General features: G+C 75.4%; 55 protein-coding genes and 1 tRNA gene (1 of these 56 cut by a window edge). 42 read left to right on the top strand and 14 right to left on the bottom strand.

The window, feature by feature from the left end; all coding sequences use genetic code 11:
* Positions 1-15: 15 nt before the first annotated feature.
* On the top strand, positions 16-726 hold the full coding sequence (locus O2W17_RS20860) for a methylase (RefSeq protein WP_269194377.1): 711 nt from the start codon (positions 16-18) through the stop codon (positions 724-726).
* A gap of 211 nt (positions 727-937) precedes the next feature.
* Here O2W17_RS20860 and O2W17_RS20855 read toward each other — a convergent pair whose 3' ends face one another.
* Entirely contained in the window at positions 938-1,951 is a 1,014-nt protein-coding gene (locus O2W17_RS20855) for a TetR/AcrR family transcriptional regulator (RefSeq protein WP_269194376.1), read from the bottom strand.
* 165 nt (positions 1,952-2,116) lie between these two features.
* Between O2W17_RS20855 and steA the strand changes: the two genes are divergently transcribed.
* From steA to O2W17_RS20815, 8 genes are read left to right on the top strand one after another with little or no spacing between them, the layout of a single operon-like run.
* On the top strand, positions 2,117-3,304 hold the full coding sequence (gene steA / locus O2W17_RS20850; RefSeq protein WP_269194375.1) for a putative cytokinetic ring protein SteA: 1,188 nt from the start codon (positions 2,117-2,119) through the stop codon (positions 3,302-3,304).
* Positions 3,301-4,248, top strand: a complete 948-nt coding sequence (locus tag O2W17_RS20845) for a copper transporter (protein ID WP_269194374.1) — start codon at positions 3,301-3,303, stop codon at positions 4,246-4,248. Before steA ends, O2W17_RS20845 begins: the two co-directional genes overlap by 4 nt.
* Positions 4,245-5,084: a hypothetical protein gene (locus tag O2W17_RS20840; RefSeq protein ID WP_269194373.1), complete on the top strand. Its 840-nt coding sequence runs from the start codon at positions 4,245-4,247 to the stop codon at positions 5,082-5,084. Before O2W17_RS20845 ends, O2W17_RS20840 begins: the two co-directional genes overlap by 4 nt.
* The gene (gene murJ, locus O2W17_RS20835; RefSeq protein WP_269194372.1) at positions 5,081-6,706 is read left to right on the top strand and encodes a murein biosynthesis integral membrane protein MurJ; all 1,626 of its coding nucleotides are present in this window, start codon (positions 5,081-5,083) and stop codon (positions 6,704-6,706) included. The genes O2W17_RS20840 and murJ overlap by 4 nt, the downstream gene beginning before the upstream one ends.
* Positions 6,699-7,844, top strand: a complete 1,146-nt coding sequence (locus tag O2W17_RS20830; protein ID WP_269194371.1) for a glycosyltransferase family 4 protein — start codon at positions 6,699-6,701, stop codon at positions 7,842-7,844. Before murJ ends, O2W17_RS20830 begins: the two co-directional genes overlap by 8 nt.
* Positions 7,841-10,252 carry a hypothetical protein gene (locus tag O2W17_RS20825; protein WP_269194370.1) on the top strand — a complete coding sequence of 804 codons (2,412 nt, stop codon included), beginning with the start codon at positions 7,841-7,843 and terminating at the stop codon, positions 10,250-10,252. The genes O2W17_RS20830 and O2W17_RS20825 overlap by 4 nt, the downstream gene beginning before the upstream one ends.
* A gap of 10 nt (positions 10,253-10,262) precedes the next feature.
* The gene (locus tag O2W17_RS20820; RefSeq protein WP_269194369.1) at positions 10,263-11,951 is read left to right on the top strand and encodes a CTP synthase; all 1,689 of its coding nucleotides are present in this window, start codon (positions 10,263-10,265) and stop codon (positions 11,949-11,951) included.
* Between the two features lie 2 nt (positions 11,952-11,953).
* The gene (locus tag O2W17_RS20815; RefSeq protein ID WP_269194368.1) at positions 11,954-12,553 is read left to right on the top strand and encodes an NUDIX domain-containing protein; all 600 of its coding nucleotides are present in this window, start codon (positions 11,954-11,956) and stop codon (positions 12,551-12,553) included.
* A 46-nt stretch (positions 12,554-12,599) separates the two neighbouring features.
* On the opposite strand, the gene O2W17_RS20810 is transcribed toward O2W17_RS20815, so the two are convergent.
* Positions 12,600-13,256, bottom strand: a complete 657-nt coding sequence (locus tag O2W17_RS20810; protein ID WP_269194367.1) for a hypothetical protein — start codon at positions 13,254-13,256, stop codon at positions 12,600-12,602.
* A gap of 239 nt (positions 13,257-13,495) precedes the next feature.
* Here O2W17_RS20810 and ald point away from each other — a divergent pair, with 239 nt between their 5' ends.
* The 6 genes from ald to scpB all read left to right on the top strand — a co-directional run bounded on the left by ald (position 13,496) and on the right by scpB (position 18,969).
* A complete protein-coding gene (gene ald / locus O2W17_RS20805) occupies positions 13,496-14,611 on the top strand; it encodes an alanine dehydrogenase (protein WP_269194366.1) in 1,116 nt (371 codons plus the stop codon).
* Between the two features lie 38 nt (positions 14,612-14,649).
* Complete coding sequence (locus tag O2W17_RS20800) at positions 14,650-15,576, top strand: site-specific tyrosine recombinase XerD (RefSeq protein WP_269194365.1); 927 nt, start codon at positions 14,650-14,652, stop codon at positions 15,574-15,576.
* Between the two features lie 209 nt (positions 15,577-15,785).
* Positions 15,786-16,691, top strand: a complete 906-nt coding sequence (locus tag O2W17_RS20795) for a ParA family protein (protein WP_269194364.1) — start codon at positions 15,786-15,788, stop codon at positions 16,689-16,691.
* 76 nt (positions 16,692-16,767) lie between these two features.
* Positions 16,768-17,280 carry a hypothetical protein gene (locus O2W17_RS20790; protein ID WP_269194363.1) on the top strand — a complete coding sequence of 171 codons (513 nt, stop codon included), beginning with the start codon at positions 16,768-16,770 and terminating at the stop codon, positions 17,278-17,280.
* Between the two features lie 25 nt (positions 17,281-17,305).
* The gene (locus O2W17_RS20785; protein WP_269194362.1) at positions 17,306-18,148 is read left to right on the top strand and encodes a segregation and condensation protein A; all 843 of its coding nucleotides are present in this window, start codon (positions 17,306-17,308) and stop codon (positions 18,146-18,148) included.
* Positions 18,145-18,969, top strand: coding sequence for an SMC-Scp complex subunit ScpB (gene scpB, locus O2W17_RS20780; protein WP_269194361.1), 825 nt, complete (start codon positions 18,145-18,147; stop codon positions 18,967-18,969). Before O2W17_RS20785 ends, scpB begins: the two co-directional genes overlap by 4 nt.
* 15 nt (positions 18,970-18,984) lie before the next feature.
* Here scpB and O2W17_RS20775 read toward each other — a convergent pair whose 3' ends face one another.
* Positions 18,985-19,164 carry a hypothetical protein gene (locus tag O2W17_RS20775; protein ID WP_269194360.1) on the bottom strand — a complete coding sequence of 60 codons (180 nt, stop codon included), beginning with the start codon at positions 19,162-19,164 and terminating at the stop codon, positions 18,985-18,987.
* Positions 19,165-19,338: 174 nt separating this feature from the next.
* On the opposite strand from O2W17_RS20775, the gene O2W17_RS20770 reads away from it, so the two are divergent.
* From O2W17_RS20770 to O2W17_RS20725, 10 genes are all read left to right on the top strand, one after another.
* Positions 19,339-20,184 carry a pseudouridine synthase gene (locus tag O2W17_RS20770; RefSeq protein ID WP_269194359.1) on the top strand — a complete coding sequence of 282 codons (846 nt, stop codon included), beginning with the start codon at positions 19,339-19,341 and terminating at the stop codon, positions 20,182-20,184.
* Positions 20,185-20,444: 260 nt separating this feature from the next.
* Entirely contained in the window at positions 20,445-20,807 is a 363-nt protein-coding gene (aroH, locus tag O2W17_RS20765; protein ID WP_269194358.1) for a chorismate mutase, read from the top strand.
* A 99-nt stretch (positions 20,808-20,906) separates the two neighbouring features.
* The gene (gene cmk, locus O2W17_RS20760) at positions 20,907-21,596 is read left to right on the top strand and encodes a (d)CMP kinase (protein WP_269194357.1); all 690 of its coding nucleotides are present in this window, start codon (positions 20,907-20,909) and stop codon (positions 21,594-21,596) included.
* A complete protein-coding gene (gene der, locus O2W17_RS20755) occupies positions 21,593-22,939 on the top strand; it encodes a ribosome biogenesis GTPase Der (protein WP_269194356.1) in 1,347 nt (448 codons plus the stop codon). Before cmk ends, der begins: the two co-directional genes overlap by 4 nt.
* Before the next feature lie 87 nt (positions 22,940-23,026).
* Positions 23,027-23,100 (top strand) — tRNA-Pro (locus tag O2W17_RS20750).
* Between the two features lie 1,103 nt (positions 23,101-24,203).
* A complete protein-coding gene (locus tag O2W17_RS20745; protein ID WP_269194355.1) occupies positions 24,204-25,130 on the top strand; it encodes a hypothetical protein in 927 nt (308 codons plus the stop codon).
* Between the two features lie 48 nt (positions 25,131-25,178).
* Positions 25,179-26,612, top strand: a complete 1,434-nt coding sequence (locus O2W17_RS20740) for an SEL1-like repeat protein (RefSeq protein WP_269194354.1) — start codon at positions 25,179-25,181, stop codon at positions 26,610-26,612.
* Positions 26,609-29,599, top strand: coding sequence for a CHAT domain-containing protein (locus O2W17_RS20735; protein WP_269194353.1), 2,991 nt, complete (start codon positions 26,609-26,611; stop codon positions 29,597-29,599). Before O2W17_RS20740 ends, O2W17_RS20735 begins: the two co-directional genes overlap by 4 nt.
* Positions 29,600-29,641: 42 nt before the next feature.
* Positions 29,642-30,031: a hypothetical protein gene (locus O2W17_RS20730; RefSeq protein ID WP_269194352.1), complete on the top strand. Its 390-nt coding sequence runs from the start codon at positions 29,642-29,644 to the stop codon at positions 30,029-30,031.
* Entirely contained in the window at positions 30,031-31,017 is a 987-nt protein-coding gene (locus O2W17_RS20725) for a hypothetical protein (protein ID WP_269194351.1), read from the top strand. The genes O2W17_RS20730 and O2W17_RS20725 overlap by 1 nt, the downstream gene beginning before the upstream one ends.
* A gap of 312 nt (positions 31,018-31,329) precedes the next feature.
* Here the strand turns inward: O2W17_RS20725 and wrbA are convergent, their stop codons facing one another.
* From wrbA to O2W17_RS20700, 5 genes are all read right to left on the bottom strand, one after another.
* Complete coding sequence (gene wrbA, locus O2W17_RS20720) at positions 31,330-31,929, bottom strand: NAD(P)H:quinone oxidoreductase (protein ID WP_269194350.1); 600 nt, start codon at positions 31,927-31,929, stop codon at positions 31,330-31,332.
* Positions 31,930-32,127: 198 nt separating this feature from the next.
* Positions 32,128-32,547, bottom strand: coding sequence for a Fur family transcriptional regulator (locus tag O2W17_RS20715; RefSeq protein ID WP_269194349.1), 420 nt, complete (start codon positions 32,545-32,547; stop codon positions 32,128-32,130).
* Between the two features lie 2 nt (positions 32,548-32,549).
* Entirely contained in the window at positions 32,550-33,575 is a 1,026-nt protein-coding gene (locus tag O2W17_RS20710) for a metal ABC transporter permease (RefSeq protein ID WP_269194348.1), read from the bottom strand.
* Position 33,576: 1 nt separating this feature from the next.
* Positions 33,577-34,398 (bottom strand): metal ABC transporter ATP-binding protein, encoded by an 822-nt coding sequence (locus O2W17_RS20705; RefSeq protein WP_269194347.1) that lies wholly within the window; start codon positions 34,396-34,398, stop codon positions 33,577-33,579.
* Positions 34,395-35,387 carry a metal ABC transporter substrate-binding protein gene (locus O2W17_RS20700; RefSeq protein WP_269194346.1) on the bottom strand — a complete coding sequence of 331 codons (993 nt, stop codon included), beginning with the start codon at positions 35,385-35,387 and terminating at the stop codon, positions 34,395-34,397. The genes O2W17_RS20705 and O2W17_RS20700 overlap by 4 nt, the downstream gene beginning before the upstream one ends.
* Before the next feature lie 135 nt (positions 35,388-35,522).
* Here O2W17_RS20700 and O2W17_RS20695 point away from each other — a divergent pair, with 135 nt between their 5' ends.
* Positions 35,523-36,926 carry a threonine/serine ThrE exporter family protein gene (locus O2W17_RS20695; RefSeq protein WP_269194345.1) on the top strand — a complete coding sequence of 468 codons (1,404 nt, stop codon included), beginning with the start codon at positions 35,523-35,525 and terminating at the stop codon, positions 36,924-36,926.
* A 59-nt stretch (positions 36,927-36,985) separates the two neighbouring features.
* On the opposite strand, the gene O2W17_RS20690 is transcribed toward O2W17_RS20695, so the two are convergent.
* Together O2W17_RS20690 and O2W17_RS20685 are read right to left on the bottom strand one after the other, a co-directional pair.
* Positions 36,986-38,017: an ornithine cyclodeaminase gene (locus O2W17_RS20690; protein WP_269194344.1), complete on the bottom strand. Its 1,032-nt coding sequence runs from the start codon at positions 38,015-38,017 to the stop codon at positions 36,986-36,988.
* Positions 38,018-38,245: 228 nt separating this feature from the next.
* Positions 38,246-38,446, bottom strand: a complete 201-nt coding sequence (locus tag O2W17_RS20685; protein ID WP_269194343.1) for a hypothetical protein — start codon at positions 38,444-38,446, stop codon at positions 38,246-38,248.
* 55 nt (positions 38,447-38,501) lie between these two features.
* Here O2W17_RS20685 and O2W17_RS20680 point away from each other — a divergent pair, with 55 nt between their 5' ends.
* The 13 genes from O2W17_RS20680 (at position 38,502) to O2W17_RS20620 (ending at position 51,424) form a co-directional block, all read left to right on the top strand.
* On the top strand, positions 38,502-39,029 hold the full coding sequence (locus tag O2W17_RS20680) for a DUF2243 domain-containing protein (protein WP_269194342.1): 528 nt from the start codon (positions 38,502-38,504) through the stop codon (positions 39,027-39,029).
* A 170-nt stretch (positions 39,030-39,199) separates the two neighbouring features.
* Positions 39,200-41,290, top strand: a complete 2,091-nt coding sequence (locus O2W17_RS20675) for an elongation factor G-like protein EF-G2 (RefSeq protein WP_269194341.1) — start codon at positions 39,200-39,202, stop codon at positions 41,288-41,290.
* A 124-nt stretch (positions 41,291-41,414) separates the two neighbouring features.
* Complete coding sequence (locus O2W17_RS20670) at positions 41,415-42,083, top strand: CDP-alcohol phosphatidyltransferase family protein (RefSeq protein WP_269194340.1); 669 nt, start codon at positions 41,415-41,417, stop codon at positions 42,081-42,083.
* On the top strand, positions 42,080-42,970 hold the full coding sequence (locus O2W17_RS20665) for a DUF881 domain-containing protein (RefSeq protein WP_269194339.1): 891 nt from the start codon (positions 42,080-42,082) through the stop codon (positions 42,968-42,970). The genes O2W17_RS20670 and O2W17_RS20665 overlap by 4 nt, the downstream gene beginning before the upstream one ends.
* A gap of 4 nt (positions 42,971-42,974) precedes the next feature.
* Positions 42,975-43,307: a small basic family protein gene (locus O2W17_RS20660; RefSeq protein ID WP_269194338.1), complete on the top strand. Its 333-nt coding sequence runs from the start codon at positions 42,975-42,977 to the stop codon at positions 43,305-43,307.
* Positions 43,304-44,104 carry a DUF881 domain-containing protein gene (locus O2W17_RS20655; RefSeq protein WP_269194337.1) on the top strand — a complete coding sequence of 267 codons (801 nt, stop codon included), beginning with the start codon at positions 43,304-43,306 and terminating at the stop codon, positions 44,102-44,104. The genes O2W17_RS20660 and O2W17_RS20655 overlap by 4 nt, the downstream gene beginning before the upstream one ends.
* 55 nt (positions 44,105-44,159) lie before the next feature.
* On the top strand, positions 44,160-44,564 hold the full coding sequence (gene gcvH / locus O2W17_RS20650) for a glycine cleavage system protein GcvH (RefSeq protein WP_269194336.1): 405 nt from the start codon (positions 44,160-44,162) through the stop codon (positions 44,562-44,564).
* Between the two features lie 254 nt (positions 44,565-44,818).
* On the top strand, positions 44,819-45,334 hold the full coding sequence (gene odhI / locus O2W17_RS20645) for an oxoglutarate dehydrogenase inhibitor Odhl (protein WP_269194335.1): 516 nt from the start codon (positions 44,819-44,821) through the stop codon (positions 45,332-45,334).
* Positions 45,335-45,410: 76 nt separating this feature from the next.
* Positions 45,411-46,145, top strand: coding sequence for a transcriptional regulator FtsR (gene ftsR, locus O2W17_RS20640; RefSeq protein WP_269194334.1), 735 nt, complete (start codon positions 45,411-45,413; stop codon positions 46,143-46,145).
* Between the two features lie 115 nt (positions 46,146-46,260).
* Positions 46,261-46,752 carry a bifunctional nuclease family protein gene (locus O2W17_RS20635; RefSeq protein WP_091932655.1) on the top strand — a complete coding sequence of 164 codons (492 nt, stop codon included), beginning with the start codon at positions 46,261-46,263 and terminating at the stop codon, positions 46,750-46,752.
* 228 nt (positions 46,753-46,980) lie between these two features.
* Positions 46,981-47,556 carry a MerR family transcriptional regulator gene (locus O2W17_RS20630; protein ID WP_442864587.1) on the top strand — a complete coding sequence of 192 codons (576 nt, stop codon included), beginning with the start codon at positions 46,981-46,983 and terminating at the stop codon, positions 47,554-47,556.
* Between the two features lie 179 nt (positions 47,557-47,735).
* Positions 47,736-50,789 (top strand): aminomethyl-transferring glycine dehydrogenase, encoded by a 3,054-nt coding sequence (gene gcvP / locus O2W17_RS20625; RefSeq protein WP_269194333.1) that lies wholly within the window; start codon positions 47,736-47,738, stop codon positions 50,787-50,789.
* Positions 50,790-50,830: 41 nt separating this feature from the next.
* On the top strand, positions 50,831-51,424 hold the full coding sequence (locus tag O2W17_RS20620; RefSeq protein ID WP_269194332.1) for a DinB family protein: 594 nt from the start codon (positions 50,831-50,833) through the stop codon (positions 51,422-51,424).
* A gap of 15 nt (positions 51,425-51,439) precedes the next feature.
* Here the strand turns inward: O2W17_RS20620 and O2W17_RS20615 are convergent, their stop codons facing one another.
* Positions 51,440-51,643 (bottom strand): DUF5999 family protein, encoded by a 204-nt coding sequence (locus O2W17_RS20615; RefSeq protein ID WP_269194331.1) that lies wholly within the window; start codon positions 51,641-51,643, stop codon positions 51,440-51,442.
* Positions 51,644-51,848: 205 nt separating this feature from the next.
* Complete coding sequence (coaA, locus tag O2W17_RS20610; RefSeq protein ID WP_269194330.1) at positions 51,849-52,811, bottom strand: type I pantothenate kinase; 963 nt, start codon at positions 52,809-52,811, stop codon at positions 51,849-51,851.
* Positions 52,812-52,925: 114 nt separating this feature from the next.
* On the opposite strand from coaA, the gene O2W17_RS20605 reads away from it, so the two are divergent.
* Positions 52,926-53,738 carry a GNAT family N-acetyltransferase gene (locus O2W17_RS20605; RefSeq protein WP_269194329.1) on the top strand — a complete coding sequence of 271 codons (813 nt, stop codon included), beginning with the start codon at positions 52,926-52,928 and terminating at the stop codon, positions 53,736-53,738.
* Between the two features lie 28 nt (positions 53,739-53,766).
* On the opposite strand, the gene O2W17_RS20600 is transcribed toward O2W17_RS20605, so the two are convergent.
* Both O2W17_RS20600 and O2W17_RS20595 read right to left on the bottom strand, forming a co-directional pair.
* The gene (locus O2W17_RS20600; RefSeq protein ID WP_269194328.1) at positions 53,767-54,684 is read right to left on the bottom strand and encodes a serine hydrolase; all 918 of its coding nucleotides are present in this window, start codon (positions 54,682-54,684) and stop codon (positions 53,767-53,769) included.
* A 112-nt stretch (positions 54,685-54,796) separates the two neighbouring features.
* Positions 54,797-55,342 (bottom strand): YbhB/YbcL family Raf kinase inhibitor-like protein, encoded by a 546-nt coding sequence (locus tag O2W17_RS20595; RefSeq protein WP_269194327.1) that lies wholly within the window; start codon positions 55,340-55,342, stop codon positions 54,797-54,799.
* Between the two features lie 165 nt (positions 55,343-55,507).
* On the opposite strand from O2W17_RS20595, the gene O2W17_RS20590 reads away from it, so the two are divergent.
* The gene (locus tag O2W17_RS20590) at positions 55,508-56,251 is read left to right on the top strand and encodes an HAD family hydrolase (RefSeq protein WP_269194326.1); all 744 of its coding nucleotides are present in this window, start codon (positions 55,508-55,510) and stop codon (positions 56,249-56,251) included.
* Positions 56,248-56,836, top strand: the 5' end (the start) of a protein-coding gene (locus tag O2W17_RS20585; RefSeq protein ID WP_269194325.1) for a glycoside hydrolase family 65 protein. The gene runs 1,772 nt beyond the window's last position; the window shows 589 of its 2,361 coding nt (coding positions 1-589); it begins with the start codon at positions 56,248-56,250; its stop codon lies off the right edge, out of view. The genes O2W17_RS20590 and O2W17_RS20585 overlap by 4 nt, the downstream gene beginning before the upstream one ends.

Here is a 56,836-nt window from a genome sequence, read left to right as displayed (position 1 = left end):
GGGTAAGGGGCGTCGGTGACCTGCTTCTCCTCCACCGATGAGTCCGCCCACTACGGCTTCTCGGTGTGCATGCTGCTGGACCAGTACCGCGACCAGCTGCACTGGGCGGAGGAGGGCGTCGACGAGCTGGGTACCGGGGATGCCACCGCCATCGCCGACGTCGTGCGGGGGCTCCCGGGGCTTCGGGTGCGCAGCTACGACATCAGCGCGTCCTCCGTCGAGCAGGCGCGGGTCAACATCGCCGACCGCGGGGTCGCCGACCGGTACACCGTCGAGCTGGGCGACTTCTTCGACCAGGCCGACTCGGCCGGCGGGCAGCAGGCGTCCACGGTCATCTCCAACCCGCCCTACATCCCGGCCCCCGACCGCGACATCCTGATGCCCGAGCTGTGGGGCGGGGTGCACGGCAACGACCTGGTGCTGCAGCTGCTCAAGGCCGGGTACACCAACGTCATCTCCGCCGTGGCCAGCTACTCCGACCCGCTGGCGACCGTGCGGACCGCCGAGGAGCTCGGCTACCGCGTCGTGAACTTCCTCGCCATGGGCCTGGACTTCGGGCCGTACAGCAACGAGCCGAAGGTGCGCGAGCACATCCGCCGGCTCTGCGCGGACGGCCACGGCTGGGCGGGGGAGGACGGTTACATGGTCGCCGTCGCCCTCTTCACCCGGGATCCGGACCTCCCCGGCGACCGCGCCGACCAGCTGGTGAAGTCGCTGCAGCTCTGACGAGCGGGGGCCCGGAGGGTCCTCCGAGGAAGAGCTAGGAGCCGCGGTACCCGCCGGGGTGGCGCGTGAGCCGCGGACCGGAACGCGAGCCGCCTCGCGAGGCGTTCCGACGAGCGGGCGCCCGGAGGGCTCCCCGAGGAGGAACGGGAAACGGCTCAACGCCTCCGGGGAACGGCTCCTGGCCGCGGTGCCGTCCGGAGGACGGCCGATGTCACCGTGACTTGGCGTAGCCGGCCAGGCCGAACTGCAGCAGAGCGAGACCGCGGCGGCCCTGCCGGCGCAGCTCGGCCGCGAGTTCCGGCCCGCTGACCCCGTCGAGCACCCGGTCCCGGGCCAGCTCGAGCAGCGAGGCGTACAGGCCCAGGACGGCGTGGGCGGCCAGCCACGGCTCGATCTGGCCGGGCTTCGCCGACGTCTCCTCGGCAACCAGGTCGGCCAGCGAGCCGGTGAGCTCGCCGAGGATCTCCCGCTCGCGGATCTGCAGCGTGCGGCTCCCACGGATGACCCGCGCCATCTGCGCGACGCCGTCGGCGGCCTCCGGCGTGCCGAGCAGGCTGATCGCCGCGACGACGAAGCTGCCGGCGGCCGCGGACACCGACTCGCCCGCGGGGCGCCGGCGCACGGCGTCCAGCAGGGCGGCGCGCATGGGCGGGTCGTCGTCGAAGACCAGGCCCTCCTTGACCGGGAAGTGGTTGAACACCGTCTTCTCCACGACGCCGGCGCGCTGGGCGATCTCGACGACGCTGACCGCGTCGAAGCCCCGCTCGGCGAACAACTCGGTGGCGGCGTCGACGATGCGGTCCCGCGTCTGCTGGCGGCGGCGCTCGCGGATCCCGCTGCCGCGCAGGGCCCGCCGTGCCCGCCGGGGCCCCGTGGAGTCACCGTCGGTCACGGCGGCCGGTGCGGTGGCGACCGGCGGCGGCACGGCCCCCGGGGGGATCAGCTCCGCCGGCACGTCGCCGGCCACCCCGCTGGGCGCGCTGTCCCGCTCGCCGCCCCCAGGAGCGGCACCGGTCCCCGCGCGCCCGGCATCGGCCGGGGCGGCAGCCGCGCTGCCGTCCGCCGCGGTCCCGGGCACCGGCCGGCTGGCCGGCTGGTCGGCGCGTCCGTCCAGCTCAGGTCCCGGGACCGCTCTGATCACCGCACCGCTGACGGGCGCCGGGGCGTCCTCGTCGGGCTGCGGGAGGGATGCTGCGGTCGTCAGGGCACCAGCCACACCAGTCACATCCGCAACGCTAGTCACAACTCGGTAACGGTCCCGCGCAGGCGGCGCGGAGCGCGTGGCCGGCGTGTCGGCCGGACCTGGTGTCGGACACGCTCCGTGAGCGGAACGTCGCCGATGCGCGTCGGATGAACGCCCGGGGAACTCCGCGTGGCAGCATGCGGAGTCATGCGCATCGGCACCGTTCGCCGCGGCCGGGCACAGGAATCGGGGCCCGGGGTCGCCGGCCCCGTCCGTCTGGACCGTCGCACCAAGAACCTGACGAAACGACTGCGCCCCGGCGACATCGCCGTCATCGACCACGTCGACATCGACCGGGTCAGCGCCGACGCGCTGGTCGGTTGCAAGGTGGCCGCGGTGGTCAACGCCGCGCCCAGCATCTCCGGCCGGTACCCCAACCTCGGGCCCGAGATCCTCATCAACGCCGGCATCCCGCTGCTCGACGACGTCGGCAAGGAGGTGTTCGCCAAGGTCAAGGAGGGCGCGACCGTCCGGCTCGACGGCAACGAGCTCGTCGCCGAGGACGGCACGGTCGTGGCCGCGGGCGCCGCCCACGACAGCGAGACGGTGGCGGCCGCCATGGCCGACGCGAAGGCCGGCCTGTCGGTGCAACTGGAGGCGTTCGCCGCCAACACCATGGAGTACATGAAGCGGGAGCGCGCGCTCCTGCTCGACGGTGTCGGCGTCCCCGACGTCACCACGTCCATCGAGGGCCGGCACGTGCTCGTGGTCGTTCGCGGCTACGACTACAAGGAGGACCTGCACGCCCTCCGCTCCTACATCCGCGACTACCGCCCGGTCCTCATCGGCGTCGACGGCGGTGCCGACGCGCTGGTCGAGGCCGGCTACTCGCCGGACATGATCATCGGGGACATGGACTCGGTGAGCGACGACGTGCTGCGCTCCGGTGCCGAGGTGGTCGTGCACGCCTACGCCGACGGCCGCGCCCCGGGCCTGGCCCGCGTGCAGGACCTGGGCGTGGAGGCGATCACCTTCCCGGCCGCCGCCACCAGCGAGGACATCGCGATGCTGCTCGCCGACGAGAAGGGCGCCACGCTCATCGTCGCCGTCGGCACCCACGCCACCCTCGTGGAGTTCCTGGACAAGGGCCGCGGGGGCATGGCCTCCACCTTCCTCACCCGCCTGCGGCTGGGCGGCAAGCTCGTCGACGCCAAGGGCGTCAGCCGGCTCTACCGCAGCCGCATCTCGACGACGGCACTGGTGGTCCTCGTGCTCGCCGCCCTCTTCGCCATCGGATCGGCGCTGGCGCTGTCCGCCGCGGGGCGCGTCTACCTGGATCTGCTGCTCGACCAATGGAACAGCTTCATGTTCTGGCTGGAGAACCTCTTCTCGTGATCGACTTCCGCTACCACCTGGTCTCGCTGATCGCGGTCTTCCTGGCGGTCGCGCTGGGCATCGTCATCGGCACGACCGCGCTCAACGCGCCGATCCTGGCCGACATCGAGAACCAGGTGTCCGCGCTGGAGCAGGACAAGCGGAACCTCGAGGACCGCACCCGGGACCTCCAGGCCCAGCTCGACACCTCCGTGGAGTTCGAGGAGGCCGTCGCCGGGCCGCTGGTCGAGGGCACGCTCACCGACCGCTCCGTCCTGCTGGTCCCGACCAACGACAGCGTCACCGCCGAGACGGTGGAGGCGGTCGGCGCCCTGGTCCGCCAGGCGGGCGGCTCGGTCAGCGGCGTGGTGCGGCTGGAGCCCGAGTACAGCGACCCGGCGACCGGCGCAGCCCTGCAGAGCTACGTCACCGGCTCCGGGCTGCCCGCCGGGGTGCAGCTGCCCGAGAGCGGCGACGCCGACACCCTGGTGGCCTCGCTGCTGGCGCAGACGCTGATGATCCCGCCGGCTGGACCGGTGCCCGACACCGCGGCGGTCTCCTCGGTCCTCGCCGGTCTCAGCTCGCTGGACGTACTGAACCCCGAGGGCGCCTCCGTCGTGCCGGCCGACCACGCGGTGCTGCTCACCGGCAGCGGGTTCACCGGCGACGACGCCGAGCGCCGCAACGCCGCCCTGGTCGAGCTGGCCACGGCGCTGGACGCCCAGGGTCAGGGCGCCGTCGTGGCCGGCGATGCGCCGTCGGCTCGCCCGAACGGGCTGATCGGCGCGATCCGCGTCGATCCGACGCTCGCGGCCGCCGTCTCCACGATCGACAACGTCGGCACCGTCGTCGGCCGGATCAGCACCGCCCTCGCCCTCGGCCAGGAGTCGCGGGGCACCTCGGGCAAGTACGGGACCGGCGAGGACACCCAGCCGGTGCCGCCGGTGCCCGCCGCCGCGCAGTGAGCGGCCGGCGCCCCGCGCTGCTGGCCCTGACCGGGGCCGCGTCGGCGCGCGCCGCCCTGGCGGGAGCCGCCGTGCTGACGGACCGCCCGGCCGGCGCGCCGTGGCGGCGCACCAACTACGCCGGCCGTCCGGTCAGCCTCCTCGGCGGCCCGGCGCTGGCGCTGTCGGCCACGGCGACCGCGGTGCTGGGTGCCCCGCCCGGCACCCGAGCCGCGTCCGCGGTCGTCGGCGCCGTCTCCGGCCTGGTCGGCGGCTACGACGACCTGGCCGGCGCCCGGCCGGAGCAGGCCCGGGACAAGGGGCTGGCCGGCCACCTGCGGGCACTGCGCGAGGGACGCGTCTCGGCCGGCGCGGTCAAGGTGGCCGGCATCGGTGCCGCCGCGGCCGCCGCCGCGCTCCTGAGCCGCGGTCCCGGCCGGGGGAGCGGTGCGCTCGTCGACGGCGTGCTCACCACCGGGCTGGTCGCCGGCACCGCCAATCTCCTGAACCTGCTCGACCTGCGCCCCGGGCGCGCGGCCAAGGCCGGGGCGATCGCCGCGGCCGCCGGTCTCGGCGGGCCGGCCGGGCAGCTGGTCGCCGGGCCGCTGGGGGCGACCCTGGCGGTGCTGCCCGACGACCTCGGCGAGCGGATCATGCTGGGCGACTGCGGCGCGAACGCCCTCGGCGCCCTCCTCGGCCTGCGGCTGGCCGGGGTGCCGTCCCGCGGCGCCCGTGCCGGCGCGCTGGCCGTGGTCACCGGGCTCACCCTGGCCAGCGAGCGGATCAGCTTCACCCGCGTCATCGAGGCCACCCCCGCGCTCCGCGAACTGGACCGCCTCGGTCGCCGTTCCTCGTGAGCGCGCGGCAGGTGGCGCGCGGGGTCGCCGGGGCGGCCGCCCTGATCGCGGCGCTCACCGTCCTGGCGCGGCTGGCCGGCTTCGGCCGCACGCTGGTCTTCACCAACACGGTGGGAGCCGGCAGCACCGGCGACGCCTACCTGGCGGCCAACAACGTCCCCAACATCGTCTTCGAGGTCGTCGCCGGCGGGGCGCTGGCCAGCCTGGTCGTGCCGATGCTCGCCGGCGGGATCGCCGCCGGGGACCGCGAGCAGGTGCGGCGCACGGCGTCGGCGCTGCTCGGCTGGACGCTGCTGCTGCTGACCCCGCTGGCGGTCCTGCTCGCGGTGCTCGCCGAGCCCATCGCCCGGCTGCTGCTCGGCGGCGGCGACGAGGCCGAGGTGCAGCTGGCCAGCCGGTTCCTGCTGGTCTTCGCGCCGCAGGTGGTGCTTTACGGGATCGGCATCGTGCTCACCGGCGTGCTGCAGGCCCACCGGCGGTTCGCCGGCCCCGCGCTGGCGCCGCTGCTGTCCAGCCTCGTCGTCGCGATCACGTACCTGGTCTTCGCCGCCATGGGTGGCGGCGGGGACGTGGCTGGGCTGTCCACCCCGGCCGAGCTGGTGCTCGGCGTCGGGACGACGCTCGGCGTGGTCGCCCTCAGCCTGAGCCTGCTGCTCCCTCTGCGTGGGCTGCGCCTGGGGCTGCGGCCCGCGCTGCGCTTCCCGGTCGGCGCCGCACCCCGCGTCCGGCGGCTGGCCGTGGCCGGCGTGCTCACCCTCGCCGGGCAGCAGCTGCTGGCCGCCGTCGCCATCCGGCTGGCCAACGAGGGGGCCCCCGACGGCACCCAGGTGATCTACGCCGCCGGCCTCACCGTCTTCCTGCTGCCCTGGGCGGCGCTCGCCGTGCCGCTGGCGACCTCGGCCTACCCCGGGCTGGCCGAGCGCGCGGACAGCGGCGACGAGGACGGCTACCGCCGCGCGCTCGCCCCGGTCACGGTGCTGACCGTGGCCGCCTGTGCCGTCGCCGCCGCGGCGCTGGTCGCGACCGCCGGGCCCATGGCCCGCGTCTTCCTGGGCTCGGGCACGGATGCGGCGGTGTCCGCGCTGCGCGACACCATCGTGGCCTTCGCGCCGGGTCTGCTCGGGTACGGCCTGGTGGCGCTCCTGACCCGGGCCCTCTACGCCCGCGGGCTGTGGAAGGCACCGACCGCGTGCGTGCTCGGCGGGTGGCTGCTCGCCGTCGCCGCCGACGTCGTCCTCGCCCGGGCGCTGCCCAGCGACGACCGGGCGCTGGCCCTGGGCCTGGGGCACACGCTGGGCGTCACCGTCGCCGGTGCCGGGCTCCTGCTGGTGGTCGCCCGGGCGGCGGGCCCGCCGGCGCTGGGCGGCCTCGGCCGCACCGGCCCGGTGGCGCTGCTGGCCGGCTCCCTGGGCGGGGCGGCCGGGCTGTGGGTCGCGGGTGCGCTGGGCGCGGACCCGGTGCCCGGCGGAGGCCTGCCCGGCACGCTCGGAGCCGGGGTGCTGGCCGGGGGCACCGTGCTCGTCGTGGCGCTGGCGGTCATGATGGGGACGGCCCGCGCGCAGCTGGTGGGGGCGTTCCGGGAGTTGCGGTCGACGGGCGGGCAGGAGGTACGCAGTGGCTGAACCGGCCCTGCGGGACCGCCGGATCACCGAGGTGCTGGCCACCAGCACCGGCGGGGTCGGCACCCACGTGCGCTCGCTGCTGCCGTCGCTGGTCGCCGCCGGCGCCACCGTCGCGGTCTGCGGGCCCCGCGCCACCGACGAGTTGTTCGGCTTCTCCGGCCGGGGCGCCGGCTTCACGCCGGTCGAGATCTCCGCCGGGCTCGCGCCCGCGGCCGACGTCCGGGCGGTGCAGGCGCTGCGGCGCGCGCTGGCCGGCAGCGACCTCGTGCACGCGCACGGGCTGCGGGCCGGCCTGGTGGCCGCCGCCGCCCGCCGGCTCGGCGCCCCCTCGACCCGGCTGGTGCTCACCCTGCACAACGCGCTCCCGGAGGGCGGCGGGCTGCGCCGCCGGGTGCTGGAACGGGCCGAGCGCGCCACCGTCCGCGCCGCCGACGTCGTCCTCGCCGCCTCGGCCGACCTGGCGGACAACGCGCGGCGGCTGGGCGCCCGGGACGTGCGCCTGGCACCGGTGTCCGCGCCGCCGCTGCCCCCGGCCACCCGCTCGCCGGCCGAGGTCCGCGCGGAGCTGGGGCTCGTCGACGACCGGGCGCTGGTCGTGGCGGTCGGCCGGCTGCACCCGCAGAAGGGCTACGACGTGCTCCTGGACGCGGTGGCCCGCTGGTCGGCCGACCAGCGCCTGCGCCCCGCGCCGCTGGTCGTCGTCGCCGGGGACGGGCCGTTGCACGACGAGCTGGCCGCCCGCATCCGGGCCGGGACGCTGCCGGTGACGCTGCTGGGCCGGCGCGACGACGTCGCCGACCTGCTCGCCGCCGCCGACCTGTGCGTGCTGCCCTCGCGCTGGGAGGCGCGGTCGCTCACCGCCCAGGAGGCCCTCCGCGCCGGCGTGCCCCTGGTGGCCACCCGCACCGGAGGGCTCCCCGAGCTGCTCGGCGACGCCGCCGAGCTGGTGCCGGTCGGCGACCCCGCGGCGTTGGCCGAGGCGGTGGTGCGGGTGCTCGGCGACAGCGCGCACGCCGCCGAGCTCGGCGAGGCCGGGCTCCGGCAGGCGGCCGGCTGGCCCGACGAGGAGGGCACGGCCGCACAGCTGGTCGGGATCTACCGCGAGCTGCTGGGAACGCCGGCCCGGCCCGGCGCATGAGCGGGCCGGCCGTGCGGACGGTGCGCCGGGCCGCCGCCCTCCTGGCGCTGGTCGGGCTTCTCCTGCTGGGCCTGCCGGCCGGGGCCGGCGCGGTGGTGGCGGAGGAGCCCTACGCCGCCGACCGCGTCGTCGTGGTGGGGGTGCCCGGTCTCATCTGGGCCGACCTCGACCCCCGGGCCACCCCGCGGCTGTGGGCCCTGGCCGAGGACTCGGCGATCGGGGCGACGTCGGTGCGGGCCGCCCGCTCCACCAGCTGCCTGCTCGACGGCTGGGCGACGCTGGGTGCCGGCAACCGGGCGCGCTTCCCGGGCACCGACGAGGGCCTGCCGCCGGTGCCCGTGCCCGCGCCCGACGGCACCGGGGCGGTCGGTGACGGCCCGGCGCCGGACGGCGGGGACGGCGAGGAGCCGGCGACGGCGGAGGAGCCGCGCCTGGACACCTCGCTCACCCGCTGCGGCCTGCAGGAGCGGGTGGCGGGCGTCGCGCTCGGTGATCCGCAGGCCACCGTCGCCCGGATCGCCGAGGACGAGGGCACCATCCGGTTCGGGGCCGAGCCCGGTGCGCTGGGGGAGGCGGTCGGCTGCGCCGCGGTCGTCGGCCGGGCGCCCGCCCTGGCCGCCGCCGTGCCCGGGGTGCGGCTTCCCGCCGCGCCGGCCCTCCCGGGGGAGCCGGGCGAGCTGGCCGAGCTGCTCGGCGCCTGCCCGCTGGGCCTGATCTCGCTGGACCAGATGACCGACGCCGGGGCACCCGGTACCGAGCCCACCGACGACGGCACCCGGCCCGAACCGCGGGCCGCCGCGGTGGGCCGCATCGACGAGGCGCTGGGGCGGGTGCTGGCCGCGGTCGACGAGCTGCCGGGGGACACCCTGCTGCTGCTCGCCGGCATCTCCGAGGTCAACGACGGCCGTCCCCAGCTGCACGTCGGCATCGCCGCCGGTCCCGGTTTCGAGACCGGCTGGCTGACCTCGGCGAGCACCGGGCGGGCGCCGTTCGTGCAGCTGATCGACGTGGCCCCGACCGCCTTGCGGGCCCTCGGCCTCGAGCCGCCGCCGTCGATGAACGGGCAGCCGTGGCGCAGCACGGGGGAGCGGCCCCCCCTGGCCGAGGCGGTCACCGAGCTGGAGCGGGTCAACACCGCGGCGATCACGCACCACCGCAACACCGGCGGGTTCTTCTGGACCTTCGTGCTGCTGGGGGCCGCCGTCGTCGGGCTGGGGATCCTCCTGGACGGCACCCGGCGCCGGCACCGGCCACCGGGCACCTGGCCGGGGGCCCACCGGGCGCTGCGGCTGCTGTGCCTGCTGGCGGCGGCGCTGCCCGTGTCCACCTACCTGGCGGGGCTCGCGCCGTGGGAACGGGCCGGCGCGCCGCTGGCCGCGCTCGTCGCCGCGGTCGTCGTCGCCGACCTCGCGGTGACCGCCGTCGCCGCCCTGGGGCCCTGGCGACGGCGCCCGCTGGGCCCGCCGCTGGCCGTCCTGGCGATCACGCTCGGCACCCTCGTCGCCGACGTGCTCACCGGCTCCCCGCTGGAGCTCAACGGACCGCTGGGCTACGACGCGGTCGTCGCCGGGCGGTTCACCGGCTACGGCAACCTGACCTTCGGGCTGCTCTCGGTGAGCGCGCTGACGGTCACCGCGGCCGGAGCCACGGCGATCGGCCGGCGGTCCGCCCCGCACCGGCGCAAGGCCTGCACCGGGGCGGTGGTCGTCGCCGCCGGGCTGCTCGCCGTCGTCCTCATCGGGGCGCCGCCGCTGGGCCGGGACTTCGGCGGGGTGCTGGCGGCGCTGCCCGGCTTCCTCCTGCTGGCCATGCTGCTGACCGGGGTCCGGGTCACCGTGGTGCGGCTGGCCGCGATCCTCGCCGCCGCCGTCGTCGCCGTCGGGACGGTCGCGGTGCTGGACTGGCTGCGCCCGGCCGGCGAGCGCACCCACCTGGGCCGCTTCGTCGAGCAGGTGCTCAGCGGCGAGGCGTGGACGGTGGTCAGCCGGAAGGCCGCGGCCAACATCGGCATCCTGCTGGGCAGCCCGCTGGCCTGGATGCTGCCGGTCGCCCTGGTGGCCGCCGTCTGGCTGCTGCGGCCCGGGGGCCCGCTGCGCAGCGCTGCGGCCGGTGCCGCCGGCCGGGGGCCGGCCGGGCTGCCCGCGGCCGACGCCGCCGTGCTCCGGGCCGCGCTGCTCGCCGTCGCCCTGAGCCTGACCATCGGCGCGGCGGTGAACGACTCCGGCGTGGCCCTGCCGGCGACCGCCGCCGCGCTGCTGGTCCCGCTGCTCGTCCGGCTGGCGCTTCCTCCGGGCCCCGGGACCCCCGGAGAGGGAGAGCCGCCGGGTGGCGCTCCGCACGCCGGGCGGGCGGCGGGGGCCGACCGTGTTACGGTCGTCTCCCGTGGGTCGACCGTCTGGAACACGTGATCTCGGGCTCTTGCGCAACTCCCAGCCGACGAAGTTCGTCTTCGTCACCGGCGGTGTTGTGTCCTCTCTCGGCAAGGGGCTGACGGCCAGCTCGCTGGGCGCCCTCCTCGCCAGCCGTGGCCTCCGCGTCACGATGCAGAAGCTGGACCCCTACCTCAACGTCGATCCCGGGACGATGAACCCGTTCCAGCACGGCGAGGTCTTCGTCACCGAGGACGGCGCCGAGACCGACCTGGACGTGGGTCACTACGAGCGGTTCCTGGACATCGATCTCTCCGGCCGGGCCAACGTCACCACCGGCCAGGTCTACTCGGACGTGATCGCCAAGGAGCGGCGCGGGGAGTACCTCGGCGACACGGTGCAGGTCATCCCGCACATCACCAACGAGATCAAGTCGCGCATCATGGCCGGCGCCGACAGCGCCGAGCGCGTGGACGTGGTGATCACCGAGATCGGCGGCACGGTCGGCGACATCGAGTCGCTGCCCTTCCTCGAGGCCGCCCGCCAGGTGCGGCACGAGATCGGCCGGGACAACTGCTTCTTCCTGCACATCTCGCTGATCCCCTACATCGCGCCGTCGGGCGAGCTGAAGACCAAGCCGACGCAGCACTCGGTCGCCGCGCTGCGCAGCATCGGCATCCAGCCCGACGCCCTGGTCTGCCGGTCGGACCGGGACATCTCCGAGGGCCTCAAGCGCAAGATCAGCCTGATGTGCGACACCGACGCCGAAGGGGTCATCTCCTGCCCCGACGCGCCGTCGATCTACGACATCCCGAAGGTGCTGCACCGCGAGGGCCTCGACGCCTACGTGGTCCGCCGGCTCGGCCTGCCGTTCCGGGACGTCGACTGGACGGTGTGGGGCGACCTGCTGGACCGGGTGCACGCGCCCAAGCAGACGGTCACCATCGCGCTGGTCGGCAAGTACATCGACCTGCCCGACGCCTACCTCTCCGTCACCGAGGCCCTGCGGGCGGGCGGCTTCGCCCACCGCAGCCGGGTGCAGATCCGCTGGGTGCCGTCGGACGACTGCGAGACCCCCGAGGGCGCCGAGAAGGCGCTCGCCGGCGTCGACGGCGTCTGCATCCCCGGCGGCTTCGGCGTCCGCGGCATCGAGGGCAAGCTGGGCGCCATCCGGCACGCCCGGGTCAACGGCATCCCGACGCTGGGCCTGTGCCTGGGGCTGCAGTGCATGGTCATCGAGACCGCCCGCAACCTGGCCGGCATCGAGGGCGCCAACTCCACGGAGTTCGACCCCGAGACCCCCGCCGCGGTCATCTCCACCATGGCCACCCAGCTGGACGTGGTCGCCGGCCGCGGGGACATGGGCGGCACGATGCGGCTGGGCAGCTACCCGGCGCACCTGCAGAAGGGCTCGGTGGTCGCGGCCGCGTACGGCGCCACCGAGATCACCGAGCGGCACCGGCACCGCTACGAGGTCGCCAACGCCTACCGGGACCGGCTCGGCGAGGCCGGGCTGGTCTTCTCCGGCACCTCGCCCGACGGCCTGCTGGTCGAGTTCGCCGAGCTGCCCCGCGAGGTGCACCCGTTCTTCGTCGGCACCCAGGCCCACCCCGAGCTGAAGAGCCGGCCGACCCGCCCGCACCCGCTGTTCGCCGCGTTCGTGCAGGCGGCGGTCGACTACCAGGAGGCCGCCCGGCTGCCGGTGCCGCTCGACGAGGCCGAGAAGGTCGGGATCTGACGGTGATCGACGAGCCGGCGCCGCACGAGTACCGCGTCCTGGACTCCGCGCCGGTGTACGAGGGCCGGGTCATCCGGCTGCTCAAGGACACCGTGGCCATGCCCGGCGGCGGGGACAGCGTCCGCGAGGTGGTCCGCCACCCCGGCGCCGTCGCCGTCGTGGCGCTCGACGACGACGGGCACGTGGTGCTGCTCCGGCAGTACCGGCACCCGGTCGGGGAGTACCTGTGGGAGCTACCCGCCGGGCTCCGGGACGCCGACGGCGAGCCGCCCCTGCAGACCGCGCAGCGGGAGCTGGCCGAGGAGACCCGCCTCGCCGCGGAGCGGTGGTCGCTGCTGACCACGCACTACAGCAGCCCCGGGTTCTGCGACGAGATGGTGCTGATCTATCTCGCCGAAGGGCTCCGCGACGTCGACCGGCCCGAGGGGTTCACCGTCGAGCACGAGGAGCTGGACATGACCGTCGAGCGGGTGCCGCTCGCCGACGCCGTCCAGCGGGTGTTCGACGGCGGGATCCGGAACGCGGCCGCGGTCGTGGGGCTGCTCGCCGCCGCGCAGGCGCGGGCCACCGGGCCCCGCCTGCGCCCGGTCGACGCCGGCTGACCGGAGCGCCCGGGGCCCGCGCACCGGCGCACCGGCCGAGGACAGGTCAGCCGGGGGAGGGGGTCCGCTCCGGCGGCGCCGTCACCCCGCTGCCGGCGCCCCGGCCGGGCCGGCGGAGCCCCAGGCGGTCCAGCTCGAGCGCGGCGAGCGCCCGCACGGCGGCGGGCTCGCCCCTCCGCCAGGCCGCGCCCGTCCCCGCGGGCAGCGCGGCGAGGCGGGGGAGCGGGGCGGTGGCCAGCGCCCGGGCGGCGAGGAGCTCCAGGTCGGCGCCGTCGGCCAGCCGGAGGGCCGCCCCGGCCTCCCGCAGGTAGCGGAGCCGCCAGGGCAGCCAGCGCGACAGCAGCCAGCCGACCGGCAGCAGCACGAGCACCACGGCCAGGATCGTCCCGAGGGTGTCGACGGCGTCCTGCGCCGACTGCCCGGCGCTGCGCACCGAGCCGCTGGCGCCGGCGAGGGCGGCGAACGGCGTGGCGAGCTCGTCCCCGACGAGCGGCACGCCCTCGGCGGCGGAGGCGGCCGACGCCATGGACCCGGAGACCGACCGGCCGAGGCCCTCGACCGCGCGCCCCGGCTCGGCCAGCACCAGGACGGCGCCGTGCGCGGCCCGCGCCACGAGGACCCACAGCACCGTCCACGCCAGGACGCCGAGATCGGCGGCCAGCTGGCGGGCCCGGAGGGCGGGGTGCTCGGCGTAGCAGTGCATGGACGGGTCCTCCGGACGGGGTGGGCGGCCCCGTCATCGTGGGCCAGCGCCGCCCGCCCGGCAGCGCGGCGGCCGATCCGCGCGGGGCGCGGAAGGGGCACGGAACGGCGCAGGGTGGGGGACGGGGACGGGCGTCGTGCCTACACTCCGGCCGAGGCGCGCCCCGACCGGGCGGCCCACGACGCGGTGAGGTGCGCCGTTCCGCTCGGGAGCGGCCCGCCGGGACCAGGAGCGAGTCGATGCGGGTCGGGGTCCCCCGAGAGGTCAAGAACCGGGAGTACCGGGTGGCGCTCACCCCGGCCGGGGTGACGGAGCTGACCCGCGCCGGGCACGAGGTGCTGGTCGAGCAGGCGGCGGGCGAGGGCTCCTCGATCCCGGACGCCGACTTCACCGCCGCGGGGGCGCGCATCGTCGCCTCCGCCGACGACGTGTGGGCTGACGCCGACCTGCTGCTCAAGGTCAAGGAACCGGTGGCCCAGGAGTACGGCCGGCTGCGCGCGGACCAGACGTTGTTCACCTACCTCCACCTGGCCGCGTCGCAGGAGTGCACGGACGCGCTCGTCGCCTCCGGCACCACCGCGATCGCCTACGAGACGGTGCAGACCGCCGACGGCGCGCTGCCGCTGCTGGCCCCGATGTCGGAGGTGGCCGGCCGCATGGCGCCGCAGGTCGGCGCGCACTGCCTGGAGCGGGCGCACGGCGGACGCGGGGTCCTGCTCGGCGGTGTCTCGGGGGTGCACGCCGGCAAGGTGGTCGTCATCGGCGCCGGGGTCTCCGGCATGAACGCCGCGGCGATCGCGCTCGGCATGCAGGCCGAGGTCGTCGTCATGGACCGGGACATCGACAAGCTGCGCGCCGCCGACCGGATCTACCAGGGGCACCTGCAGACCGTCGCCTCCAACGCCTACGAGGTGGAGCGCGCCGTGCTCGACGCCGACCTGGTGATCGGCGCGGTGCTCGTGCCCGGCGCCAAGGCCCCCACCCTGGTGGCCAACGAGCTGGTCTCCCGGATGAGGCCCGGCTCGGTGCTCGTCGACATCGCCGTCGACCAGGGAGGGTGCTTCGAGGACACCCGGCCCACCACGCACGACGAGCCGACCTTCCGCGTGCACGACTCGGTGTTCTACTGCGTGGCCAACATGCCGGGCGCGGTGCCCAACACCTCCACGCACGCGCTCACCAACGTCACGCTGCCCTACGTGCTCGCGCTCGCGGCCGAGGGCACCCCGGCCGCCGTGCGGCGCGACCCCGCGCTCGCGCACGGGGTGAACGTGGTGGCCGGCCAGGTCGTGCTGCAGGAGGTGGCCGACGCCCACGGCCTGGACGCCGTTCCCCTGCAGGAGGTGCTCCCCTGACGAGCGCGCTGTCCGCCGGTCCCGACGTCGAGCGGGTGGTGACCGGTTACCTGGACCACCTGACCGTCGAGCGGGGCCTGGCGGCGAACACCATCGCCTCCTACCGGCGGGACCTGCGGCGCTACACCGAGTACCTCGCGGCCGCCGGGGTCGGCGGGCTGCGGGAGATCGCCGAGTCCGACGTCGCCGGCTTCCTGGCCGCGCTGCGCCGGGGCGACGACGCCCACCCGCCGCTGTCGGCGACCTCGGCGGCCCGTGCCGTCGTGGCCGTGCGCGGGCTGCACAGGTTCGCGCTGCTCGACGGGCTGGTGCCCGACGACGTCGCGCACGAGGTGCGCCCGCCCACGCCGGCCCGTCGGCTGCCGAAGGCCGTCCCGGTGGAGTCGGTGGTGGCGCTGATCGAGGCGGCCGGTGCGCTGGAGGGGCCCCGCGGGCTCCGCGACCGGGCGCTGCTCGAGGTGCTGTACGGGACCGGCGCGCGCATCTCGGAGGCGGTGGGCCTCGCCGTCGACGACCTCGACCGCGGGCAGAGCACCGTCCGGCTGGCGGGCAAGGGCGGCAAGGAGCGGGTGGTGCCGGTCGGCAGCTACGCGCTGCGCGCCGTCGAGGAGTACCTGGTGCGCGCCCGCCCCGCCCTGGCGGCCGGCGCCCGGGCCGGGGGCCGGGGCGGTGCGCTGTTCCTCAACGTGCGGGGTGGGCCGCTGTCCCGGCAGAGCGCGTGGTCCATCCTGCGGACGGCGGCGGAGCGGGCCGCCGGTGCCGGCGGGCTGGACCCGACCGCGATCTCCCCGCACACCCTGCGGCACTGCTTCGCGACGCACCTGCTCGACGGTGGCGCCGACGTCCGTGTCGTCCAGGAACTGCTCGGCCACGCCTCGGTGACGACCACGCAGGTGTACACGCTGGTGACCGTGGAGCGCCTCCGCGAGGTCTACGCCACCAGTCACCCACGCGCCCTGACCTGACAGGAGCCCGACCGTTTCTTCGGCACTTGTTGGGAATCGCTCGGCTTGACCAGTCACTCTGGTTGGCATTCGTCGCCATGTCGACACGTCGACGGCGTGCCGCCTTGGGAACTTCTGCGCCTCTCCCTAGCGTCTGCCCTACCCGAGCGGACAGACGGCTGACCGCACCCGGAACGTCCGGGCCGGGCACGAGCTGGAGGCGACTACCCATGGCGATCCGAGCGGACGCGGCCTCTGCCGTCGCGCGCCCGCACGACACCGGCCCCGAGATGGGGGCGGCCGCGCTGCGGCTGGACCCGGCACGGGCGCGTCAGCGCCGGCTGCCGGACCCCAAGCCGCTGACCCAGCACGGCCCGGCCCGCGTCATCGCGATGTGCAACCAGAAGGGCGGCGTCGGCAAGACGACGTCCACCATCAACCTGGGCGCCGCGCTGGTGGAGTTCGGCCGCAAGGTGCTGCTCATCGACCTCGATCCCCAGGGGGCGCTGTCGGTGGGGCTGGGCGTGCCGGCGCAGAACCTGGACCGGACGATCTACAACGTCCTCATGGAGCGGCGGACGAGCCTGCGCGACGTCCGGGTGTCCACCGACATCCCGGGCCTGGACCTGGTGCCCAGCAACATCGACCTGTCCGCCGCCGAGGTGCAGCTGGTCAGCGAGGTCGCCCGCGAGCAGACCCTGCTGCGCGTGCTCGCCGACGTCGTCGACGAGTACGACTACATCCTCATCGACTGCCAGCCTTCCCTGGGCCTGCTGACGGTCAACGCCCTCACCGCCGCCCAGGGCGTGGTGATCCCGCTGGAGTGCGAGTTCTTCTCGCTGCGCGGCGTCGCCCTGCTGGTCGACACGATCGACAAGGTCAAGGAGCGGCTCAACCCGTCGCTGGAGATCAACGGCATCCTCGCCACCATGTACGACTCCCGGACCGTGCACTGCCGGGAGGTGTTCAGCCGCGTCGTCGAGGCGTTCGGCGACACCGTCTTCCAGACCGTCATCCAGCGCACCGTGCGGTTCCCGGAGACCACGGTCGCCGGTCAGCCGATCACCACGTGGGCCCCCACGTCGACGGGCGCCGCGGCGTACCGCGACCTCGCCAAGGAGGTGCTCGCACTGTGATCGAGCGTGCGAGATCACTCATGGGTGCAGCGACTCAGGTCATGCTGCCGACGAGCGCCAGCGAGGAGGTGTCGGCATGACTCGCCGGCCTGTTCTCCCGGGTGCCTCGGAGCTGTTCCGCCGCACCGACACCGCGTCCGCCGCGGAGGTCACCGAGCTGCCCAGCCTGCCGACGCCGGCCAGCTCCCCGGCGCTGCGCAGCGCCCGCCGCGGCGGCGAGTCCGCCGCCGAGGCGGCCGCGTCGCTGACCCTCGTCCCGGGCGGCGCGCAGCCGGCCGACGACCTCGCGGCCTTCCGCGGCGCGTCCGCCGAGCCGGCGCCGGCCCCGGTCCTGCAGCCGAGGGTCGCCACCCGCGGCCGGCCCGCCCGCGGGCGCGCCGAGCGCACCAAGCACGACGAGAAGATCACCGTCTACATCTCCGCCGACGAGCTGCTGGCGCTCGAGTCCGCCCGGCTGACGCTGCGCGCCCACCACGGGCTGGCCGCCGACCGCGGCCGGATCGTGCGCGAGGCGATCACGGTGCTGCTGGCCGACCTCACCGAGCGCGGCGAGGACGCGGTCCTGGTCCGCCGCCTCCAGGGACGGTGAGCCCGGGCGCCTACCCTCGGCGTCCGTGAGCCAGAGCACCGGAGCGGTTCCGCCGGCCGACGAGGCCGCCGGAGCCGCTCCGGCTCGGTTCACCGTCCGGCTCACCAACTTCGAGGGCCCGTTCGACCTGCTGCTGCAGCTGATCGGCAAGCACAAGCTCGACGTCACCGAGATCGCCCTGTCGACGGTCACCGACGAGTTCATCGCCCACCTGCGGGCGCTGGGCGACGAGCTCGACCTCGACCAGGCCAGCGAGTTCCTGGTGGTCGCCTCCACGCTGCTCGACCTCAAGGCCGCCCGGCTGCTGCCGGCCGCCGAGGTCGACGACGAGGAGGACCTGGAGCTGCTCGAGGCGCGCGACCTGCTGTTCGCCCGGCTGCTGCAGTACAAGGCCTACAAGCAGGCGGCAGCGTTCCTGCGGGACCGCGAGGCGGAGGCGGCGCGGCGGTTCCCGCGGCAGGCGGGGCTCGAGCCGCGGTTCGCCGAGCTGGTGCCCGAGGTCTCGCTGGACCTGACCCCCGAGCAGTTCGCCGCCCTGGCCGCCCGCGCGCTGGCCCCCAGGGTCCCCGAGACGGTGAGCGTCTCCCACCTGCACGCACCGCCGGTCAGCGTCACCGAGCAGCTGCTGCTGGTCCGCAACCAGCTGGTCCGGTCGGGCACCGCCAGCTTCCGGGCGCTGACCGCCGACTGCGGGCACACGCTCGAGGTGGTGGCCCGCTTCCTCGCGCTGCTGGAGCTGTACCGGCAGCAGCGCGTGGTGTTCGAGCAGCTCACGCCGCTGGGTGAGCTGCACGTGCGGTGGACCGGCGACGCCGTCCCCGACCCGGCCGGTCCGCCGGCCCCCGATGCCGACGAGGAGTACGGGTGAGCGACGAGCGCCCCGACACCGACCGCGCCCCCATCTCGTGGGACGCGCTCGCCGCCGAGCTGGCCGCGACCCGCGAGGAGGCGGCCCGGCGCGGCGACGACGACCCCGCCGCCTGGGACGCCGTGGCCGCGGAGCTCGCGGCGCGGGTCGCCGTGCGCCCGGTGGAGGAGCAGCCGGTGCCCGCCGTCCCGGTCGACGACGAGCCGGTCCGGTCCGCCGAGCCCGCGCTCGAACCGGAGCCGGAACCCGAGCCGGAGCCGCCGGAGCTGCTGGACCCAGTCGAGCTGCTCGGTGGGCTGGAGGCGCTGCTGTTCGTGATGGACGACCCGGTCGACGAGGACACCCTCGCCGCCGCGCTGCGCTGCCCGCCCGGCCAGGTGCGCCGGGGGCTGGCGGAGCTGGCGGCGGGCTACGACGCGCGGTCGGCCGGGATCGTGCTGCGCCGGGCGGGGGAGGGGTGGCGGCTCTACACCCGCGAGGAGCACGCCGCCGTCGTCGAGCGGCACCTGGTGGACGGCCAGCGCAGCCGGCTCACCCAGGCCGCCCTGGAGACGCTGGCGGTCATCGCCTACCGGCAGCCGGTGACCCGCGCCCGGGTGTCGGCGATCCGCGGCGTCGGGGTGGACGGCGTGATGCGCACGCTGATCACGCGCGGGCTGGTGCACGAGGTGGGCAGCGACCCCGACAGCGGCGGGGGGCTCTACGCGACGACGCCGCTGTTCCTCGAGCGGCTGGGCCTCACCGGCCTGGACCAGCTGCCCGAGCTCGCGCCGCTGCTCCCGGAGACCGCCACGGTGCTCGACGAGCACCCGGACGCCTGACCCCGGCCGCCCCGGTCAGGGGCGCGGACGGCGGGAGGGCAGGAAGCAGGCGGCCGCGGCCACGAAGCCGACGATCCCGGCGCCGAGCGCGGCGCGCAGGACGGTTCCCGACGCGTCGGAGGCCGAGGCGCTGCCGATCCAGAACGCGCCGAGCAGCAGGAGCGAGACCACCGCCAGCGGCGCCCCGAACCGCACGTCGCGCCCGCGGCCAGGACCAGGGCGACCTTGCGCGTGCTGCTCATGGACGCATCCCGGGACGGCCGGAGCCGCCGGCACCAGCCTGCCGTCCGGGGTGCCCCCGTGAGGTGGCACACGCGTGCGGCAGCGCGTGGCGGGACGGCCGGGGGGCGGGTGGGAGACTGGAGGGCGATGAGCGACGCGACCCCGAACGACGAGAGCACCACCGCAGCCGGCGACGGCTGGTCCGAGGACATGGAACTGGCCCCGGCGCACCCGGGCGACCGGCCGGCCGGCGACCCCCGCGACGACCGGCAGGGGGAGCGGCTGCAGAAGGTGCTGGCCCGTGCCGGGGTCGCGTCGCGCCGCGTGGTCGAGGACATGATCGACGCCGGCCGCATCGCGGTGAACGGCGAGCAGGTGCGCGTGCAGGGCATGCGGGTCGACGCCCAGCACGACAAGATCGCCGTCGACGGCGTGCGCCTGGAGATCCGGGACGACCGGGTCACCTACGCGGTGAACAAGCCGCCGGGCGTGATCACCGCGATGAGCGACGACCGCAACCGCCCGACCGTCGGCGACATGGTGGGCGACCTGGCCAAGGGCCTGGTGCACGTCGGCCGGCTCGACCAGGACACCGAGGGGCTGCTGCTGGTCACCAACGACGGCGAGCTGGCCCACCGCCTGGCGCACCCGAGCTACGAGGTGCGCAAGACCTACCTGGCCCAGGTGTCGGGGTCGGTGCCCCGCGACCTCGCGCGGCGGCTGCGGTCGGGCATCGACCTGGAGGACGGGCCGGTGAAGGTCGACTCGTTCCGCGTGGTCGACACCCACGCCGGCCAGTCGGTGGTCGAGGTCGTGCTGCACGAGGGTCGCAAGCACATCGTCCGCCGGCTGCTGGCGGCGGTGCACCTGCCGGTCTCGCGGCTGACCCGCACGGCGGTCGGCCCCATCGAGCTGCGGGCCATGCGCTCGGGCACCATCCGCAGGCTCAGCCGGCAGGAGATCGGCGCCCTCGAGGAGCTCGTCGGGCTCTGAAGGGACCGTAGCCACCGAGGGCACATCCGGGCTGGGGGCGGAGGTCCGGCGTGCGCCTCGGCGACGGGTCCGACGGCCACGCACGGTGCCCCGGGGCAGCGATCGGAGGCGTGGTGGCGGGGCCTCCCTAGACTCGTCCGGGGCGACCGGGCACCGGTGTGCCCACGGAGCCGGCCGGACGTGCGCTCCGCCCGTGCGCGACGGGCGGGTGGCGGACCGACCGCGGCGGCGCCGGGAGCCCAGCCGAAGGAGGAGAGCGCATGGCCGTCCGAGCCGTCCGGGGAGCCACCCAGGTCGACGCCGACGACCGCGACGAGGTCCTCGCGGCGACCCGCGAGCTGGTCGCCACGGTCATGGAGCGCAACCAGCTGGCCGCCGAGGACCTGATCAGCATCCTGTTCACGGCCACGCCCGACCTGGTGTCGGAGTTCCCGGCGCTGGCCGCGCGGGAGCTGGGGCTCGGGGGCGTGCCGCTGATGTGCGCCACCGAGATCGCCGTGCCGCACGCGCTGCCGCGGGTCCTGCGGCTCATGGCGCACGCGGAGACCGACCGGCCGCGCGCGGAGATCCAGCACGTCTACCTCCGGGGCGCAGCCGCGCTCCGCCGCGACATCGCCCAGTGAGCACCCGTGGGCCGACCCCGCCGCGCAGCGGCGGGGCGGACCCGCGCAGCGTGACGACAGTGCCCGGGGACCCGGGCACGGAGAGCAGTGAGTGAGCAGATGACATTCCGAGGCCAGGTGACCCTCGACGGACCGTCGGGCACCGGCAAGTCCAGCGTGGCGCGCGGCGTCGCCGCCCGCCTGGGCGCCGCCTACCTCGACACCGGCGCGATGTACCGGGCGGCCACGGTCGCGGTGCTCGACGCCGGGGTCGACCCCGCCGACGCCGACGCCGTGGCCCGGACGGTGGGCGGTGCGCGCATCGAGGTGGGCACCGACGCGGCCACCGAGACCGTCCGCGTCGACGGCGCCGACGTCGCGGTCCGCATCCGGGGCGCCGAGGTCACCCGCGCGGTGTCCGCGGTCTCGGCGGTGCCGGCCGTCCGCCGCCAGCTGGTCGAGCAGCAGCGCGCGCTGGTCGCCGCGGCCGGGGCGGTCGTCGTCGAGGGGCGGGACATCGGCACCGTCGTGCTGCCCGGGGCCGCGGTGAAGATCTACCTGACCGCCGCCCCGGAGGCCCGCGCCCAGCGCCGGGCCGCCCAGCTGGGCATCACGGACCCGGACGAGGTGGCCGCGCTCGCCGCGGACCTGCGCCGCCGGGACGAGTTCGACAGCAGCCGCGCCGACAGCCCGCTGCGGCCGGCCGCCGACGCCGTCGTCGTCGACAGCACCGAGCTGGACCAGCAGGGCGTCGTCGACCGGGTCGTCGCCCTGGTCGGCAGCGCCGTGCCGGCGGGGGAGCGGGCATGACCGAGGAGAGCACCGGGCCGCTGCCCGTCGTCGCCATCGTCGGCCGGCCCAACGTCGGCAAGTCGACGCTGGTCAACCGCATCCTCGGCCGCCGGGCGGCCGTCGTGCAGGACACCCCGGGCGTGACCCGGGACCGCATCGCCTACGAGGCGCTGTGGAACGGCAAGCGGTTCACCGTGGTCGACACCGGTGGCTGGGACCCCAAGGCCGCCGGCCTGGGTGCCTCCATCACCCGGCAGGCCGACTACGCCATGAAGACCGCCGACGTCATCGTCCTCGTCGTCGACAGCCAGGTGGGCGCCACCGAGACCGACCTCGCGGCCGCCCGCGTGCTCCGCCGCAGCGACCGCCCGGTGATCCTGGTGGCGAACAAGGTCGACGACGAGCGCAGCGAGGCCAACGCCGCCGAGCTGTGGTCGCTGGGCGTCGGCGAGCCGGTCGCGGTCAGCGCGCTGCACGGCCGGGCCAGCGGCGACCTGCTCGACCTCATCCTCGACGCGATGCCCGAGGCGCCGCGCGAGCAGGAGGAGGAGGGCGGGCCGCGGCGCGTCGCCCTGGTCGGCCGGCCGAACGTGGGCAAGTCCAGCCTGATCAACCGGCTGGCCAAGGAGGAGCGCTCGGTCGTCGACTCCGTGGCCGGCACCACCGTCGACCCGGTCGACTCGATCGTGACCCTGGGCGGCGAGGAGTGGCGGTTCGTCGACACCGCCGGGCTGCGGCGCAAGGTCAACACCGCCAGCGGCATGGAGTACTACGCCAGCCTGCGCACCGAGGCCGCCATCCAGGCCGCGGAGGTCGCCGTCGTCCTGCTCGCCGCCGACGAGGTGATCAGCGAGCAGGACCAGCGGGTGATCAGCCAGGTCGTGGACGCCGGCCGGGCGCTGGTCATCGCGATCAACAAGTGGGACACCCTCGACGAGGACCGGCACTACCTGCTGGAGCGGGAGATCGAGCGCGAGCTGGCGCGGGTCCGGTGGGCGACGCGGGTGAACATCTCCGCGGCCACCGGCCGGGGCGTGAGCAAGCTGGCCGACCACCTGCGCGCGGCGCTGGCCTCCTGGGAGACCCGGGTGCCCACGGCCGAGCTCAACACGTTCGTGCGGGCGCTGGTGCAGGAGACCCCGCCGCCGGCGCGGGGTGGCCGTGCCCCGAAGATCAAGTACGTCACGCAGGCCGACGTCCGCCCGCCGCGGTTCGTCGTCTTCTCCACCGGGTTCCTGGAGGCCGGCTACCGCCGCTTCCTGGAGCGGAAGCTGCGCGAGCAGTTCGGCTTCCACGGCACGCCGATCGAGATCTCGGTGAAGGTGCGCGAGGGCCGGGAGAAGGACGGCAAGCGGGGCTGACCACCGTCGAGGCCGGCGACGGCCGTGCGGTAATCTTCCGGGGCGGCCATCACGCGGTCCGGGAAGCCCCGGCGCGCGGGCGGCACGCGGGCTGTAGCGCAGCTTGGTAGCGCACTTGACTGGGGGTCAAGGGGTCGCAGGTTCAAATCCTGTCAGCCCGACAGTGGAACCGCAGGTCAGGGGCGGGTCGGCCGTAAAGGCCGGCCCGCCTCAGGCTTGTGGTCAGCGCACGTCCGGGGGACCGGTGAGGTGGGCGCGTCTCCGGTTGGCCTCCAGTAGGGGCTGTAGTGCACGCGCCAAGCCGGGCAGGGCGCGGTCGTGGACCCGCCCGTGATTCAGCTGACCGCCGAGCTCACCGAGCAGCCTGGGCCAGTCGCGGCGGGTGGGAACGAAGAGGAACCTGGACCTCGACGCGCCGCTCGACGAGCTCCACGGCGGTAGGCCCGAGGCCGCGGCCCTCGCCAGCTCCCAGGCACGGTGCCGGCAGGTGGCCGAACACCACTTCGGGATCGATCCCCAGCCTCGAGGCCTGGATTGGCCCCGCACCAGCCGCAGGCCGTCGCCGCAGTCCCTCGCTCTGACCCTCCGACGCACATGTCGCCCTCAGGCGCCGGCGGGCTGGCCTCGTTGCCGTGCGCTCGCAGGGCCGGCCGGGTCGGCCGACATGACGGTCGCCGTCCACGGCGGATCCTGTGGTATCTCACCCCGCCGGCACTCGGCCCCGGCGGCCACCACCTGCTCCAGCGTGCCTCGGAACAGCGTGGGCCGGCGCAGATCGAGGTCGGAGCGCTGATGACGGGGTGGCCGCAGCTGTCCGGCGAGCGCCAGGTCGAGCGGGAAGCCCTCGATGCCCGACGCATTGGCCGGAGCCGACCGCAACGTCGGCCGCCGATCTGCTTCAGATGCTGGCCCGGCTCACGGTCGCGGGCGACGTTCACGACGACGTCGTGGAACTTCCGGGGGTCGGGCTTGGGCACGATGGACGTCCTCAGCGGCGCCTGTCGGCACCAAGGATCAATTTCCCGTACTCGCGCAGCAGTACCCCTGCGGTGACAACGCGGTGACGTCCACCTGCCTAGGGTCCTGTCGTCGTGGAGTTCTGCCACGGCCTCCGGCGTCATCAGCACAGCGGAAGCCGTCCGGCCCGACGCAGTCTCGCCACGACGAGACCGGCGGACGCGCACGGGCACGCGAGGGGTCGATCACCATGGGTCTCAGGCGCCGGCGACGTGAGAGCGGGACCGGCTCTCCTCCGCCGCGGGAGTTGATCGAGCACGAGCGCGAGTCGCTCCGCGACCTGCTCACCAGCTATGCGCGTATCGAACCGATCTTCCAGGGAGTCGCCGAACTCGTGTTCGCCGACAGTCCCGCGGCCAGAGCTGCGGTCGTCGACCGCCATCCGCAACTCGCCACGGAGCCTGCTGGGCGAGCTCTGGAGCTGGTCGTGTCCTTCGCGGTCATGGCCGGACTCGTCGTGTCGCTTCCGGACCTGCAGGAGCTGCAGGCCTGGTTGCGCGGACGGCGCGAGGCCACACCGGCGCGACCACCCGCCCACCTCGGCATCGACACGGCGCCGCGGGAGATACTCGGGCACTTCGTCGCGGCGGCGGTCAACGCCGACAAGACCTATGCGCGCACGCGGGATGCCAGCGACCTGCGTCGGGGGATCGAGGTCTGGGAACAGCTCGCGGTCACCGGCTTGCTGGCCGAGTTCCCGCCCGAGTCGCTGGTCGAGGCCCATCTCACCGTGGCGATGCTGTATGCGCGGCGCTTCGAGATCGACGGCCGCCCGGCCGACCTGGAGCGTGCCTTCGACCTGCTGCGTTCGGCGCAGCACCACGTCGAACCGGGCTCGGACAACGAGACCCTGCTGAGGCTGGCGTCGGCCAACTGGCTGATGGTGCGATTCGACGCCAACGGGGATCCGGCCGACCTGGACCGGGCGATCGCCGGGTACGGCAATCTGATCGCCCGGGCAGCGCCGGGTTCGGTCAACGGGGCCGTTGCCCGCGCCAACCTCGGCCGGGCACTGCACGTCCGCTACCGGCGCACCGGCGCACCCGGCGACCTCGCCCGGGCCCGGGCGTCCCTGGTCCAGGCTGCGACGGACCTCCCGCGGGACCACCCGGCCCTGGTGTGGGTCCAGCAGGCACTCGCCTACGGCAGCCTCCGACCGAGCACCGGGACATGAACCCGCTGCGCCGTGGGAGCCCACCGCGAGCGACGAGAGGCGGGGGTCGTGCGGCCGCCCACTGACTCCGCGGGGACGGTTCCGTCCGCCGGGCCCGCGCCGCTGATCGGCATCGCGGCCCGGCGGGCGGCGGCCCGGGCGGATCGAGTCGCCCGACATGCCGGGGCGACCGGCGACGACCAGGCCTCCCTCGCCCTGGGCATCAGCCTGGCCGACCGCGGGGACGAGGCCGCGGCCGCGGAGGCCTTCCGCCCGGCGGCCGAGCGGGGCAACGCGGAGGCGGCGTTCCACCTGGGCGTGTCGCTGGCCGCCACCGGACACGAGGACGAAGCCGCCGTCTGGCACGCGGGCGCCGCGGACGGCGGCGTCGTCAGCGCGCACATCAACCTCGGCGCCCTCCTCCTGGCTCGCGGCGACCAGAGTGGCGCCGAGTCCCACTACCGAGCCGCCGCCGAGGCGGGCGAGCCTCTCGGTGCGGCGAACCTCGTCCGGCTGCTCCTGAGACAGGGCCGCGCCGACGAGGCCCGGTCGTGGCTGGCCGCCTTCGACGGTGCACCTGACGTCGCCGTGTACGCCGGCGAGAGTGCCCTGGAACTCGGTGCGCGCGCGCTCGGCAAGGAGATCCTGCTGCGGGGCATGACGAGCGGCTCCGTGGACGCCGCCGCGGCGCTCGGCCTCGCCCAGCTGGAGGAGAAGCGCTTCGAGGAAGCGCGGTCGCTCCTGCGGGCCGCGGCGGCGGCGGGGAGCGCGCGAGCGCTGGGCGGCCTGTCCGCACTCGCACTCCAGGACGGCGATCGTGCGACCGCCGACCGTCTTGTCGAGCAGCTCGCGGGCACCGACCGGACCGAGCTGGTCACCTCGTACGCGGAGTACCTCTCCGCGATCGGCGAGCCGGACGCAGCCGAGCGGTTCCTCCGGCTGGTGGCCGACCGTGAACCCCGCGCGGCGGTGGAGCTCGGCCGGCTGCTGCTGGTCCGGCGCGCGGACGACGAGGCTGCCGCCTGGCTCGACGGCCCCGCGGCGGCGTACGTCCCCGACGCCGGGCTCCTTCTCGGCATCCTCGAGGACCAGCGGGGCAACACGGCGGCTGCGGAGCGTGCCTTCCGCCGCGCCGCCGACGCGGGCGACGGCCGGGCGGCGCACAAGCTGGCCATGCTCCGCGAGCGCGTCGACGACAAGGCCGGCGCGATCTCCTGGTACGAGCGGGCGGCCGCTGCCGGCGAGCGGAGCGCCATGTTCAACCTCGGGCTGCTGTTCGACAAGGCCCAGGACACCGCGGTCGCCGAGGCCTGGTTCCGCCGGGCCCACGAGGCTGGTCACGAGCGGGCCGCCTTCTCCCTCGGGCTGCTCGCGTTCCGCGCGAACCGGTTCGACGAGGCGGTCAGGTGGTGGGAGGAGGCGGCCGCCGGCGGTGATCAGCGAGCGGTGCAGAACCTCGCTGCGCTGCGACAGCGGAAGCGCCGCCGCTGGTGGTCGCCGTGACCGGCCGGCCGCTCCGGTGGCCCGCTCCCCGGGACGCGGATCCGCAGCGGTTGCTGTCCATCGCGCCGCTCGCCGTGCGGCTGCAGCAGGCCGAGGACGACTACGACCGGGACCCCTCCGACGCAGCGCTCGATGCGGCAGCGGACGCCTGGCGGGAGCTGCGCGGGCATCCGGCCTGGCCTGCGCTGCCGGCGGGCCTCACCGTGGCGCTGACCACGAAGGCCGCCACGATGCTCCGGGAGCGGTACGAGCGGCACGGCCGTGCCGCCGACGTCCAGGACGCCCTCGCGGCCGCCCGGGCAGGCGTCACCGCCGCGGCGGCCGGATCGGACGAGAACCGGGCGCAGGCCTCCCGGACGCTCGGGAGCGTGCTCACCGCCGACTACGAGGTGCAGGCGGACGACGCCGTCCTCGACGAGGCGGCCACGGCGCTGGAGGCGGCGCTCGCCGGCGTCCCCGACGCACCGCCCCCGTGGCGCGCCGCGGCCAGCCGCGACCTCGCGGCGGCGTTGCTGCTGCGGGTCAAGGCGCGGGGCGCCCGCGAGGACGCCGACCGGGCCATCGCGGCGCTCGACGCCGCACTCGCGTTGCCCGGCGGTCCGCTGCGCGGGGTCCTGCTCGACGCCCGGGGGTGCGTGCTCCTCGCGCGCGCCGAGCTCGGCGTTGGAGCCGGCGACGTCGCCGCGGCCGTGACCGCGTTCGAGGAGGCGGTCTCGCTCGATCCGTCGCCCTGGCACCGCGCCAACCTCGCCGCCGGGCTCAGCGCCCGCGCGCGCACCACCGGCGACCGCAGCGACGCCGAGCGGGCCACCCGGCTGATCGATGCGGCGCTCGGGTCGCTGCCGGCCGGCATGCCGGACCGGCACCGCGTGGAACAGATGGCGGTGTCGCGGGCCGCCGTCCCCGGTGAGGCGGTCGCAGCGGCCCGCCGGCTGGTCGGGGCGGCGCCTGCGGGCACCCGGCGGCGGGTCCTGGCGCTCGCGACGCTTGGGCGGGCTCTGTTCGCGGCCGCGCGCGGGGCGGGGCGCAGGGATCTGCTGCCGGAGGCGGCCACCGTCCTGGAACGGGCGTTGGCCGAGGCCGGCCCGGGTCACGACTGGCGGCCGAGCCTGCTCAGCGACCTCGGCCTGGTCCACCTGGAACGCCACGTCGAGTCCGGCGCCCCCGAGGACCTCCGACGCGCCGTGACGCTGGCTCGGGAGGCGGTCGCCGGCGTCCGACCGGGATCGTGGGAGCGCGCGGAGCTGCTGCACAACCTGGGGCTCGCGCTGTCGTTGCAGGCGGCCGCGTCCGGGGACCCGGCGGACGCCGCAGCAGCGACCGCCACGTTCCGCGACGCGTGCGCCGAGGGCGCCCGTGGCAACGTGCGGTCCGCCCTGCTCGCCGGCTCGGACTGGGGCAGCTGGGCGTTCGAGGAAGGCGCGGACGACGACGCCGCGGAGGCCTGGACGGCGGCCGCAGAGGCGGCTGACCGCCTGTACCCGTTGCAGCTCGGACGGGACCGCAAGACCGCCACCCTCGCCGAGGCGCGCCTGGTCGCCGCCAACGCCGGGTACGCCCTGGCCCAAGTGGGCCGGCCGCAGGATGCGGTCGTGGTGATGGAGCGCGGCCGCGCGCGGCTGCTCGGTGATGCGCTGGACCGGGAGCGCGCCGAGCTGGGCACGCTCGCCGCAGCCGGGCATGCCGACCTGGCGGACCGCTTCGTCGACTGCGCTGCCCGCGTCACCGCTCTCGAGCTCGACGGCGAGGACGCCGGTGGGTCGGGCGAGGAGCGTGACCGCGCGCGGCGCGACGCCCGCGCCGAGCTGGACCGGGCCACCGCCGCCGTCCGGGCCGTGCCCGGATTAGCCGGGTTCCTCGTCGGCACGACCTTCGCGGACGTGGCAGCGGTCGCCCGCACTGGTCCGGTGACCTTCCTGGCCGCCACGGACGTCGGCGGCGTGGCCGTGACCGTGCGCGCCGACGGGAGTACGACGGTGACCTGGCTGCCCGACCTCACCCACTGGTCGGTGGTCGTGGCCGGGGGCCCGCTGCTCGGCGTCGTCGGCGGGGCCGACGCCCGGCGGGACCAGCTCCCGGCGGTGCTCGACTGGCTCGGGGAGGTCGCCATGCGGCCGCTGCTCGAGGACCTGGGGGACGTCGGGTCCCTCACGCTCGTCCCGCTGGGCGCGCTCACCCTGCTGCCGCTGCACGCGGCGTCCTGGGCAGACGGCGACGGTGGGCGCCACCACGTCCTCGACCGGGTGACCGTGACGTACGCGCCCAGCGCCCGCGTCGCGGCCACCTGCCGGGCGGCCGCTGCGGCCCGCGACCTCCGGCCCGCCCTGGTCATCGGCGTCGCCGCCACGGCGACGGCCCCGCCGATCCCGCACGCGGAGGTCGAGGCCCGTGCGGTGGCGGCGCTGTTCGGCGGGACACCGCTGACCGGCGAGCAGGTGACCCGGGACCGCGTCCTCGACGCCTTCGCCTCCGCCGGGTTGCTGCACCTGGCCTGTCACGGCCGGGCGGAACTCGGTGCACCCCTGCGCAGCGCGCTCCTGCTGGCCGGTGAGGACGAGCTCAGCCTGCGTGACCTGCTCGAGCGAGGCGGCACGCGCGCCCGGCTCGCCGTCCTCTCCGCCTGCCAGACAGGGATCGCCGGGACGGAGCTGCCCGACGAGGCCGTGCACCTGGCGAGCGGCTTCCTGCAGGCCGGCGCGGCCGGCGTGGTCGCCTCGCTGTGGTCCGTGCCGGATCAGGCGACCGGCCTCCTCATGCTGCGGTTCCACCAGGAGCTGGCCTCAGGGCGGCCTCCCGAGGAGGCACTCCGGCAGGCCCAGCTCTGGGTCCGCGACGCCTCGTCCGGCGAGAAGCTCGCCACGTTCCCCGACGCGCTCGCCGACGTCGCCGCGCGGGTCGGGACCGGGCGGCTGCGCTCCCTCTGGGCCTCCGGGCGGACCCACCGCCACCCGCAGCACTGGGCCGCGTTCACCTACCTCGGCGGGTGAACGGGCGCGCTGGCCAGCACCGCCGTCGTCGAAGGGACAGGCATGGACGGGACCGATCCGCTGATCGAGGCCGCGCGAGCGGTCCGCCGCTATCTGCCGGACCTGGTCGAGGAGCGGGCGCAGGAGGTCGACGCGCGGCTGGTCGCGCTGCTGCGAGCAGGGGACCGCGAAGGGCTGGAGGAACTGTTCGGGTCGGCGGACTCCCTGCTGGACTGGCTGGCGGGCTTCGTCGAGACGGGTCTGCCGCCCGAGGTCGCGCCACTGCGGGAACGCGGGGCCGGCTACCAGCCGTTGCTGGGATCCGGGATCGCCCAGCCGCCGCCTCGGTTCGAGTGCCCGGTCGACCACCTCTTCGTCTGGTACCGGGTCGACCCCGGCGAGGAGATCTCGGTGTGCCCCGACCACCCGGACGAACAGCTGGTCCGGGTGTGATGGTGCTCGACAAGTTCACCGAGTCCGCCGGCTCCAAGCTGGGTGAGCGGGCGGCGGGGGTCCTCACCACCGCGCCGGTGGCGTATGCGGCATCTGGTCTCGCGCTCTGGCTGGTCACCGTCGGTCCAGGCACGGGCTGGAGCCGGCTGACGAACTGGGTCTCCGGCCAGGAGTCCCCGCAGCTGCTGGCGTGGGTCGTGGCCGGCCTGCTGGTCATCGCGGCGGCGGGCGCGGTCGTCCGGCAGTTCGTGCCCAGGGTCATCCCGCTCCTCGAGGGGTACTGGCCACCGGGTCTCCGGCGACTGGCCGACCGCGGGGCCGGACGGGCGTGGGAGAGGCGGAAGGAGGCGGTGGAGGTCGTCCGGGAGCTGGCGCCGGCGATCCACGCGGGCACCGCGACCCCCGATGAGGAGCGGAGGTACGTCGCGGCCGACGGTCGGCGCAGCCGGCTGCCGTCGCGGGAGGTGTGGATGCTGCCCACCCGGCTGGGCAACGTCCTCAGGTCGGCCGAGACCCGGCCGTGGGACAAGTACCGCCTCGAGCCCGTCAAGCTGTGGCCGGTCACGTGGTTGGTGCTCCCGGACGCCGTCCGGCAGGAACTGATCGCCGCACGAGGCCGGCTGGACAGCGCTGCCAGCGGGCTGATCTGGTGCCTGCTCGGCGTGGCCTTCGGGTGGATCGCCTGGTGGAGCGTGCCGCTGGCGTTGCTCGCCGCGTTCGCCGCCTACCGGTTCTGGCTGCTCCCCGCCGGCTCGGACTACGCCGACCTGTTCGAGGCCGCGTACGACGTGCACCGGTTCGACCTCTACGCCGCGCTGCGTCTCCAGCCGCCCGACGACGCCGCCGCCGAGAAGGTGACCGGGGTCCGGCTGACCGAGTTCATCTGGCGCGGCGGCGGCGAGCAAGGGCCGACCTTCGTCCACCCCGGGTGCAATCAGCAGGCTTCTGGACAAGGGCAGAGCGCCCACGCTGACGGTCACGGGTGAGCAGGGCAGGTGGCTCGTCCAACGCTTCGAGTACCTGCTGCGAGAGGTCGGGTAGCAGGGGCATACGCGGGCTGATGGGCTACAGGAACCCGTACAGCAACGCGGTCCGGACGAGCCCGGACACAGCCGAACGACAGCGGACGCTGGGGCTCGTGACCTGCGCAAGTGGCACGACCGCGGACGATGGCGAACCCGGCGAATGTGACCGGGGGTCAAGGGGTCGCAGGTTCGAAACCTGTCAGCCCGGCAGCAGGACAGCAGGGGCCGTGTCCGGTTCTCCGGACACGGCCCCTGCTGCTGTGCGGGGCCGGGTCAGGCGACGAGCTTTGCGCTGATCTCGGCGAGCCGGCGACCCTGGTACCGGGCAGCGGCGAGGACCTTGTCCGAGGCGGCGTTGGCGTCGCCGCCCGAGGCGACGGAGGCGCCGTAGGGGTTGCCGCCGGCGTCGAACAGCAGCGGGTCGGTGTAACCCGGCGGGACGATGACGGCGCCGAAGTGCGAGAAGACGTTGAACAGCGTCAGGATCGTCGACTCGTTGCCACCGTGGGTGTTCTGCGCGCTGGTGAACGCCGTCGCGCCGCGGTTGGCCAGCTTGCCGGTGGCCCAGAGCCCGCCGAGGGTGTCGAGGTAGGACTTCAGCTGCGCGGACGGCGTCCCGAACCGGGTCGGGGTGCCCAGGGCGTACCCGTCGGCCCACTCCAGGTCCTCCGGTGCGGCGATCTGGACGTCGGCGACGGCGTCGAGGTGCGCCCGCCAGGCCGGGTTGCTGTCGATGGCGGCATCCGGTGCGGTCTCGGCGACCCGGCGCAGCCGGACCTCGGCCCCGGCCTCCTCGGCGCCCTCCGCGACGGCCTGGGCCAGCTGGTGGGTGTTGCCCGTGGACGAGTAGTAGACGACGGCGATCTTGGCCATGGTTGCTCCCGGTGCATGTGGCGTCGGTGGACGACGGGGTGAGGCACGGATCGTTGTGCGCTCAACTAACTCTCGACGGTACAGTGGGGCGCCCTGCGCGGCGACCGGAGTCGGACCCCGGAACGCGTAGCAGGGGTTCGACCGGCGGCGGTGTGGCCTCGTGCGGCCGGCGGTGAGCGGCTCAGCCGTCCGTGCGGGTCAGGTGTGCGCCGCGGTGCACGCGGCGCAGGTGCCGAAGACCTCGACCTGGTGCTGGACGTCGGCGAAGCCGTGCTCAGTGGCGATCCGCGCCGCCCACCGTTCGACCGGAGGGTCGGCGACCTCCACCGTGCGTCCGCAGGAACGGCAGACGAGGTGGTGGTGGTGGACGGGGGAGCAGCGGCGGTAGGAGGCCTCGCCGTCGTTTCCGCGGAGGATGTCCAGCTGTCCGTCGTCCACCAGCGCCTGGAGCGCCCGGTAGACCGTCGCCAGGCCCACGGACTCGCCGCGCTGGCGCAGCAGGGCGTGCAGGTCCTGGGCGCTGCGGAAGCCGTCCAGCTCGTCGAGCAGCGCGACGAGCGCGCTCCGCTGCCGCGTGGTGCGACGGCCGGGGACCTCCGTGGACGCCGGCTCGGTCATGGTCACCCCGTTCTTCCGCTGCTGGGGGGAACGCCGACCGCGTGTTCCCCGTGCTCGTCGTAGTGCACGCCCCGGTCGGTCCGGTGCGGTGCGTGGAGGTGCCCGTCGTGGTCGTAGTCGACGTGGTCGTCGTGCGGCACCGCCACGTGGCCGCAGTCCGCACCGTGGTCGTGGGGGTGCGCGTCGTGGACGTCGACCCTACGCCGGTGCCGTCGCCGGGCCGTCGCCTCCTGCAGGGCCACGGCCGCGGACACGAGCAGGAAGAGGGCGATGGCCAGCAGCACGATGGTGCCGCCCGACGGCGTTCCGGCGTAGAAGGACGTGGTGGTCCCGGAGACGCTCACCACCAGCCCGATGACGCAGGCCAGCCCGACGGTCTCGCGGAAGCTGCGGGCCAGCAGCTGGGCGATCGCACTGGGCACGATCATCAGGGCGCTGATCAGCAGCAGGCCGACGACCCGCATCGACAGGACGACGGTGCAGGCGACGAGCGTGGCCAGGACGAGGTTGAGACCGAGGACCGGCAGGCCGACGGCCCGGGCGTACTCCTCGTCGTCGCTGACCGCGTACAGCCGCTGACCCAGCAGGGCCACCGTGGCCAGCACGACGACCGCGATGACCGCGAAGACCCCGACGTCCTGCGGGCTCGTCGTCGTGATGGCGCCGAAGAGGTACGCGTCGAGGTTCGTCGCCTGGCCGCGGGGGGCCAGGCCGAGCAGCACCACACCACCGGCGATGCCGCCGTAGAAGAGGACCGCCAGTGCGACGTCGCCGCTGGTGCGGCCGCGGGCGCGGACCAGTTCGATGACCGCCGCTCCGAGGACCGCGGCCACGAGCGCCGTCCACACCGGGCTGTTGGCGGTCAGGACGCCCACGGCGACGCCGGTGAGCGCGACGTGCCCCAGGCCGTCGCCCAGCAGCGACAGCCGGCGCTGCACCAGGAAGACGCCGACGGCAGGCGCGACGAGCCCGACCATCAGCGAGGCGAGCAGCGCCCGCTGCATGAAGTCGTAGTCCAGGATGCCCACGTCAGTGCTCCTCGTCGCCGCGGCGGCGTGGCCCGGTGGTCACGGTCGGCTGGTCCTGGCGGTAACCGGACGGCCGGCGGCCGGGCGGGTGGTGGTGGTGGAGGCCGGGCTCCTCGTGCGCCGCAGCCTGCTCCAGCGGTCCGTCGTAGGCCACCAGGCCGTGGTCGACCACGATCGCCCGGGACAGGACGCCGGCCAGCGGGGCGGTCTCGTGGGTCACGACGATCAGGGTGGTGCCGGTCGCCGAGATGCGCGCCAGCACCCCGGCCAGCGCCTCCTGGTTCGCGGCGTCCACGCCGGCCGTGGGTTCGTCCATGATCAGCAGCTCCGGGTCGGCGGCCAGCGCGCGGGCGACCAGCACCCGCCGCTGCTGCCCGCCGGACAGCGAGGCGACCGGGTCGTCCAGCCGATCGGCCAGGCCGACCGCCGCCACCGCCTCGGTGACGGCGGTGCGGTCGGCCGGCCGGAGCCGGCGGAGCAGTCCCAGCCGCGCCAGCCGCCCGACCCCGACGACCTCCCGGACCGTGGCGGGGACGGCGCCGCTGATGGAGTGCCGCTGGGGGACGTACCCGACCCGGCCCCGCTCGCGCAGGCCGCCGACGGGGGCGCCCAGCACGTCGACCTCACCGCCGAGCACGTTGGCCAGGCCCAGCAGGCCGCGGGCCAGCGTGGTCTTGCCCGAGCCGTTGGACCCCAGCACGGCGACCGCCTCACCGGTGCCGACCGTCAGGTCGACGTCGCGCACCACGGCCACGTCGCCGTAGCCGATGGTGGCGTGCCGGAGCCTGACGGCGGCGGGTCCGGTCGGCGGGGAGTCGGTCATGAGCAGGACTGGCCCTCCTGCAGGGCCGCCAGGTTGGCCTGCATGACGGCGAGGTAGTCGTCGCCGGCCGACTCGTCGGTGAGGCCCTCGAGCGGATCGAGGACGGCGGTCTGCACGCCCGCCTCCGCGGCGACGGTCTCGGCGATGGCCGGGTCGATCAGGACCTCGGTGTAGACGGTCGTGACGTCGCGCTCGGCGACGAGGTCGGAGATCTCGGCCAGCGCAGCCGGCGAGGGCTCGGTGGTGGGGTCGAGACCGGAGATGCCGATCACCTCGAAACCGTACCTGTCGGCCAGGTAGCCGAAGGCGTCGTGGCTGGTGACCAGGGTGTCGACGGCGCAGTTCTGCAGCCCGTCGGTCATCTCCTCGTCCAGCGCCTGGAGGTCCTCCCGCAGGGCGGCGGCGTTCTGCTCGTAGGTGTCCGCGCCGTCGGGGTCCAGCTCGGTCAGCTGGGCGGCGAGTGCGTCACCCACGTCGGCCAGCCGGGTCGGGTCCAGCCAGAAGTGCGGGTCGGGGACCTCCTCGCCCTCCGCGTGCTCGCCCTCCGCGTGCTCCTCGTCGGCGTGCTCTTCCTCGGCGTGCTCGTGGTCGTGACCGGTCGTGGTGAGCGTGAGGTCCGCGACCTCGGCGGCGTCCCACGAGTGGTCGCCCGCCTGGGACCCGGCGGCTTCGTCCACCGCGGCCTGGAAGCCGCTGAGGTAGACGAGCAGATCGGCATCGGAGATCCCGGCGACGTCCTGGGGGGTCAGCTCGAGGTCGTGCGGCTCGGCGCCGGGCGCGGTCAGCGACGAGACCGAGACTCGGTCCCCGCCGACCCGGGCAGCGGCCCACTCCAGCGGGTAGAAGCCGGCGACGAGGTCGAGGCCCTCGGCGTTCCCGGTGGCGGCGTCGGCGGCGTCGGAGCCGGCAGAGCCGCCGCAGCCGGCCAGGAGGAGCAGGGAAGCCGTGGCCGCTGCGATCGCGGATCGGCGCGTAACCGAGTTGTCCATGAGAATCATTATCTCATGCGCGACCGACCCCGGTCGACGCCGCGGGTGGGTGCGCGTCCGGCCGGGTGGCGAAGGTCATGACGACACCGGCGCAGGGCGGCCGTGGCGTTCGCCCTGCCTCCGTAACGTGGAGAGGTGCGACTCGTGAACCAGGGCTGGGGGCGGCGGCTGAGTCGACTTCCGGACCGGGCGCGGTGGGCGGTCTCCGGCTCCGGCCCGCCGACGGCTCCCTTCGCGCTGCGCTCCCAGCCGAGCGGCGTGGACGAGCCCACCGCACGAGCAGCGGTCGGTCTGGCACTCCGCCTGGGGGAGTCCATGATGGCCGTCGGGGCCTCGGCGGCCGACGTCAACGCCACCGTGCTGCGCGTGGCGGCGGCCTACGGGCTCACCGCCTGCCAGGTGGACATCACGCACACGTCGCTGACGATCAGCCACGACCCGGACGACGCCCCGCCGATGACCCTGATGCGGATCGTGCGCCCGCGTGGGCTCGACTACACCCGCCTGCAGGGGATCACCGACCTGGCCCGGGCGGTGGTGGTGGAGCGCCTGGACGTCGAGGTCGCACACCGCCGGCTGGACCGGGTCGTGTCCGCCCCGAACCCGTACCGCCGCCGCGTGCACGCGCTGGGCTGGGCCGGCGTGGCAGGCGCCGTCGCCTTCCAGCTCGGCGGCAGCTGGCTGGTGGCCCTGGTGGCGGCGCTGACCACGGCCACCATCGAGCGGGTCATCCGGGCCCTGGACCGGCGCGGGCTCCCCAGCTTCTTCCAGCAGGCGGCGGGTGCCGCGGTGGCGACGGGGGTGGCCGTCCTGCTCGTCGTCTGGGACGTCGGGGTCCGCAGCTCGCTGGTCGTGGCCGCGGGGATCGTGGTGCTGCTGGCCGGGCTCTCCTTCGTGGGTGCCGCCGAGGACGCGATCAGCGGGTTCCCGGTGACCGCCGCCGCGCGGGCCTTCGAGGTGCTCACCCTGACGACCGGCATCGTCGTCGGCATCGCCGGTGTGCTGGACCTGGCCCAGCGCGCGCAGGTCCCGCTGCGGGTGGCCGACCCGGCGACGTTCAGCGTGCCGTTCGCCGTGGCGCTGGCCGCGGCGGCCGGGATGGCGGGGTCGTGGGCCCTGGCGTCCTACGCCCGGGCGCGGGCCGTCGGCGTCGCCACCGTGACCGGTGCGGTGGCCTGGACGACGTACTGGGCCGCCGGCGTGCTCGGCGCAGGCCCCGCGGTGGCGACCGCGGTCGCGGCCGTCGTCGTCGGGTTCTGCGGGGAGGCCCTGACCGAGCGGCTGCGGATCCCGCCGCTGCTGGTCGCGGTCTGCGGCATCGTCCCGCTGCTGCCCGGGCTGTCGATCTACCGCGGTCTGTTCGCCATCGTCGTGGAGGCCGACGTCGCCGACGGGCTGAACGGCCTCGTCGGGGCCGCGGCGATCGGGCTCGCCCTCGCCGCCGGTGTCGTGCTGGGCAGGTACTTCGGCCGGCCCCTCGGCGGGAAGCCCGACCGGTTCGACCGGCGGGTCCACCGCCGGGCGACCACCGGGCACTAGGCCGGGCCGCGGCCCGGGGAGCCAGTTGCCCGGCCGGGTGGTCGGGACCGGCTCCCCCTTCAGGCGCCGATCGGCGAGGGGGCGGTGACCATCCCGAAGAGGTCCTTGGGGTCCTCGGGCTCGGCCACCAGGTCGATCCGCTCCACCCACGGCGTCCCGCGGACGGCGTCGCGCAGGTAGCGCAGCGCCGAGAAGTCCTCCACGGCGAAGCCGACCGAGTCGAAAACCGTCACCTGCCCGGCCGAGGTGCGCCCCGGACGGCGACCGGTCAGCACCTCCCACAGCTCGGTGACGGGGAAGTCGGGCCCGAGGGCCTGGATCTCGCCCTCGACGCGGGTCTGCGGGGTGTACTCCACGAAGACGCCGGCCCGGCGCAGGATCGCCGGGTCGAGCTCTGTCTTGCCCGGGCAGTCGCCGCCGATCGCGTTGACGTGCATGCCGGGCTCGACCCACGCGTCGGGCAGCACGGTGGCCAGCGCCTTGTCCGCGGTGCAGGTGGTGACCACGTCGGCGCCGCGGACCGCCTCGCGTCCGGAGCCGGCCAGGGTGACGTCGAACCCCAGCGGCCCGAGGTTGCGCGCGAGCTTCACCAGCGCCGCGGGGTCGGTGTCCCAGGCGGTGACCCGGTCGATGCCCAGCGCGTGGCGCATCGCCAGCGCCTGGAACTCCGCCTGGCTGCCGGCTCCGATCAGGGCCAGCCGCCGGGAGTCCGGGCGGGCCAGGGCCGCGGCCGCGACCGCGGAGACGGCCGCCGTCCGCAGCGCGGTCAGCAGCGTCATCTCGGCGAGGAAGACCGGGTAGCCGTTCGACACGTCGGCCAGCGCACCGAAGGCGGTGACGGTCTGGAAGCCCCGGGCCGGGTTGGACGGGTGGCCGTTGACGTACTTGAAGGCGTAGGTCACCGAGTCGCTGGTGGGCATGAGCTCGATGACGCCGAAGGGCGTGTGGCTGGCCGTCCGCGGCGTCTTGTGGAAGGACTGCCAGCGGCAGAAGTCCTCGCGCACGTAGCCGGCGATCCCGGCGACGGCGGCCTCGACCCCCGTCGCGGCCACCCAGCGGACCATGTTGCCGACGCCCACGAACTCGGTCATCCCGTGCGTCCTCCCCGGTCTGCGGTGGCGGCACCGGTGCGAACGGCGACCGGCGCGGCTGTAGGTGTCGTAGCGCAGCTTGCCACCGACAGCTGGCGTGCGGGCCGCTCCGCCCGGCGGCATCCGGAGAGCGACGGGATCCGGACGCGTCGTCGTACCGCTATCCCCAACAACTGGGTGCACACCGACGACCACGACGAACCGCCACGACGAGGGGAGCAGCCCCCCTCAGGACTCCGTGATCCGCCGGCAGTCCGGGCACGGGTCGGCCGAGCCCAGACCCCGGGGGCCGTCCCAGCGGCCCTGGACCACGCCCACCGAGGCGCCGCAGACGGCGGCCCACGGGGCCGGCAGATCCGCCGTGCTGCGCAGGACGGCGTGCGACCGCCCGGTCTCCTGGTCGCGGCCGGCCGCGGCGTCCCTGCTCATGCCGCCCAGCATGCGACCAACGCGTGCGCCCGGAGCGAGCGGGTAGCCAGCGGCCATGGCCACCGCGCGCGAGACGCCCAGCCGCAGCTCCCGGCGGATGCCCACCCGGGCGACCGGCCTGCTGTACGGGCTCGGCTTCGGCGGCTTCGTCGACGGGATCGTGCTGCACCAGATCCTCCAGTGGCACCACATGGTGAGCGCCGTGGAGGGCCAGGAGCCGACCACGCTGGCCGGCCTCGAGGCCAACACGCTGGCCGACGGCTTCTTCCACGTCGGCGCCTGGGTGCTCGCCTTCGCCGGGACCATCACCGCGCTGGTGGCGTGGCGGCAGGACCGGCTGGCGCCCAGCTGGAGCTTCCACTTCGGCCTCGTGCTCGCCGGGTGGGGGCTGTTCAACCTGGTCGAGGGGCTGATCAACCACCAGGTCCTCGGCATCCACCACGTGCGCGACGACCTCGGCGGCCCGCTGAGCTGGGACCTGGGCTTCCTGGCGTCGGGGGTGCTGCTGATCGCGGTCGGCTGGCTGCTGCACCGGCGCGGCGTGCGGGACCTCGCCCGCCGGGGTGCGGTCGACGCCCGCTGAGGGAGGGGGCGCAGGCCCCTTGATCGCCCGGGGTCGCGCGGGCACGCTGTGAGTCAGATCACAGATCGATACCGGGGAGGCCCCGTGGAAGCCCACCACCCGGACCGGGCGGTCGCCCGGTCCCCGCGCCGTCCACCGCTCCGCGGGCCCCGCTCGGCAGAGGACGCGGCGTGAGCCGGGCGACGGGGAAGGAGACGCCCGCCCCGGCGCCGCGACCGGCCGCGCAGGTGCGCAACGTGGCCCTGGTCGGCCGGACCGGGGCGGGGAAGACGACGCTCGCCGAGGCGCTGCTCGCCGCCACCGGCGCGGTGCCGCGCGCCGGCCGGGTGGAGGAGGGCACCACCTGCCTGGACAGCGAGGAGGTGGAGGTCCGCCAGCAGCGGTCGGTGTCGCTCGGCGTGGCGGCCGTCGAGCACGCCGGGCACCGGCTCACCCTCCTGGACACCCCCGGGTCGCCGGACTTCGTCGGAGAGCTGCGGGCCGGCCTGCGCGCCGCCGACTCGGCGCTGTTCGTCGTCTCCGCGCTGAGCGGGGTCGACGCCGCGACCGTGCAGCTGTGGGAGGAGTGCGCCGCGGTCGGGATGCCGCGAGCCGTCGTCCTCACCCAGATCGACCGGCCGCGGGCCGACGTCGACGAGGCCGTCCGGCTCTGCCAGCTGATGCTGGGGGAGGGGGTGTACCCCCTGCACCTGGTCGACCGCGGGCCCGACGGCGCGGCCCGCGGGCTGGTGTCCCTGCTGGAGCCCGACGTGGACGCGACGCGGGCGGGAAACGGCGATGCCGACCGGCTCCGGGCCGAGCTCATCGAGGGGATCATCGGCGAGAGCGAGGACGAGACGCTCATGGAGCGCTACCTCGCCGGCGAGCAGCTGGCCGTCGACGACCTCGTCGCCGACCTGGAGACCGCCGTCGCCCGCGGCCACTTCCACCCGGTGCTGTGCGTCTCGCCGCTGACCGGGGTCGGCGTCGGCGAGCTGCTCGACCTGCTGGTCTCCGCCTTACCGTCTCCGCTCGAGCACAGCTGCCCGCCGGTGACCCGTCCCGACGGCTCCGCGGCCCCCGCGTTGACCTGCGACCCGGCGGGCCCGCTGGTGGCCGAGGTCGTGAAGACCACCACCGACCCCTACGTCGGCCGGGTCTCGCTGGTCCGGGTCTTCTCCGGCACCCTGCAGCCGGATGCCGCGGTGCACGTGTCCGGCCACGGGATGGCCGAGCGGGGCCACCCCGACCACGACGCCGACGAGCGGATCGGCGTCCTCTCCGCTCCGCTCGGCGCCGCCCTGCGGCCGGTGGCCGCGTGCCCGGCGGGGGACGTCTGCGCCGTCAGCCGGCTGTCGACCGCCGAGACCGGCGACACCCTCAGCGCCCCGGAGGACCCTCGCCTCGTGCCCCCGTGGGACCTCCCCGTCCCGCAGCTGCCGGTCGCGGTCGAGGCGGCCTCGCGGTCCGACGAGGACCGCATGGCCACCGCGCTGACCCGGCTCGTCGCCGAGGACCCCACGGTCCGGCTCGAGCGGCGCGCCGACACCGGACAGCTGCTGCTGTGGTGCGTCGGGGACGCGCACGCGGAGGTGCTGCTCGAGCGGCTGCGCACCCGCCACGGGGTCGCCGTCACCACCGTGCCGGTCCGGGTACCGCTCGTGGAGACCCTCTGCGGCCCGGCCCGGGTGACCGGCCGGCACGTCAAGCAGTCCGGCGGCCACGGGCAGTACGCCGTCGTCGTGGTGGAGGGCGAGCCCGGGCCGCCGGGGTCGGGCATCGTCTTCGAGCAGCGCATCGTCGGCGGGACGGTGCCCGGCCAGTTCCACGGCAGCGTGGAGAAGGGCATCCGTGCGCAGGCGCAGCGCGGGGTCAACCAGGACCGCCCGCTCGTCGACCTCCGGGTGACCCTGGTCGACGGCAAGGCCCACTCGGTCGACTCCTCCGACGCCGCCTTCCAGGCCGCCGGGGCGCTGGCGCTGCGCGAGCTGGTCGCGGCGGTGGGCACCCGCGTGCTCGAGCCGTGGTGCGAGGTCGACGTCCACGTGCCGGGGGAGTACGTGGGCGCGGTGATGAGCGACCTGTCGTCCCGGCGGGCGCGGGTCACCGGCAGCGAGGCCGAGCCGGACCGGGACCGGACCACGGTGCGCGCGGAGGTCCCCGAGGTGGAGCTGCTCGGGTATCCCGGGGTCCTGCGCTCGGTCACCCACGGCACGGCCACCTTCGACCGGCGTCCCCTCGGCCACGAGCCCGCACCGGCGGCGATGGCGGTCACCGCCTGAGGCGGGGACCCCGTCCGGCGGGTGCCCGCCGGCCCGGGACGGGGACGGCGGTGCGCCGCCGTCGGGGGCGTCGGACCGGGACACTAGCCTCGGGCACGGTCGGGTGCAGGGGCTGGAGGGGAACGTGACGTCGTCGAACGGGCCGTCGGCTGCCGCACCCGTGCCCCGGGCCGGCCCCCCGACCCCGGCCGTCAGCGACCGGGAGGACCTCCCGGAGCGCATCTGGACCCTGCCGAACGCGCTCTCGGTGCTCCGCCTGCTCGGCGTGCCGCTCTTCCTCTGGCTGCTGCTGGGCCCCGAGGAGGACGGCTGGGCGGTGGTCGTCCTCATGGTCTCCGGCTTCACCGACTGGCTGGACGGGAAGCTCGCCCGGTGGCTGGACCAGGGCAGCAAGCTGGGTGCGCTGCTGGACCCGGCCGCCGACCGGCTCTACATCGTCTCCACCCTGGTCGCGCTCGCGCTGCGCGAGGTCGTGCCCGTGTGGCTGGTCGCGCTGCTCGTCGGCCGCGAGCTGGTGCTCGGCGTCATGCTGCTGGTGCTGCGGGCGCACGGCTACCCGCCGCTGCAGGTGCACTACCTGGGCAAGGCGGCCACGCTGCTGCTGCTCTACGCCTTCCCGGGGCTCCTCCTGGCCGACGGGGCCGGCACGCTGGCCACCCTCGCCGCTCCGTTCGCCTGGGCGCTCACCATCTGGGGCACGGCGCTGTACCTGCTCGCCGCCGTCTTCTACGTCATCCAGGTCGTGGGGCTGCTGGCTGCCGAGCGGTCGGCACGCACGGGGCGCCGGCGGTGACCCGGACGCCGCCCGGGGGCGTGCGCTCGCTGGGCGCCTCGCTGCTCGACGACGTCCTCGCCGAGACCCTCGACCCCGCGTACGCGCAGGCCGCCGCCGCACGCGAGGCCCGGGGCGAGGAGCCCCGGCGCGGCCGCGGCCAGGTCATCGTCGCGCTCACGATGGCCGCCGCCGGGCTGCTGGCCGCGGTGACCTACGGCCAGGCGGCCGACCGGGCGCAGGGCCGGCAGGAGATCCGGGAGGCGCTGGTCCGCGACATCCAGGACGAGTCCGCCGTCAGCGACGACCTGGCCGCGCAGCTGGAGACGCTGCGCGCCGAGGTCAGCCGGACCAGCGACGAGCTGCTCGCCGCCACCGCGGTGGGCCAGCGGGCGCGGGACGCCCTCGCGCGGGCCGAGCAGGGCAGCGCCGCCGTGCCCGTCACCGGGCCGGGCCTGCTCGTCACGCTGGGCAACGCGGAGGCCGCCGCCGACGACGACCCGCTGGGCGGGACGGCGGGGGACGCGCAGGAGGTGCGGGTGGCCGACGGCGACCTGCAGCTGGTGGTGAACGCCCTCTGGGCGGCCGGTGCGGAGGCCATCAGCATCAACGGCCAGCGGCTGGGCCCGACCAGCGCCATCCGGTTCGCCGGCGAGGCGGTGCTCGTGGACTTCCGCCCGGTCACCAACCCCTACGAGGTCCGGGCCATCGGCGAGCCCGACGCGCTGGCCAACGCCTTCCTCGCCAACCCCGAGGTGGTGTCCCTCGCGCGGTTCGCCGCGTCCGCGGGGCTGCGATTCGACTTCGCCAAGGAGGAGGAGCTGTCCCTGCCCGCCGCGGGCCCGCCCGAGCTCCGCGCCGCCGAGCCGGTCAGCACCGGCCGCACCGATCCGACCCCCGGAGGCTGACGCCGTGATCCCGATCCTCGGCCTCGCGGCGGGCGTGCTCCTCGGTCTCGTCTTCGACCCGACCGTCCCGCTGTGGCTCCAGCCCTACCTGCCGATCGCCGTCGTCGCGGCCCTGGACGCCGTCTTCGGTGGCTTCCGCGCCCGCCTGGACGGCATCTTCGACGCGAAGGTCTTCGTGATCTCCTTCGTGTCGAACGTGGTGGTGGCCGGGCTGATCGTCTTCCTCGGCGACCAGCTGGGCGTCGGCGCGCAGCTGTCCACGGCGGTCGTCGTCGTCCTCGGCATCCGGATCTTCGGCAACGCCGCGGCCATCCGGCGGCACGTGTTCCGCGCATGAGCGACGCGCCGCCGCCCGGCACCCCGCCGCCTGGCCAGTCGCCGGCCGGCGCGTCGCCGGCCGACGGGGGCGCGGCCGGTCCGCCGGCCCGGCCTCCCGCCGCGGTGCGGAGGCGCCGGAACCTCGTGGCGGCCGCGCTCATCGGCGTCCTCACGATGCTGCTCGGGTTCGCCCTCGCCGTGCAGGTCCGCAACTCCGACGAGGCGCAGATGCTGGCCGGCGCGCGGGAGGAGGACCTGGTCCGGATCCTCGACGAGCTGGCCAGCCGCGAGGAGCGGCTGCGGGCCCAGCTCGCCGAGCAGCGGGCGGCCCTGCGCGAGCTCGGTGGCTCCGGCAGCCGGACGGGGACCGCGCTGGAGGATGCGCGAGGGCGCGCCGAGGCCCTCGGGATCCTCAACGGCACCCTGCCGGCCCAGGGACCGGGCCTGACGCTCGCGATCGACGACCCCTCGGGCGAGGTCCGGGTCTCCGACGTCATCGACGTGATCCAGGAGCTGCGCGGGGCGGGGGCGGAGACCATGCAGGTCGACGACGTCCGCATCGGCCTGTCGACCGCCGTCACCGGCACCGCCGGGAACCTGCGGGTCGACGGCACGCCGCTGCGCTCGCCGTACGAGTTCGTGGTCCTCGGCGACCCGCAGGGCATGGAGACGGCGATGAACATCCCGGGCGGGGTGGTGCAGCGCATCGAGCGCCGCGGCGGCACCGTCCGGATCGCCCAGTCGCCCGGCCTCGTCGTGGACGCGTTGCGGCCCCTGGACCGCCCTCAATACGCTTCGCCCGGGCCCGGTGGCTGAACCCGCCGCGGACCGCACCGCCCCTGCCCCAACCAGCCTTGGAGACGACCGCCGCATGAGCACCCCCGACGACCGCCGCTACACCGACCAGCACGAGTGGGCGCTGGTGCAGGGCACCGACGGCACGTCGACCGTCGTCCGGGTCGGCATCACCGACCACGCGCAGGACGCGCTGGGGGACATCGTCTTCGTGCAGCTCCCCGAGGTCGGCCAGGAGGTGAGCCCGGGGACCGCCATCGGCGAGGTCGAGTCGACCAAGTCGGTGTCCGATGTCTACGCGCCCGTCACCGGGGTCGTGGCGGCGGTGAACGAGCGCCTCGCCGACGCGCCCGAGACCATCAACGGCGACCCCTACGGCGAGGGCTGGCTGGTCGACATCGCCGTGCCGGGGGAGGGCGGCGACCCCATCGGGCAGCTGCTCGACGCGGACGCCTACCAGGCCCTGGTCGACGGCTCGTGACCGGGTCGCCGGGAGGCTGACTCCTGGCATCGATCACTATGATCGCGCTGGGGCGCAGAACAGCGGGGCAGCCCGCCGGCCCCGGCCCTGCACGTCCGGTTGACCCTCGGGCCGACCGGCTGGTTCCATGACCCACGGTCCGCCGCGCTCCCGCGGCGGCCGACCCACGGCGGGCCACCCGGCCCACCGTCCGCCGGCCGCTCGCGGCCCGTTCGAGGGCCGCGGCGGGCCCCTCGCACCGGAGGAGACGCAACGTGCACTGCACTCGATGTGGCCACGAGAACCCCGAGGGCAGTCGCTTCTGCGCGCAGTGCGGTGCGGCGCTGTCCCCCGAGCGCATCGGCGAGGCCACCAGCGTGATCCCGAAGGTCGGCGGTGAGGACTCCGGCGACCAGCCCGAGGTCACCGAGCCGGCCGACGCGCACGCGGGCGCCGTCGAGTCGCTGCCGGCGGGTTCGGCCCTGCTGGTGGTCAAGCGCGGCCCCAACGCCGGGAGCCGCTTTCTGCTCGACCAGGACGTCACGACGGCCGGCCGGCACCCCGACAGCGACATCTTCCTGGACGACGTCACGGTCAGCCGCCGGCACGTCGAGTTCCACCGCGAGGGCGGTGGCTTCTCGGTGCACGACGTCGGCAGCCTCAACGGCACCTACGTCAACCGGGAGCCGGTCGACGTCGCCAACCTCGCCGGTGGTGACGAGGTGCAGATCGGGAAGTTCCGGCTCGTGTACCTGACCGGCCCGCGCACGGGCGAGCCGGCCGCTCGCTAGTGCACCGACCGGTCGTCCCCCGCCTGCGGGGACCGCAGCGGGGGACACCGCGACGGTGCCCCGGCGAGAGAGGGGCGTGACCGCCGTGCCCGAGCGCGAGCCGGCGCTCGGGGACGCCGGCGACCAGCACGCGCCGCGCCTGACCATCGGTGAGGTGCTGGCGGTGCTGCGCGACGACTTCCCCGACGTGACGATCAGCAAGATCCGCTACCTGGAGTCCGAGGACCTCGTCCACCCGCAGCGCACGCCGTCGGGCTACCGGAAGTTCTCGCGGGCCGACGTCAGCCGGCTGCGGTACGTGCTCACCGCCCAGCGGGACCACTACCTGCCGTTGCGGGTGATCAAGGACCACCTGGATGCCCTGGACCGCGGTGAGCCGCTGCCCGGCACCGGCAGCGGCTCGGCGCCGCTGCCCCCCGCCTCCACGGAGGAGGGGGCGGTGGCCCCGCTGACCGCCGAGCAGTTCGCCCGGGCCGCCGGCCTGGAGCCCGGGCAGCTGGCCGACTGCGTGCAGTTCGGTCTGCTGACCACCGACGCCGACGGCCGGCACCCGGCGGGGGACCTGCCGATCGCGCGGGCGGCGGCCGGGCTGGCCCGGCACGGCATCGAGCCGCGGCACCTGCGGGTCTACCGCAGCGCCGTGGAGCGGGAGGCCGGGCTCGTCGAGCAGCTCGTCGCCCCCGTCCTGCGGGCCCGGTCCGAGGAGGCCCGCACCCGGGCCACCGAGAAGCTCCAGGAGCTCGCGGGGCTCTCCGCGCAGCTGCACACGGCCCTGCTCGAGACGCGCTTGCGGGAACTCCTGCGCCCCTGAGCGGGCGTACCGTGGACCCGTCGCCGCCCGCGCGCGTCCGAGGGGCCGAGCAGTCACCGGCCGCCTGACCAGACCGTCCCGCCCGAACCCGGGCCGCAGCCGAGGGAGCCGCACCGTGCAGGAGCTTCGAGTCGTCGGCGTCCGCGTCGAACTGCCCGGCAACCAGCCGATCCTGCTGCTGAAGGAGACGCAGGGCGAGCGCTACCTGCCGATCTGGATCGGCGCCGTGGAGGCTGCGGCGATCGCCTTCGAGCAGCAGGGCGTGCGCCCGGCCCGTCCCATGACCCACGACCTGCTGCGCGAGGTCGTCCGCACGCTGGGCGCGGAGCTGGAGGCGGTCAACATCACCGAGATGCGCGACGGCATCTACATCGCCGAGCTGGTGTTCGGCGACGACCGCATCGTCAGCGCCCGGCCGTCGGACGCCGTGGCCCTGGCCGTCCGCACCGGGGCGCCGATCTTCGGTGCCGACGACCTCCTCGACGAGGTGGGCATCGAGATCCCCGACGAGCAGGAGGACGAGGTGGAGAAGTTCCGCGAGTTCCTCGACCAGATCTCGCCCGAGGACTTCGGCGCCGGCTCCGGCTCGGGGGGCGGCCCCACCTGACCGTGCTGCGCCGGACGGCCCGTCGCGGGCCCATCCGGGGAGCATCGGCAGGTGGCCGCCGAACCTCCACTCGAAATGATGAGGAGAGCGACACGCCGCCCCGCTCAGTTGACCGGCCCCCTGGCCCGGCTTACCGTCGGCGAACAACAGCGGTGTGACACCTGGGATCACGGGTGCGGAAGCCGTCGACCTGCCGCAGCCGTGGCGGGACTGAGGAGGACGCTGGACGTGAGCGACCGAAGTGACGGCTCGCAGGGTCAGCTGTTCAGCGACGCCGCCGTCGGAGTGCCGCAGTACGACGAGGTCGACACCGACCTCGTCGGCTACCGCGGACCGACCGCCTGCGCCGCTGCCGGGATCACCTACCGCCAGCTGGACTACTGGGCCCGCACCGGCCTGGTCTCTCCGTCGGTGCGCAGCGCCACCGGATCGGGCACCCAGCGGCTCTACTCCTTCCGCGACATCCTGGTGCTCAAGGTCGTCAAGCGGCTGCTGGACACCGGCGTCTCGCTGCAGAACATCCGCAAGGCCGTCGACCACCTCCGCCAGCGCGGGGTGAAGGAGCTGGCCAACGTCACGCTCTTCTCCGACGGCGCGACGGTCTACGAGTGCACCTCCGCCGAGGAGGTCGTCGACCTGCTGGCCGGTGGCCAGGGCGTCTTCGGCATCGCCGTCTCCGGCGCGCTGCGCGAGCTCTCCGGCGAGCTCGCCGAGCTGCCGGCCGAGCGCATCGACGGCGGCCAGGTCGTGCCGTCGGATGACGAGCTGTCCATGCGCCGTCGTCGCCGGGCCGCGACCGCGTAGACCGGACAGCGCAGAGCCCCGTCCGCATCCGCGGACGGGGCTCTGCGCTGTCCGGGCCCAGTCGCCCGCTCCGGCAGCCTCCCTCGTGCTGCCGGACCGCTGCAGGGCCCCGGGAGCGCGAGGAACGCCCCCACAGCGCCCGTCGAGGAGCCCGTGGCCCCGCTGGTACCGTCCGAGCAGTGACCGACCGCGCCGCCGGTGCCGTGGACGAGCCGACGGGGGAGACCCTCCCGCCGCTCGCCGGGCCGCTGCCCTCCCTGAACGCCCTGGACACCGCCGGTTCCTTCGCCGGCCGCCACATCGGGCCGCGCCCGGGCGACACCGCCGCGATGCTCGCGGCCGTCGGGCACCCGTCGCTGGAGTCGCTGGTCGACGCCTGCGTCCCCGAGGGGGTGCGCGACCGCGCACCGCTGGCCCTCCCGCCGGCCGAGGACGAGGCCGCGGTCCTGGCGCTGCTGCGCGAGCGGGCGGCGGCCAACGAGGTGTTCACCTCCATGATCGGCCTGGGGTACTCCGGCACGTTCACCCCGCCGGTCATCCAGCGCACGGTGCTGGAGAACCCCGCCTGGTACACCGCCTACACCCCGTACCAGCCGGAGATCAGCCAGGGCCGGCTCGAGGCGCTGATCAACTTCCAGACGACGGTCGCCGACCTCACCGGCCTGCCGGTCGCCGGCGCCTCCATGCTCGACGAGGCCACCGCCGCGGCGGAGGCGATGACCCTGGTCCGTCGCGCCGGCCGGGCGAAGGGCGACGCCGTCTTCGTCGTCGACGCCGACACGCTGCCGCAGACCCTCGGCGTGCTGCGGACGCGCGCCGAGCCGCTGGGCATCCGGCTGCACGTCACCGATCTCTCCGCCGGCTGGCCGGCCGACCTGCCGGAGGCCGGCGCGTTCGGCGTCCTGCTGTCCTACCCGGGTGCCGGCGGCGCCGTCCGCGACCACCGGGCGCTCGTGACGGCGGCCCACGAGGCCGGCGCCGCCGTCGTGGTGGCCGCCGACCTGCTCGCGCTCACGCTGCTCGAGGCCCCGGGGGAGTGGGGCGCGGACGTCGCCTGCGGCACGACGCAGCGGTTCGGCGTCCCGATGGGCTACGGCGGCCCGCACGCCGGGTACCTGTCGGTGCGCGAGGGCCTGGCCCGGCAGCTGCCCGGCCGGCTGGTCGGCGTCTCGGTGGACGCCGACGGCGACGTCGCCTACCGGCTGGCGCTGCAGACCCGCGAGCAGCACATCCGCCGCGAGAAGGCGACGAGCAACATCTGCACCGCCCAGGTGCTCCTGGCCGTGATGGCCGGCGCCTACGCGGTCTACCACGGCCCCGACGGGCTGGCGGCGATCGCGGCGCGGGTGCACCGCAGCGCCACCACGCTGGCCGGCTGGCTGACCGCCGGTGGCCTGTCGCTGGTGCACGAGCGCTTCTTCGACACCGTCTGCGTCTCCGTGCCCGGCCGGGCGGCGGAGGTGGTGGCCGCCGCCGCGCAGCGGCGGATCAACCTGCGCCAGGTCGACGCCGACACCGTCGCGGTCGCCTGCGACGAGACGACGACGCCGGCGATCCTGCGCGACGTCGCCGCGGCGTTCGGCGTGGCCGCCGACGACACGGCCCTCGCCGACGACGGCGCGGACGCGCTGCCGCCGGAGCTGCGCCGCCGGACGCCGTTCCTCACCCACCCGGTGTTCTCCGCGCACCGCTCGGAGACGGCGATGCTGCGCTACCTGCGCTCGCTGAGCGACAAGGACCTGGCGCTGGACCGCACGATGATCCCGCTGGGCTCGTGCACGATGAAGCTCAACGCCGCCACCGAGATGGCCGCGATCACCTGGCCGGAGTTCGCGAACCTGCACCCGTTCGCGCCCGCCGACCAGGCGCGCGGCTACGCCCGGCTGATCGACGAGCTGTGCGCCGGGCTGGCCGAGGTCACCGGGTACGCCGCGGTGAGCGTGCAGCCCAACGCCGGGTCGCAGGGGGAGTTCGCCGGGCTGCTGGCCATCCGCGGCTACCACCGCAGCCGGGGTGACGAGCAGCGCGACGTCTGCCTGATCCCCAGCTCCGCGCACGGCACCAACGCGGCCAGCGCCGTCATGGCGGGTATGCGGGTGGTCGTGGTGGCCTGCGACGAGGCGGGCAACGTGGACCTCGCCGACCTGCGGGCCAAGGTGGACCAGCACGCGGCGCGGCTGTCGGCGATCATGATCACCTACCCGTCGACCCACGGCGTCTTCGAGACCGACATCCAGGACATCTGCGCCGCCGTGCACGACGCCGGCGGCCAGGTCTACGTCGACGGCGCGAACCTCAACGCCCTGGTGGGGCTCGCCCGGCCGGGCCGGTTCGGCTCCGACGTCAGCCACCTGAACCTGCACAAGACCTTCTGCATCCCGCATGGCGGCGGCGGCCCCGGGGTGGGACCCATCGGCGTCCGGGAGCACCTGGTGCCGTTCCTGCCCAACCACCCGGTGGTGCCCGGCGCCGGCCCGGAGACCGGCCCCGGGCCGGTCTCGGCGGCGCCGTGGGGCTCGGCGGACATCCTGCCGATCTCCTGGGCCTACATGCGGCTGATGGGCCCCGACGGCCTGACCAGGGCCACCGAGCACGCGATCCTGGCCGCCAACTACCTGGCCGCCCGGCTGCGGGAGCACTACCCGGTGCTCTACACGGGCGCGAACGGGCTCGTGGCCCACGAGTGCATCCTCGACATCCGGCCGCTGACCAAGGCCACCGGCGTCACCAACGACGACATCGCCAAGCGGCTGATCGACTTCGGTTTCCACGCCCCGACGATGAGCTTCCCGGTCGCCGGGACGCTCATGGTCGAGCCCACCGAGAGCGAGGACAAGGCCGAGCTCGACCGGTTCGTCGAGGCGATGGTCGCCATCCGCGGTGAGATCGAGAAGGTCGCCACCGGGGAGTACGACCGCACCGACAACCCGCTGCGCAACGCGCCGCACACGCTGGCGATGCTGGCGGGGGAGTGGGACCGCCCCTACCCGCGGACGACGGCGGTCTACCCGGTGCGCGGGCTGCAGGGGCGCGGCTACCTGAGCCCGGTCCGGCGGATCGACCAGGCCTACGGCGACCGCAACCTCGTCTGCTCGTGCCCGCCGCCCGAGGCGTTCGCCGAGCACGACTTCGACGGGCACGCCCCGGCCGACGACGGCCAGGTGCCGGCCCGGGACGCCGGGGCACCGGACGACCTCGGCACGACCGCCGACGTGGTGGGCGCCTCCGCCTAGCAGCGCCCGCGGTGTCGGTGGTCGGTGGCAGGGTCGGCGCCATGACCGATGCAGCCGGGTGCCGAGCCGATCTCGCGCAGTACCTCCAGGAGGCGCGGGACGTCGTCCTGCTCAAGACCGAGGGGCTGTCGGAGTACGACGTCCGGCGGCCGCTGACGCCGACCGGCACGAACCTGCTGGGCCTGGTCAAGCACCTGGCCCTGGTGGAGGTCGGCTACTTCAGCGTCCCGTTCGGCCGCCCGGTCGGTCTGGACCACCCCTGGTTCGCCGACGACGCGGAGGACAACGCCGACATGTGGGCGACGGCGCGGGAGCCCCGCGACGACGTCGTCGCCGGCTACCGCCGCGCCTGGGCGCAGACCGACGCGGCCGTCGCGGAGCTGCCGCTGGACACCGTCGGCCGCGTGCCGTGGTGGGGGCAGGGCGGGGAGGAGGTCACCCTGCACCGGGTGCTGGTGCACGTGATCGGCGAGACCCACCGGCACGCCGGCCACGCCGACATCGTCCGGGAGCTGGTCGACGGCTCGGTGGGCAACCAGTGGGTCGGCGACAACCTGCCCGAGCGCGACGACCGGTGGTGGCGGGCGTACCGGGACCGGCTGGAGCAGACCGCCCGGGCGGCGGCGGGGGAGTAGCGCCCGGCCCCGCCGTCAGGCGCTGACGAGCTCCGGGGCCAGCCACACGTGGTGGTCGGCGACCGCCCGGCCGTCGGGAAGCAGCTCGCCGTCGTCGTCGAACAGGACGACGCCGTTGCAGAGCAGGCGCCACCCCTGCTCGGGGTGGCTCCGGACCACCGCGGCCAGGTCGCGGGCCTCGCTGGTGGGCTCGGGGCAGGTGGTGCGGTGGGTGCACATGGCGGCTCTCATCCGTTACGCCGGGGGAAGCCGGCAGTCGCTGGCAGTGCTCGTCCGATCACCGGACTCTCTCAGTGTCGGCACGAGCACCCCGGTTCGTCACGTGAGGCGCATCACAGGATCACCCGTCCGGGTCGTCAGGTCCTGCCATGGTGTGCCGGCGGCCGCGTCGGCGGGCCGGTGCCGGCGGCGGGGCGCGGCCGGGTCAGAGCTTGCGCAGCAGCACCCGGCGCACCGAGTGGTCGGCCGACTTCTGCAGCACCAGCCGGGCGCGCGACCGCGTGGGGGCGATGTTGTCGCGCAGGTTCGGGCCGTTCACCGCCGACCAGATCCCCAGCGCCGTCTCCCGGGCCTGCTCGTCGGTGAAGGCGGCGAAGCGGTGGAAGTAGGCGGTGGTGTCCTGGAACGCCGTCTGCCGCAGCGCCCGGAACCGGTCGACGTACCACCGCTGGATGTCGGACTCGGCGGCGTCGACGTAGACCGAGAAGTCGAAGAAGTCCGACAGGAAGATCTCCGGGGCCGAGCCGTCCGTGCGGCGCCCGGCCTGCAGCACGTTGAGCCCCTCCAGCACGAGGATGTCGGGGCGGTCGACCGCCTGCAGCCGCCCGGGCACGATGTCGTAGGACTGGTGGTCGTACACCGGCGCGAACACCACCTCGCGGCCGGACTTCACGTCGGCCAGGAAGCGCAGCAGCGCCCGGCGGTCGTAGCTCTCCGGGAACCCCTTGCGGCCCAGCAGTGACCGCTCCTCCAGCACCGCGTTGGGCCACAGGAAGCCGTCGGTGGTCACCAGGTCGACCCGGGGGGCGCCCGGGGTGGCCGCCAGCAGCGTCTGCAGCAGGCGGGCGGTGGTGCTCTTGCCCACGGCGACGCTGCCGGCCACGGCGATGACGAACGGCACCTTGGCCGTCGTGTCCCCGAGGAACTCGCTCTGCGCGGCCCACAACCGGCGGCTGGCCGTGACGTGCAGGCTCAGCAGCCGGGCCAGCGGGAGGTAGACCGTGGCGACCTCGTCCAGGTCGATGCGGTCACCGAGGGAGGCGAGGGTGTCCAGCTCCGCCGCGTCCAGCGGCAGGCTCGAGCCGGCCGCGAGCGCTCGCCACGAGTCGCGGTCGAACACCGCGTAGGGCGAGATGGAGCCACGCGTACCAGCCGTCACGCGCCCCATCGTGCCGTCCTGCCCGGGAGCGACCTGCGCGCGGGGTCACCCGGGCGGGTGGGGAGGCCGCGCGCGCGGGCGGGGAGGCGCCCCGCCGGCACGCCACCCGTCTAGGGTTTGCCCGTGCCTCCCCGCCCGGGACTGCTCGAGTGCATCGAGCGGTACTTCACCGCCGCGCCCCTGCCGGACGCGCGGATCGAGAGCGCCGGGGCCCTGGACGTCCCGATCGCCGATCCCACCTGGCCGTACCCGGCCCGGCCGCGGAAGGACGCCGGGACGGTCACCGCCGACGACGTCCGCGGCGCGATCGCCCTCCAGCAGGCCGCGGGCCTCCCGGCGGCGCTGGAGTGGATCCCCGAGTGCTCGCCCGGGGTGGCCGCCGCCGCCCGCGCCGCGGGGATGACGGTCGAGGAGCTGCCGCTGCTGGTGGCCGACGACCCGGTGGACGTGGTGCTGCCCGCGGGCGTGCGGCTGTTCCTGGTCGGCGCCGAGGACCCGGAGCTGCCGCACTACCAGCAGCTGGCCGTCCTGGCCTTCGCGCACCCCGGCGGACCGGCGGACGTGCACGAGGTGCCGGCCGACACCTCGCCCGAGGCCGCGGCGCGCACCGCCGTCCTCCGGGAGCGGATCGCCGAGGGGCGCACCGTGATGATGGTGGCCATCGACCACGGCACCCCGGTCGCGGTCGGCTCGCACCAGCCGCTGGTCGTCGACGGCACCGAGGTGAGCGAGATCGTCGGGGTGGCCACGCTGCCCCGGCTGCGCGGCCGCGGCCTGGGCGCCGGCATCGCCTCGGCGCTGGCCGCGCACGCCCGGGAGACTGCCGACCTGGTGTTCCTGGCCGCCGGTGACGACGACGTGGCGCGGGTCTACGAGCGGATCGGCTTCGCCCGGGTGGCGACCACGGGCGTCGCGGAGCTCCCGCTCCCGGAGTGACCCGGCCGCCGTCGCACCGGCCGCCGGCTCACCTGCCGCCGGGGGTCCGCGTCGTGGCGGCCACCGCGGCGCCCGCCGCGGTGAGGGCGGAGCGTGCGGCGTCGTAGTCCACCGACCGCGGGACCTCGCTGAGCAGCACGACCACCCGCGAGCCGACCACCGCGACCGAGTGCAGGTGCCGCTGGCCGTCGACGCAGCACATCCACCCCTGCTTCACCGCCGGGGTGCCGGGCAGCGTGCCGAAGAGCCCGAACTGCTGGTCGAAGCCGTCGGCGGCCTCGGGCGTCGCCGTCCGCATCCAGTGGAGCAGGTCCGCCGCGTCCGCCGGATGGGCGACCACGGGCAGCCGGGCGAGGAACCGGGCCAGGTCCTGCGCCGTCGTCACCGCCTGTCCCCACTGCCCCGGGATGGCCGCCGGCGGGGGACCGGTGCCCGCCAGGCCGTAGCGGGCCGCCACGTCGCGAACCATCTGCCCGCCGCCGAAGCGCACCCACAGGGCGGAGGCCGCCGGATCGTCGGAGCGGCGGATCATCTCCTGCAGCAGCTGCCGGTCGTCGGGCGTGAGGGTGATGCTGCCGTCCCGCGCCCGGCCGAGGATGTCCTCGGCCATGAACAGCTTGACCATCGACGCGGTCGGGAAGGGCCGGTCGGCAACCGGGCCGTTGTCCGAGCGGTACGAAGCCCGGCGGTCCGCGCGGGCCTCGGCGGCGCGGATGCTGCCTTCGGTGATGGGGGTCTGCTGGCGGGCGACCACGACCGCGAGCGTGCCGGCCGCCCCGTAGGCCTGCACCGCGTCGGCCACGACGGCGGCCGGTGGCGGTCCACCGGCGGCGGCACGTCCGGGCCGGAGCGCCTCCAGCGTCAGCAGCTGCGCGATGGTGAGCAGGGCGGTGACCAGCGGGACGGCGAGGAAACCGGATCGGTGTCGGACGACCGGATGGGGCACCCCGTGGTGATGCCACGCACCGGGCCGGTGCTCACCCCGACCGGGCCGGCATCACGGGGGCGGCGGGGTGGCCTGCCGCTGCGCAGCCGCGTGGCTGCGCAGCGGCAGCACGTCACTGCTGCTCGTACGTGGCGACCAGGGTGGCCCGCGCCAGCGTGTGGAAGAACAGGTTGAACCCGAGCACCGCCGGCGTGGCGTCGGGGTCGACGTCGAGCCGGTCGGTGTCGACGGCGTGCACCACCACGAAGTAGCGGTGCGGGCCGTGCCCGGCCGGGGGAGCGGCGCCCACGAAGCCGGCGAAGCCGCCGTCGTTGCGCAGCTGCACCGCGCCGTCGGGGAGCTGCGGGGAGTCCTTGTCGCCGGCGCCGGAGGGCAGCTCGGTGACCGAGGCCGGGATGTTGGCCACGGCCCAGTGCCAGAACCCGCTGACGGTGGGGGCATCGGGGTCGTACACGGTGACGGCGAAGCTGCGGGTGCCCTCCGGGAAGCCGGACCAGGACAGCTGGGGCGAGCGGTCCTCGCCGCCGGCGCCCATGACGCCGCTGACGTGCGGCATCGGCAGCGCCTGCCCGTCGGAGACGTCGCTGCTGGTGACGACGAAGCCGGGCACCTGCGGCAGGAAGTCGTACGGGTTCGGCGGGGTGGGCCGGTCGGCCATGGGGGTCCTCTCCCTCGGTAGCGGTGCACCGGCCGGTCCGATCCGCCGGAGCGTTCCTTCCCGGACCCTAGGCAGCGGTGCCCGGCGGCGCCCGTCGGTGGTCCGGACACAGGTCCGCCGTCGTCCCGACACGTGCTCGGCGCGCCGCGCCGGTAGCGTCGCGGCGTGTCCTCACCGCGATCGGTCGGCCTCCCCGACGGCGTCCGGGCGTGCCTGTTCGACCTCGACGGCGTCCTCACGCGGACGGCGACGGTGCACATGGCGGCCTGGAAGCGCACCTTCGACGAGTTCCTCCGCACCCGCGACCCGGCGGCGCCGGAGTTCTCGCAGGAGGACTACAACCGCCACGTCGACGGCAAGCCGCGCGCCGACGGCGTCCGTGACTTCCTGGCCAGCCGTGGCATCACCCTGCCCGAGGGGGAGCCGGGGGACCCGCCGGACGCGGCGACCGTGCAGGCGGTCGCCGGCCGGAAGAACGAGCTGGTGCTGGCCGAGCTCGACGAGCACGGCGTCGAGGTCTACGAGGGGTCGGTCCGCTACCTGCGGGCGGCGCGGGAGGCCGGGTTGGCGACGGCCGTCGTCACCGCGTCGGCCAACGGCGAGCACGTGGTGTCGGTCGCAGGCTTCGCCGACCTCGTCGACGCACGGGTCGACGGCGTGACCGCCAAGCGCGACGGCCTGCGCGGCAAGCCCGCCCCGGACACCTTCCTCGCCGGCGCGCGGGCGCTCGGCGTGGAGCCCGGCGAGGCGGTGGTCTTCGAGGACGCCATCGCCGGGGTGGCCGCCGGGCGCGCCGGGAACTTCGCCTCCGTCGTCGGCGTCGACCGGGTCGGGCAGGCCGACGGTCTCCGGGAGGCGGGGGCCGACGTCGTCGTCACCGACCTCGCCGAGCTGCTGGGGCCGTCATGACCGAAGGCCGGGCCGTCTTCCCGGTCGAGCCGTGGTCGCTGACCGAGGTCGGCCTGGACCACGCCAGCCTGGGCGTGCACGAGTCGGTGTTCGCCCTGGCCAACGGGCACCTGGGCATGCGCGGCTCGCTCGAGGAGGGTGAGCCCGTCGTCGTGCCGGGCACCTACCTCAACGGCTTCTTCGAGGAGCGGCCGCTGCCCTACGCCGAGGCCGGGTACGGCTTCCCGGAGATGGGGCAGACCGTCGTCAACGTGACCGACGGCAAGCTCATCCGGCTGCTGGTCAAGGACTCGCCGCTGGACCTGAACTACGGCGAGGTGATCGACCACCGCCGGACGCTGGACCTGCGCGCCGGGGTGCTGCGGCGGTCGACCGAGTGGCGGTCCCCGAGCGGGCGCACGGTGCGGGTGACCAGCACCCGCCTGGTGTCGCTGGCGCGGCGGTCCATCGCGGCGATCGAGTACCAGGTCGAGGTCACCGACGACCTCGGCGACCTCTACGTCGCCCTGCAGTCGGACCTGCTGGCCAACGACGACGGCGCACCCTCCGACGACGGCGACCCCCGCGCGGCCGCCGCGCTCGCCC

Origin of the sequence: Blastococcus sp. VKM Ac-2987, assembly GCF_026967805.1 — a bacterium.
Classification (GTDB): domain Bacteria; phylum Actinomycetota; class Actinomycetes; order Mycobacteriales; family Geodermatophilaceae; genus Blastococcus.
This window is presented reverse-complemented; position numbering and strand designations above follow the sequence as displayed.

Coding starts and splice junctions, on each gene's coding strand:
- steA (WP_269194375.1), top strand. CDS start 2,117: ATGCGCATCGGCACCGTTCGCCGCGGCCGGGCACAGGAATCGGGGCCC.
- O2W17_RS20825 (WP_269194370.1), top strand. CDS start 7,841: ATGAGCGGGCCGGCCGTGCGGACGGTGCGCCGGGCCGCCGCCCTCCTG.
- O2W17_RS20810 (WP_269194367.1), bottom strand. CDS start 13,256: ATGCACTGCTACGCCGAGCACCCCGCCCTCCGGGCCCGCCAGCTGGCC.
- ald (WP_269194366.1), top strand. CDS start 13,496: ATGCGGGTCGGGGTCCCCCGAGAGGTCAAGAACCGGGAGTACCGGGTG.
- O2W17_RS20795 (WP_269194364.1), top strand. CDS start 15,786: ATGGCGATCCGAGCGGACGCGGCCTCTGCCGTCGCGCGCCCGCACGAC.
- O2W17_RS20790 (WP_269194363.1), top strand. CDS start 16,768: ATGACTCGCCGGCCTGTTCTCCCGGGTGCCTCGGAGCTGTTCCGCCGC.
- O2W17_RS20770 (WP_269194359.1), top strand. CDS start 19,339: ATGAGCGACGCGACCCCGAACGACGAGAGCACCACCGCAGCCGGCGAC.
- aroH (WP_269194358.1), top strand. CDS start 20,445: ATGGCCGTCCGAGCCGTCCGGGGAGCCACCCAGGTCGACGCCGACGAC.
- cmk (WP_269194357.1), top strand. CDS start 20,907: ATGACATTCCGAGGCCAGGTGACCCTCGACGGACCGTCGGGCACCGGC.
- der (WP_269194356.1), top strand. CDS start 21,593: ATGACCGAGGAGAGCACCGGGCCGCTGCCCGTCGTCGCCATCGTCGGC.
- O2W17_RS20730 (WP_269194352.1), top strand. CDS start 29,642: ATGGACGGGACCGATCCGCTGATCGAGGCCGCGCGAGCGGTCCGCCGC.
- O2W17_RS20725 (WP_269194351.1), top strand. CDS start 30,031: ATGGTGCTCGACAAGTTCACCGAGTCCGCCGGCTCCAAGCTGGGTGAG.
- wrbA (WP_269194350.1), bottom strand. CDS start 31,929: ATGGCCAAGATCGCCGTCGTCTACTACTCGTCCACGGGCAACACCCAC.
- O2W17_RS20715 (WP_269194349.1), bottom strand. CDS start 32,547: ATGACCGAGCCGGCGTCCACGGAGGTCCCCGGCCGTCGCACCACGCGG.
- O2W17_RS20705 (WP_269194347.1), bottom strand. CDS start 34,398: ATGACCGACTCCCCGCCGACCGGACCCGCCGCCGTCAGGCTCCGGCAC.
- O2W17_RS20700 (WP_269194346.1), bottom strand. CDS start 35,387: ATGGACAACTCGGTTACGCGCCGATCCGCGATCGCAGCGGCCACGGCT.
- O2W17_RS20690 (WP_269194344.1), bottom strand. CDS start 38,017: ATGACCGAGTTCGTGGGCGTCGGCAACATGGTCCGCTGGGTGGCCGCG.
- O2W17_RS20685 (WP_269194343.1), bottom strand. CDS start 38,446: ATGAGCAGGGACGCCGCGGCCGGCCGCGACCAGGAGACCGGGCGGTCG.
- O2W17_RS20680 (WP_269194342.1), top strand. CDS start 38,502: ATGGCCACCGCGCGCGAGACGCCCAGCCGCAGCTCCCGGCGGATGCCC.
- O2W17_RS20655 (WP_269194337.1), top strand. CDS start 43,304: ATGAGCGACGCGCCGCCGCCCGGCACCCCGCCGCCTGGCCAGTCGCCG.
- gcvH (WP_269194336.1), top strand. CDS start 44,160: ATGAGCACCCCCGACGACCGCCGCTACACCGACCAGCACGAGTGGGCG.
- O2W17_RS20620 (WP_269194332.1), top strand. CDS start 50,831: ATGACCGATGCAGCCGGGTGCCGAGCCGATCTCGCGCAGTACCTCCAG.
- O2W17_RS20615 (WP_269194331.1), bottom strand. CDS start 51,643: ATGTGCACCCACCGCACCACCTGCCCCGAGCCCACCAGCGAGGCCCGC.
- coaA (WP_269194330.1), bottom strand. CDS start 52,811: ATGGGGCGCGTGACGGCTGGTACGCGTGGCTCCATCTCGCCCTACGCG.
- O2W17_RS20595 (WP_269194327.1), bottom strand. CDS start 55,342: ATGGCCGACCGGCCCACCCCGCCGAACCCGTACGACTTCCTGCCGCAG.